This window comes from Saccharobesus litoralis, assembly GCF_003063625.1.
Taxonomy (GTDB): Bacteria; Pseudomonadota; Gammaproteobacteria; order Enterobacterales; family Alteromonadaceae; genus Saccharobesus; species Saccharobesus litoralis.
On the sequence record NZ_CP026604.1, the window covers coordinates 4,267,692 to 4,325,362 of the forward strand.

Annotated in this window: 46 protein-coding genes (1 of these 46 only partly in view); 6 read left to right on the top strand and 40 right to left on the bottom strand. The window is 39.8% G+C overall.

The window, feature by feature from the left end:
* The 21 genes from C2869_RS15725 to C2869_RS15825 all read right to left on the bottom strand — a co-directional run.
* A protein-coding gene (locus tag C2869_RS15725) for an HAD family hydrolase (RefSeq protein ID WP_108603852.1) crosses the window boundary here: on the bottom strand, positions 1-1,835 show its 5' portion. Its footprint begins 430 nt before the window's first position; 1,835 of the gene's 2,265 nt are visible here — the first part of the coding sequence; its start codon is at positions 1,833-1,835; the stop codon falls past the left edge of the window.
* Positions 1,828-3,003 (bottom strand): UDP-galactopyranose mutase, encoded by a 1,176-nt coding sequence (gene glf, locus C2869_RS15730; protein ID WP_108603853.1) that lies wholly within the window; start codon positions 3,001-3,003, stop codon positions 1,828-1,830. Before glf ends, C2869_RS15725 begins: the two co-directional genes overlap by 8 nt.
* Positions 3,004-3,058: 55 nt before the next feature.
* Positions 3,059-4,027 (bottom strand): glycosyltransferase family 2 protein, encoded by a 969-nt coding sequence (locus tag C2869_RS15735; protein ID WP_108603854.1) that lies wholly within the window; start codon positions 4,025-4,027, stop codon positions 3,059-3,061.
* Positions 4,024-4,608, bottom strand: coding sequence for a UDP-4-amino-4,6-dideoxy-N-acetyl-beta-L-altrosamine N-acetyltransferase (gene pseH / locus C2869_RS15740; RefSeq protein ID WP_108603855.1), 585 nt, complete (start codon positions 4,606-4,608; stop codon positions 4,024-4,026). Before pseH ends, C2869_RS15735 begins: the two co-directional genes overlap by 4 nt.
* 33 nt (positions 4,609-4,641) lie before the next feature.
* Positions 4,642-6,012: an ANL family adenylate-forming protein gene (locus tag C2869_RS15745; RefSeq protein ID WP_108603856.1), complete on the bottom strand. Its 1,371-nt coding sequence runs from the start codon at positions 6,010-6,012 to the stop codon at positions 4,642-4,644.
* Positions 6,012-6,722: an SDR family NAD(P)-dependent oxidoreductase gene (locus C2869_RS15750; RefSeq protein WP_108603857.1), complete on the bottom strand. Its 711-nt coding sequence runs from the start codon at positions 6,720-6,722 to the stop codon at positions 6,012-6,014. Before C2869_RS15750 ends, C2869_RS15745 begins: the two co-directional genes overlap by 1 nt.
* A gap of 2 nt (positions 6,723-6,724) precedes the next feature.
* Positions 6,725-7,021 carry an acyl carrier protein gene (locus C2869_RS15755; RefSeq protein WP_108603858.1) on the bottom strand — a complete coding sequence of 99 codons (297 nt, stop codon included), beginning with the start codon at positions 7,019-7,021 and terminating at the stop codon, positions 6,725-6,727.
* A gap of 16 nt (positions 7,022-7,037) precedes the next feature.
* A complete protein-coding gene (pseG, locus tag C2869_RS15760) occupies positions 7,038-8,102 on the bottom strand; it encodes a UDP-2,4-diacetamido-2,4,6-trideoxy-beta-L-altropyranose hydrolase (protein ID WP_159084197.1) in 1,065 nt (354 codons plus the stop codon).
* Positions 8,092-9,150, bottom strand: a complete 1,059-nt coding sequence (gene pseI, locus C2869_RS15765; RefSeq protein WP_108603860.1) for a pseudaminic acid synthase — start codon at positions 9,148-9,150, stop codon at positions 8,092-8,094. Before pseI ends, pseG begins: the two co-directional genes overlap by 11 nt.
* A 31-nt stretch (positions 9,151-9,181) precedes the next feature.
* On the bottom strand, positions 9,182-10,177 hold the full coding sequence (locus C2869_RS15770) for a glycosyltransferase family 9 protein (protein ID WP_108603861.1): 996 nt from the start codon (positions 10,175-10,177) through the stop codon (positions 9,182-9,184).
* 179 nt (positions 10,178-10,356) lie between these two features.
* The gene (gene pseF / locus C2869_RS15775; protein WP_108603862.1) at positions 10,357-11,064 is read right to left on the bottom strand and encodes a pseudaminic acid cytidylyltransferase; all 708 of its coding nucleotides are present in this window, start codon (positions 11,062-11,064) and stop codon (positions 10,357-10,359) included.
* Entirely contained in the window at positions 11,057-12,247 is a 1,191-nt protein-coding gene (gene pseC, locus C2869_RS15780; protein WP_108603863.1) for a UDP-4-amino-4,6-dideoxy-N-acetyl-beta-L-altrosamine transaminase, read from the bottom strand. The genes pseF and pseC overlap by 8 nt, the downstream gene beginning before the upstream one ends.
* Before the next feature lie 4 nt (positions 12,248-12,251).
* Positions 12,252-13,259, bottom strand: a complete 1,008-nt coding sequence (pseB, locus tag C2869_RS15785) for a UDP-N-acetylglucosamine 4,6-dehydratase (inverting) (RefSeq protein WP_108603864.1) — start codon at positions 13,257-13,259, stop codon at positions 12,252-12,254.
* A gap of 149 nt (positions 13,260-13,408) precedes the next feature.
* Positions 13,409-13,720: a hypothetical protein gene (locus C2869_RS15790; RefSeq protein WP_108603865.1), complete on the bottom strand. Its 312-nt coding sequence runs from the start codon at positions 13,718-13,720 to the stop codon at positions 13,409-13,411.
* Entirely contained in the window at positions 13,717-14,148 is a 432-nt protein-coding gene (gene fliS / locus C2869_RS15795; protein WP_108603866.1) for a flagellar export chaperone FliS, read from the bottom strand. The genes C2869_RS15790 and fliS overlap by 4 nt, the downstream gene beginning before the upstream one ends.
* 16 nt (positions 14,149-14,164) lie before the next feature.
* A complete protein-coding gene (gene fliD, locus C2869_RS15800) occupies positions 14,165-15,619 on the bottom strand; it encodes a flagellar filament capping protein FliD (RefSeq protein WP_108603867.1) in 1,455 nt (484 codons plus the stop codon).
* Between the two features lie 16 nt (positions 15,620-15,635).
* On the bottom strand, positions 15,636-16,091 hold the full coding sequence (locus C2869_RS15805) for a flagellar protein FlaG (RefSeq protein WP_108603868.1): 456 nt from the start codon (positions 16,089-16,091) through the stop codon (positions 15,636-15,638).
* A gap of 152 nt (positions 16,092-16,243) precedes the next feature.
* Positions 16,244-17,074, bottom strand: a complete 831-nt coding sequence (locus C2869_RS15810) for a flagellin N-terminal helical domain-containing protein (RefSeq protein WP_108603869.1) — start codon at positions 17,072-17,074, stop codon at positions 16,244-16,246.
* 1,146 nt (positions 17,075-18,220) lie between these two features.
* Positions 18,221-19,054 (bottom strand): flagellin N-terminal helical domain-containing protein, encoded by an 834-nt coding sequence (locus C2869_RS15815; protein ID WP_108603870.1) that lies wholly within the window; start codon positions 19,052-19,054, stop codon positions 18,221-18,223.
* Positions 19,055-19,488: 434 nt separating this feature from the next.
* Positions 19,489-20,319, bottom strand: a complete 831-nt coding sequence (locus tag C2869_RS15820) for a flagellin N-terminal helical domain-containing protein (RefSeq protein WP_108603871.1) — start codon at positions 20,317-20,319, stop codon at positions 19,489-19,491.
* Positions 20,320-21,744: 1,425 nt separating this feature from the next.
* Positions 21,745-22,575 (bottom strand): flagellin N-terminal helical domain-containing protein, encoded by an 831-nt coding sequence (locus C2869_RS15825; RefSeq protein WP_108603872.1) that lies wholly within the window; start codon positions 22,573-22,575, stop codon positions 21,745-21,747.
* 1,310 nt (positions 22,576-23,885) lie between these two features.
* On the opposite strand from C2869_RS15825, the gene ltrA reads away from it, so the two are divergent.
* Positions 23,886-25,121: a group II intron reverse transcriptase/maturase gene (gene ltrA / locus C2869_RS15830; protein WP_108601131.1), complete on the top strand. Its 1,236-nt coding sequence runs from the start codon at positions 23,886-23,888 to the stop codon at positions 25,119-25,121.
* Between the two features lie 394 nt (positions 25,122-25,515).
* On the opposite strand, the gene C2869_RS15835 is transcribed toward ltrA, so the two are convergent.
* The 3 genes from C2869_RS15835 to C2869_RS15845 are packed head-to-tail and all read right to left on the bottom strand — an operon-like array spanning position 25,516 to position 31,367.
* Complete coding sequence (locus tag C2869_RS15835; protein ID WP_108603873.1) at positions 25,516-28,641, bottom strand: efflux RND transporter permease subunit; 3,126 nt, start codon at positions 28,639-28,641, stop codon at positions 25,516-25,518.
* 2 nt (positions 28,642-28,643) lie between these two features.
* Positions 28,644-29,909, bottom strand: coding sequence for an efflux RND transporter periplasmic adaptor subunit (locus C2869_RS15840; protein ID WP_108603874.1), 1,266 nt, complete (start codon positions 29,907-29,909; stop codon positions 28,644-28,646).
* Positions 29,910-29,918: 9 nt separating this feature from the next.
* A complete protein-coding gene (locus tag C2869_RS15845; protein ID WP_108603875.1) occupies positions 29,919-31,367 on the bottom strand; it encodes a TolC family protein in 1,449 nt (482 codons plus the stop codon).
* Between the two features lie 463 nt (positions 31,368-31,830).
* Between C2869_RS15845 and C2869_RS15850 the strand changes: the two genes are divergently transcribed.
* A complete protein-coding gene (locus tag C2869_RS15850; protein WP_108603876.1) occupies positions 31,831-33,018 on the top strand; it encodes a class I SAM-dependent rRNA methyltransferase in 1,188 nt (395 codons plus the stop codon).
* Positions 33,019-33,037: 19 nt separating this feature from the next.
* On the opposite strand, the gene C2869_RS15855 is transcribed toward C2869_RS15850, so the two are convergent.
* The 5 genes from C2869_RS15855 to C2869_RS15875 all read right to left on the bottom strand — a co-directional run bounded on the left by C2869_RS15855 (position 33,038) and on the right by C2869_RS15875 (position 37,116).
* A complete protein-coding gene (locus C2869_RS15855; protein ID WP_108603877.1) occupies positions 33,038-33,580 on the bottom strand; it encodes a YaeQ family protein in 543 nt (180 codons plus the stop codon).
* Between the two features lie 564 nt (positions 33,581-34,144).
* Positions 34,145-35,203: a 23S rRNA (cytidine(2498)-2'-O)-methyltransferase RlmM gene (gene rlmM / locus C2869_RS15860; protein WP_108603878.1), complete on the bottom strand. Its 1,059-nt coding sequence runs from the start codon at positions 35,201-35,203 to the stop codon at positions 34,145-34,147.
* On the bottom strand, positions 35,204-35,575 hold the full coding sequence (locus C2869_RS15865) for a DUF423 domain-containing protein (RefSeq protein WP_108603879.1): 372 nt from the start codon (positions 35,573-35,575) through the stop codon (positions 35,204-35,206).
* Positions 35,568-36,218, bottom strand: coding sequence for an alpha/beta fold hydrolase (locus tag C2869_RS15870; RefSeq protein WP_199915582.1), 651 nt, complete (start codon positions 36,216-36,218; stop codon positions 35,568-35,570). Before C2869_RS15870 ends, C2869_RS15865 begins: the two co-directional genes overlap by 8 nt.
* Positions 36,187-37,116: a transcriptional regulator GcvA gene (locus C2869_RS15875; RefSeq protein ID WP_108603880.1), complete on the bottom strand. Its 930-nt coding sequence runs from the start codon at positions 37,114-37,116 to the stop codon at positions 36,187-36,189. The genes C2869_RS15870 and C2869_RS15875 overlap by 32 nt, the downstream gene beginning before the upstream one ends.
* 175 nt (positions 37,117-37,291) lie before the next feature.
* Here C2869_RS15875 and C2869_RS15880 point away from each other — a divergent pair, with 175 nt between their 5' ends.
* On the top strand, positions 37,292-37,549 hold the full coding sequence (locus C2869_RS15880) for a hypothetical protein (protein ID WP_108603881.1): 258 nt from the start codon (positions 37,292-37,294) through the stop codon (positions 37,547-37,549).
* A 23-nt stretch (positions 37,550-37,572) separates the two neighbouring features.
* On the opposite strand, the gene kdsA is transcribed toward C2869_RS15880, so the two are convergent.
* From kdsA to zwf, 6 genes are all read right to left on the bottom strand, one after another.
* Positions 37,573-38,424 (bottom strand): 3-deoxy-8-phosphooctulonate synthase, encoded by an 852-nt coding sequence (kdsA, locus tag C2869_RS15885; protein WP_108603882.1) that lies wholly within the window; start codon positions 38,422-38,424, stop codon positions 37,573-37,575.
* 88 nt (positions 38,425-38,512) lie between these two features.
* Positions 38,513-39,166, bottom strand: coding sequence for a bifunctional 4-hydroxy-2-oxoglutarate aldolase/2-dehydro-3-deoxy-phosphogluconate aldolase (locus C2869_RS15890; protein WP_108603883.1), 654 nt, complete (start codon positions 39,164-39,166; stop codon positions 38,513-38,515).
* Between the two features lie 4 nt (positions 39,167-39,170).
* Positions 39,171-40,130, bottom strand: a complete 960-nt coding sequence (locus tag C2869_RS15895) for a glucokinase (RefSeq protein ID WP_108603884.1) — start codon at positions 40,128-40,130, stop codon at positions 39,171-39,173.
* A 12-nt stretch (positions 40,131-40,142) separates the two neighbouring features.
* Positions 40,143-41,963, bottom strand: coding sequence for a phosphogluconate dehydratase (gene edd, locus C2869_RS15900; protein WP_108603885.1), 1,821 nt, complete (start codon positions 41,961-41,963; stop codon positions 40,143-40,145).
* Positions 41,964-42,176: 213 nt separating this feature from the next.
* Positions 42,177-42,872: a 6-phosphogluconolactonase gene (pgl, locus tag C2869_RS15905; protein WP_108603886.1), complete on the bottom strand. Its 696-nt coding sequence runs from the start codon at positions 42,870-42,872 to the stop codon at positions 42,177-42,179.
* Between the two features lie 9 nt (positions 42,873-42,881).
* Positions 42,882-44,351, bottom strand: coding sequence for a glucose-6-phosphate dehydrogenase (gene zwf, locus C2869_RS15910; RefSeq protein ID WP_108603887.1), 1,470 nt, complete (start codon positions 44,349-44,351; stop codon positions 42,882-42,884).
* A 272-nt stretch (positions 44,352-44,623) separates the two neighbouring features.
* Between zwf and C2869_RS15915 the strand changes: the two genes are divergently transcribed.
* Both C2869_RS15915 and pyk (C2869_RS15920) read left to right on the top strand, forming a co-directional pair.
* The gene (locus C2869_RS15915; RefSeq protein ID WP_108603888.1) at positions 44,624-45,466 is read left to right on the top strand and encodes a MurR/RpiR family transcriptional regulator; all 843 of its coding nucleotides are present in this window, start codon (positions 44,624-44,626) and stop codon (positions 45,464-45,466) included.
* 162 nt (positions 45,467-45,628) lie between these two features.
* Positions 45,629-47,062, top strand: a complete 1,434-nt coding sequence (pyk, locus tag C2869_RS15920) for a pyruvate kinase (RefSeq protein ID WP_108603889.1) — start codon at positions 45,629-45,631, stop codon at positions 47,060-47,062.
* A 118-nt stretch (positions 47,063-47,180) separates the two neighbouring features.
* Here pyk (C2869_RS15920) and C2869_RS15925 read toward each other — a convergent pair whose 3' ends face one another.
* The 3 genes from C2869_RS15925 to glgX all read right to left on the bottom strand — a co-directional run bounded on the left by C2869_RS15925 (position 47,181) and on the right by glgX (position 51,506).
* Positions 47,181-47,978, bottom strand: a complete 798-nt coding sequence (locus tag C2869_RS15925) for an alpha/beta fold hydrolase (protein WP_108603890.1) — start codon at positions 47,976-47,978, stop codon at positions 47,181-47,183.
* A 9-nt stretch (positions 47,979-47,987) separates the two neighbouring features.
* Entirely contained in the window at positions 47,988-48,953 is a 966-nt protein-coding gene (locus C2869_RS15930; protein WP_228710684.1) for a M14 family zinc carboxypeptidase, read from the bottom strand.
* Between the two features lie 402 nt (positions 48,954-49,355).
* Positions 49,356-51,506 carry a glycogen debranching protein GlgX gene (gene glgX, locus C2869_RS15935; protein WP_108603892.1) on the bottom strand — a complete coding sequence of 717 codons (2,151 nt, stop codon included), beginning with the start codon at positions 51,504-51,506 and terminating at the stop codon, positions 49,356-49,358.
* A 455-nt stretch (positions 51,507-51,961) separates the two neighbouring features.
* Between glgX and C2869_RS15940 the strand changes: the two genes are divergently transcribed.
* Positions 51,962-53,833 carry a GGDEF domain-containing protein gene (locus tag C2869_RS15940; RefSeq protein ID WP_108603893.1) on the top strand — a complete coding sequence of 624 codons (1,872 nt, stop codon included), beginning with the start codon at positions 51,962-51,964 and terminating at the stop codon, positions 53,831-53,833.
* A gap of 311 nt (positions 53,834-54,144) precedes the next feature.
* Here the strand turns inward: C2869_RS15940 and pyk (C2869_RS15945) are convergent, their stop codons facing one another.
* Together pyk (C2869_RS15945) and C2869_RS15950 are read right to left on the bottom strand one after the other, a co-directional pair.
* Positions 54,145-55,566: a pyruvate kinase gene (gene pyk, locus C2869_RS15945; protein WP_108603894.1), complete on the bottom strand. Its 1,422-nt coding sequence runs from the start codon at positions 55,564-55,566 to the stop codon at positions 54,145-54,147.
* Between the two features lie 354 nt (positions 55,567-55,920).
* A complete protein-coding gene (locus C2869_RS15950; protein ID WP_108603895.1) occupies positions 55,921-57,543 on the bottom strand; it encodes an alpha-glucosidase in 1,623 nt (540 codons plus the stop codon).
* Positions 57,544-57,671 lie beyond the last annotated feature (128 nt).

Sequence of the window (57,671 nt, forward strand, 5' to 3'; positions counted from 1 at the left end):
CAATTCAAATTTTGCTTAAATTTTAAATAAGCAGCGTCTACACCCATTTTTTTGACTTTATCCACTTGGTCTTGACTAATAATTGGATAGACGCCATCGGCACCAAAATTATCTTCATGATATATTTTTGAGTAGAGATCAGCTTCACAATAAGTGGGGTAATTTATAAAGCGAGCCAATATAATTTGAATTTGTTCTAGTGGAATCGCTTGATTGCTATATTCATAGTGAACATCAAAAAAAGCAAGTAATCCCGATAAAAACTCAGCGACTATGGATTGGTTTTGAACAACACCCTTACCTAATATGGGCTCACCATCTTCAGTATAGCCTAAAGTTGTACCGACATTCCCAAGCAGTAATGCTTCGATACATTCTGGAGATCTAGCTAAAGTATAACTATTTGCCCATTGTTGATTATGAATGCCAACAAACGAGAGATATTGTGTTTCGGAAAAAAAACGGTTGATACGCTCAGTTGAATAGAACAATAGGTTCAACCCTGACTTTTCCTTTAGTGTTTTCTCTATTTGATGCTGAGCAGTGCCGCCGTAACCTAAATCAACAATAACACAGTCAGACAGAGGAGTTGTAATATGCTTTTTGTAATAGCATTTGAACCGCGTGTTTTCACCTTGAATAAACTTTGCAATTTGTTTTTGATTATCATTAATTTTTTTTATAACCAAATCAAACAAGCTAGATGACGCTAAATAAGTACTATCAGCTTCTTTAAAGTCTATATGACCAAATTGTTCATAAACGCTGTCCGATACTAAATTAAAGTCGTTATAAAAATTTCTAATTTTATAACCCTGTACTTTAATCAAACTAGCAACTAACTCTCGTTTCCAATCCGCTTGAGTTAAGTCAATTGACGCCCAGAATGTCGACTTTCTAGATGCATATAATTTTTCTAAATTAATCGATGTGATATTACGCTGAGACAGACGCCTTTTGAGTAATGGATAAAATGTCTCACCCTCTCGCATAAGACACAAGATACAACCCAAACCAGCTTGTATTGTTTTATCTATAACCCAATCAATAAAACCAAATAATATTGGCCCCCAAGTAAAACAGGCTAGTTCAAATGAAACAGAATTACGCGTTAAGTTTTTAGTAATTGATAACTTTCGGGTGTACTGCCATTCACCAACATATCCATAATCTCTGCTTTCCAAAGCATTAATTAAGCTAGTATCTAATTGGCTATTGTAATAACGAGTTTGAATACCAAATGATGCCGCAGATTGAATATCAGACGTATCATTGTCTCCCATATGCAACCACCGATTAAAGTCTACCGAATAGGCTTCTCTTACAATGGCAAATAATTTACGACTAAACTTGCTAGCTGAATGCTCGCAAGATACATAAATCGGGATAGCTGATAATTGCTTATCATTCTTAAAAATATAATTTCTGATTTGAGTTGCCGTTAAATACATATCAGAAATAAATACAACATTGGCCGCGGATTTTAATGCAGATATCAATAGAGCTCTGCTTTCTTCTGGAACAAAACAAACTTGAGATTCAACCTGTAACTCTGCAAGTAAAAGTTTTTCCCGAACATCAATTGTAAAAGGCAAGCAATCATAAATATTTTTTAGCATAGTTTCAGAGCTAAGCGATTGTTGTCTAGCTAAACTCTCCGCATGCTTTCTTAAAGCGACAAACTCTTCATCATCATATGGCAATTGAAGTTCATTTTTTACGAGTCGATAACTTTTAGCAAAAACATCTTCTGGCTTAGGTAATGTACGAAAAACTAGCGTGTCGAATATATCAAATGATATCAGCTCATATTGCCCCAAATCGCATTTAGTCATTTGAAGATCCTGAACTAAAAATATCCAACGCATTTTTAACCGCGTCATCCATATTGAAGTATTTATATTGAGCTAATCGACCTAATGCAATGATTTTTGGGTATTTTTCAATCTCATTCGCATATACATGATAAGCCGCTTGGCTTTGCTCGTTAAATACTGGGTAGTACGGGATATTACAATTGGGATCAGATTTGTCGTAATCTTGCGGAAATTCTTTCACGATAGTTGTAGATGGGAGTTGCTGGGACAATATATGTTTAAACTCCGTAATGCGGGTAAAGTTTTCTTCGTTTGGGTAATTTACCGTGGTTGCGGGTTGATAAAACTCAACATCGTGTTGTTCAAATTGAAACTGTAAAGAGCGATAAGGTAATTCACCTTTACCGTAACTAAAAAGCTCGTCAAGCATTCCTGTGTATACAATTAAACCATTGAATACATCGCCTTCAACAAGAACGGATTTCGAGTCTGGTTCTAACGCAATATAATCTTTAGCATCAACGTTCGTCGCGATGGTAATGTTTGGGTGCGACAAAATATTGTTGATTAATGCTGTGTAGCCATTTTTAGGGATCGCCTGATATTTATCGTGAAAATAGCGGTCATCTCTGTTTAATACGACAGGCACGCGTGCGGTCACCGAAGGCGATATTTCCTCTGGCGTGCAGCCCCATTGTTTACATGTGTAGTTAACAAATAATTTATTGTAAATAAAGTCTGCTAACTGCTGAAGTCGAGGTTCATCCGTTTGCTTTAAATCTAAAATGGGGATTTTGCTGTTTTCGCCATACTTGGATATTAATAAACGCTCTAATTGTTCCGCTTTATTTTTAGGGTAAAAAGCATGTAAAGAGTTTAAGTTAAATGGAACAGGAGCTAATTGACCATCTATTTTAGCCAATACTTTATGCTCGTATGGATGCCAATCGGTAAATTGACTTAAATACTGCCAAACATCTTCATGCCGAGTGTGAAATAAATGAGGGCCGTATTGATGTACAACGACACCATTAGTGTCAACTTTGTCGTAACAATTGCCAGCGACATGTTCACGTTTATCAAGAACAAGGACTTTTTTATTTTGCTGGCTAGCAAATCTTTCTGCCATTACTGCGCCTGAAAATCCAGCACCAACAACAATGACATCATATTCTTTAAATTTCATTACTACCGACATTTTATATTTGTTATTTATTCTATCGGCTTAGAAAAGCATTGCTTTAAACAAAGCCTAATTCTAAAGCTACACTTTCAGGTTCATTAACATGATCTATCGCGTATCGATGACGAATATCAAAACAAAAGCCGTCAATATCAGATAACTTAATGTATTTCGCAAACAACTCATTTTGTTTTAGTTTTAAAAAGAATAGTGCTGTCGCAAAATAGTAATGGGCTCGCCCTTCGTTTATTGTTTTTTCCGATATACCAAATTGAGCCGCATTGCTAATCGCTTGTAATTGATCCGCCAAAACTTGCTCTCTGCGACTATGGTCTTTTAATGTCATCGCGCCAAAACTATTCGCATGAATTCGATAACGACCAAGTACACCATCCACAGCTTCGATCGTGCCATTTAAAAAACCTGCATTAAGCACTTGAAACGGGTGATCCAAAATAATTTTACATTGTTCATCAACAACTTTGTCTAAGTGACTGTGCCGACGGAACATCAGTGTACTCGCTTGAAAAAATGAGCCGTATTTCACCACATGCTCAATCGTCGCCTTGTCTGGAATACACTTTTTATTGTAATAATCTTTGCAGTAATAACCTGTCGTTTCATTTGAATCAGACTCAAAGACTTCAACTTCATGGTACACCATTGCACATTCAGGGTTTTTATCTAAATGATCGACCTGAGCTTGCAGCTTTCCCGGTAAAGCAACGTCGTCACCATCCATATAAGCAATGTATTGACCTTTTGCATGAGCCAGTAATAAGCGCATATTTTTAGCAAGGCGTTGATTAGACTCATTATCAATAATCTTGATTAAATTAGGTGCCTGCGCTTGGTACTGTTGAATAATCTCAAGTGAATTATCAGTAGAACAATCATTAGCAACTATAATTTCGTAATCGAAATTAACATCCTGATAAATTAGCCCTTCCAAGCAATCAGCGATGTAATTCTCCAAATTATAGACAGGAACAATTACACTCAATTTTAGCTGGCTTGCAGTCTTCATGTACTTTTCTCTATTTCAGTGTTGAGCACAACATTCAATTTAACGTCGCGTTCAAAGCTTGCTTCAAATTTGGCAAAGCGCTTTTTTGTTAACCATGCTGTTTTAGTTAATTTAAACACATCAACATCAAAATAATGCTCAACCTTGCAAACATGTTGCGATAAGGTCTCAATAAACTGGTAACCGTGCAGTTTATGCAGCTTTTTAACTTGTTGATTATGCTCCATGACTTCTGCGGTTATTGTTTCAATTATGGTTTGCGAAAATACAAAATTATAAAAGTAAGGTGGTATTAATCCACCTAAGTTCCTTACATTTTCATCACCAATGTAAAAACCCCAACTGCAAGATTGATGATTAACATCAATATCGTTGATACTTAAAACACCGATTGCTTTTTCTTGATAATAAATCAACCAATAACAACAACTTGTATCTTGTTTAGTACGTTTAAACCACTGCTGTTGCGCATGCAGATCGGCTTCAATATCCGTGAACATAAATTGAGTGACAACTTTACTAGTTCGCCATTTCAATACTTGCGGTAAATCATCCGCAGTCATTAATTTAAATTCAAACATGAAAGTTTTGCTTAATCATTGGGTATATTGCCGCTACAAGGTGCGCATCTTTTTAAATCGTGGACTGAATTGCTCACTTTCATCAAACTTAAACTTTGCAGGGACTTGATAGCTTTCTAAACTTTGCAAACAGTGCTGTTTTATTTGACGTTTAAGTGCTTTTTTATCCATACCTGAATGCGTTTGATTCAACCTTAGTTTGGCGCAAACCACATTACCGACTAAGGCATTTTTTTCACCATACACTTCAGATTCAGCAATACAATCAAGCTGTTGTAACACGCTTTCCACTTCTGCTGGGTAAACCTTCTGGCCACCCACATTAATAATTTCTGACTTGCGACCTAAAATACGTAAGTATTCTCCATCAACTTCAACCTGATCACCAGTGTGAAACCAACCATCATCTGTGTATGGACTAGGCGCATTTAAATAACCTAACATACCTGAATATGCTTTGATTTCTAAGATATTATCGTCAGTGACACGCGTTTCGAAACCTTCTCCGCCGACTTTTACCCATAAAGAAGTATTATCTTTCGATTTCGAGCGTAAAATACCTAACTCGGATAAACCATAAGTCTGTAATAATTTAATATGAGGAAATAAAGCATTAAAACGTATTAATGTAGACTCCGGCATTGGTTCAGTACCATAAGTCACTGTTTTCAAACTTGACAGCTGATAACGCTTGTAGGCTTCACTAATTAAAATAAGATTGATAAAGGTCGGAGATGTTGGTAGTAAATCTGCCTGATATTCATCAACTGCCGCTAAAACTGTATCCGGCTTTCTATCTTCCACGGATATAACACAACCCGCATTGGATAAGGTATAAAGTAAAGTATTAACCCCGCCAATGTGATCATAAAGTAAAAAGGTAATGGCTCTTAACGCGTGCCTAGGAACTTTAAATTTTTCAAGTAACTTTGCGAGATCATGAACCGCAGCTTTACTTTTGCCAGTAGAACCAGATGAAAATAAAATAAGACCGGGCACTTTACCTATTCTTAGCGTATCAAAGCATTCATGTTGTGCCGTTTGAGATAAACGAATGATATTGCAACTATCATCACTGGCGATTTGAATTAAAAACTCTGCTTGCGACGTTTCAATAAACTCATCTTTTTTATGAGCAACAGAATCCGTGATCGGCACAATTATCGCTTGATATTCAATTAAGGCAATCAGCAACGCAATGGAACTAGGTGAATAATCAGCTTCAACCATAACAACATTGCCCAATTCAATGTCATTGCTATTTAATGCTTCATACCAAGTTTCTATTTTATCTTTTAACCAAGCATAAGAATAAATTTGACCGTGCCAAACAATGGCATCCTTATCTTCATTATCAGCAAAGCGCTGCAATAAAAAACCGATGAACTTGGTATTATCTAGCATTAAGCACCTCCAAGGTATACTACCTGGCCTGTAATAAAGTCACTACTTGGCTGAATATAAAAGTCAGCTATATTTATAACATCGGCAAAGGAACCTAATCGTTTAATGCTTTGTTGTGCCAATAACTGTTCAATCTTTTCATCTGGTACATTACGGATCAAGTCTGTTTGAATGGGTGTGGGTCCTATTGCGTTAACTGTGACATTAAACTCGGCAAACTCTTTAGCCAATACTCGAGTTAACGTCTCGACAGCAGATTTAGAAGCGGCATAAACAGCCTCGCCCGCCAAATTAAATGCCACCGCAACGGTTGAGAAATTAACAATGCGGCCATAATCCCTTTTGCGCATTAACTTAGCGGCTTCACGACAAAATAAAAAACTCGCAAATACATTAACGTTAAAAATTTTCTCTACCGTTTCCATCGGTGTCAACAGTGCATGATTCATCACCGCTATGCCCGCATTGTTAATTAAAACATCTAGTCCCTTGTGTGTTTTACGAATAGACGAAAATAAACTTTTGACTTGCTTTTCATCTGTAACGTCAAGAGCAAAGTGCTGATAATGAGAGTGGCTAATAGTCGATTCAGAACGACTACAACCATAAACAATATGGCCAAGTTTAAGATAATGTTCAGCTAATGCTTGCCCTATCCCCTTACTAGTGCCAGTAATCAAAATAACTAACGGGGTAAATTGACTATCCACTATTAACCGCCCAGCTCTTCCGCAAGGTATTGACTTAATGTTGATACTGTCTTGAACGGGCTATTTTTTAATGACATTGCTTTTTCATTGGCGATAGTAAATTCTATATCAAATTCATCTTCTAACAGTTCTTCAACAGACAATAACAAGTTAACTAAATCGACCGAGTCTAATGAGCTATTTTGACCATAAAGCGCAGTTTGTTCAGACTTTTCAATTAAGGTGCCATCTCGTACTGCATTGAGTTCGTCAATAGACCGATAAATCAATTGTTGTAGTTGTTTAATCTCAATAGCCATTATCTTTCCACTTTATTTAATCTAAAAACTGCTTTTTAATAACAAGCGCACAATTTAAAGCACCATCATCACCATATTTCGGCATATTTTGATAACTTTTAACTAATGTGTTAGCTGACAACATTTGTGTTAATGCAATATCAAAATCGGAAATACTGAAGTCATTTCTTACATCAAGTACTTTTGCCCACCCCTGCTGCTGAGCAATTTGACTATTCGCAAATTGATTGTTCGCCACAATAAGTAATATAGCAGGGACTGCCAACGCGTATAATTCAAATTGAGTGCCACCAGATGCACTAATAACCAATTGTTTTTGTGCTAATTTTTCACCTATATTAACTGGGTTTTGTACCCAGGTTAAATAAGTATAGTTTTGTTTAAGTCGCTTTAATTCTTCAAGCACACCTTTGGGATTAACAACCGCAGCCCCAATAAACACTTCAACATCTGGCTGGATCCCCAATTTATTTAATTCAGCTGTTAAGGCTTTGACAACGGGAATAGTTAACGATTTTGGATCACTACCGCCTAATATCACCCCAATACCGCTTCGCTTTGACCATTCAATTGGCATAATATCTGTGATCTCAGATCGTAATAAACGATATTCTTCGCCTGCGATAACCTTTACAGGCTGATTAGTCATCGTTTTCTGGTCTGAGTAATCTGGCTGATTATCCTTATAAACCGTAGGATTAATAATAAGATCAGCAAATAAATTGCCACCATCGTTATTGTCATCAATAGCGATTAGCTGATAGTTTTCTTTTTGTAAGGCAAGCCGATAATCGGAAGAAAATTGATAGCCATCAATAACCACAAGCTTACTATTGTACTGTTCAGCAAGATAATTAATTTCATCAACGCCATCAGAGTCTATCGTTACATACTGAAATGGAAAATCATGTAATGCATTAATAAAATCAACACTTTCTGCTATACACACAAAAACAACGTTAACACCTAGTGAAGTTAAGCCTTGGGCAAGTGCGATACAGCGCACAAAGTGGCCAGCACCTATAGTGGCCGTTGCATCAACCCGAATCAAAACTGTTTTACAGGGTTTATCACTCACCATTAAAATCTTTAACTGTTGCAGAAAATATAGCATCACCAGCAACGAGATCTGTTGTCGCCACTGAACCCAATACTTGCTTGAAATGTTTAGGTGCCAATCCAATTGCCGGCCGTACAACTTTAATATTGTCACGAGAAAACTTTTCGCCGGCTTTAATCGTTTGGGTAACAAATATAGAACGACGATAATATTTTGATTTTTCTTCGGCTTGACTGCCACCATAAGTGACTTCACCCATGGCTGCATGGGCATCTCGGCTAGCCGTAACTAATGCCTTAAATTCATCAGGCTCGAGTGAAAATGCAGCGTCGACTCCACCTGCATTTCGGTCCAACACAAAATGTTTCTCTATTACACAAGCACCTAAAGCGACAGAGGCGACAGACACGCCAATACCTCGAGTATGGTCAGATAACCCCACCAAGCAGTTAAACTTTTTTTGTAAATCAGGGATGGTAACTAAATTGGTATTATCGGCATTGGCTGGGTAAGTACTGGTGCACTTGAGTAACACGATCTCTTGTGCACCGGCATTGCGGGCGGCGGTAAGCGCATCGGTAATTTCTTGCTCGCTAGCCATACCTGTGGACATGATCATGGGTTTACCCGTGGCGGCAACTTTAGTAATTAATGGAATATCCGTCAGTTCAAAAGACGCAATTTTATAAGCAGGTACATTCAAGCTTTCTAAAAAATCAACTGCGTCTTCATCAAATGGCGAACTAAAGGCAATCAAGCCAAGCTCTTGTGCATAATCAAATAAAGGCTTGTGCCATTCGTATGGCGTGCATGCTTTACCATAAAGATCATGTAAATGTTGGCCATACCACAATGAATCAGGTTCCATAATGCGAAAGTTATCTGAGTCAATCGCTAAGGTCATTGAATCTGCAGTGTAAGTTTGTAGCTTAATCGCATCAACGCCGGCATCTGCTGCTGCTTTAATCATGTTTTTGGCAAGAGCAAAGTCTTGACTGTGATTACCGGATAGCTCAGCAATGACAAAAGGAGGATGTTTAGGGCCGATTGCTCGATTTGCGATCTTCATTAACACGTATTCTCTTATTTTCTTGTTATTTTTATTCTTGTGATCGTTGGTTTAGCGAATCTAATATCTCTTCTACATCGTTAACCATTTCTTCAACTGGTGGCCATTTACTTGCTGTTTCTTCGGTGGCAAATTCAGGCATGATTGTTCGCGGATCAACATCACCACATATCACAAAGCTGGGGCAATCAACCGCTTTAGCTAACCACTGTGGAGCTGAAGGTACGGTAACTAATAAGTCGGTACTTTTTAACTGAGCAAGTGTTTGTTCCATACTCACGCGACCATCGAACCCTTGCCATACATGATACCCTTTTGCTTCTAATGCAGTTTTCAATTCAGTTTCAAACGGGTAATTACGCTCTGCGGTACGGGCAGATGCGGCTAACGCGATCACTTTTTTACTGGCACTTATCGCGGTTAAGTTGGGATCAGGCTTTACTGATATTGAAAAATCCAAATCAATGCCTTGATAACCACAACAGGTTTTCAAATAAAACTCAGGGTAACCATGTTGCGGCAGCTCTTCCAGTTGCGTCCACCAAGGAACGTGCCAATTACCCATGGCGGCATAACTACTGTCCATATACTGATGTGGATTGTTAACATAGTCAGGTGACAAAGTTTGCGCCTGAAATTGCGCTAACAGATCAGGCACCGAAATACTCATGTAATTACCGGATACGTTCTGACCTGAGTCCTTCAAAAACCTGGCTAAAAAGCACGGCATAAACCAAGTGTCTAAGTTAATAATTTCATCATATTCAGCTTGGGTTATTTCATTTGCTACTGCGATAAATGATTCCATAGCTAATACAATATGTTCAGGCCATTGCTCTTTGGCTAATACCTGTACTTTAACTTGTGGTTCAGCCAATGGAATAACATCGCCACCCACTGAAAATGTTAAAAAAGTAATTTCAGCATCTGGGTTTTGTTGTTTGATATACCGTAAAGCAGGAATACCTATACAGGTTACATCCCCAAGCCCTAACATGCGGATCACTAATATTTTTTTATTACCCATGGAGTTCACTTTTTAAAATTCAATACTATTAGGTTTACAAAACCTAATGCTTTTTCAATAAAGAAATGATCAGTTGAATCTTTTGTAGAAGCTGCTGCTTCGTCAAAGCCTTAAAATACGACGCGAGCGTCGAACCTACAAAAATAGCTAGCCTTGTTTCATTCTTTCTGGAAACAGTACTAACCATTATTTTCATTTTTTATATAAGCTTGATACATTAATTCCGCTCTTTGCCAATCTTCCATTGTGTCTATATCTTGCACCAAATGCCTAGGCAACACGATGGGGATACTATGGTGAGTAAACATACCTTTGCCTCCCTTTATATAATCCTGTGTGCGTCCCCAGTAAAACTGTCCTGCATCATGAAAAGCTTCCGGTAAGTCTTGCGAACGCTTACCTATATCATTAGGAAACATCACCTCAGCGCCCTGCTCGGTTATTAAAAAGGAGCGCTGAATAGGAAAGGCAAAGCTAGTTGCTGAAAATGCAAACGCTTTGCTTTTATTCTGCTGTAAAGCAGTCATGCCCTGCTGTAAATAGTTAGGCTGTAAAAACGGCGCAGTAGCATAAATGCAGCAGCAAAACTCGTAACTTTGTCCTAGTGCTTGCATGGCAACAATGGCATGCCTTGTAACCGCCATAGTGCCGACAAAATCACCCGATAAATCATCTGGTCGAGTAAAAGGTACATCCGCCCCATAATCTCGAGCGACTTGGGCAATTTGCGGACAATCTGTGCTAACAATCACTTTATCAAAGCAATTAGATGCCGTTGCTGCTTCAATTGAATAAGCAATGAGTGGTTTGCCAGCAAAGGATCGTATATTTTTTTTAGGGATACGTTTACTGCCACCACGAGCAGGAATTATGGCCAAGCTACGCATTGAGTTGATGACTCACTGATGTTAAAAAATCACGCATACAAGAAATAACTTTTTCTTGTTCCGGCAAGGTTAAATTGGGGTGAATTGGCAGTGTAATTGCACCTGCATAAAAAGATTCAGCGTGTGGAAAGTCACCTTGCTTAAAACCAAGCTTTTGATAATACGGTTGTAAATGCACGGGTATATAATGCACGTTCACACCTATTTTATGCGTCCGAAAATAGTCAAAAGCTAGCTTGCGTAGCTGAAAAGGCAACTCAACCACATACAAATGCCAACCACTATCCACGCTTAATTGCGGTAAAGTTAATTGCGGCAAAGTAGTTGATTGCGCCTCAAATGCATGCTGATAACGTTCTGCAACATGTAAGCGCCGTTGAATGTAAGTATCTATGCGCTGTAATTGGGACAAGCCAAGAGCCGCATGTATGTCGCTCAATCGATAATTATAGCCAAGTTCAATTTGTTGATAATACCAATCACCATCTGCTACGGAACGATATTGTGGCTCTAATAAACTATCGTCTCGGGTTACACCATGCTTAGCATGCAAAGTCGCTTTTTGATACAAGGCAGAATTGTTAGTGACTAAAGCTCCCCCCTCAGCCGTTGTTATTGGTTTAACGGGATGAAAACTAAACACAGTACAATCGGAATATTGACAATTCCCTACCAATTTATTTTGATATTTTGCCCCGAGAGCATGGCTAGCATCTTCGATTATTTTAAAACCATACCGCTGACCCAGTTGATTAATTGCCTGCATATCGCAACTCTGTCCCGCGTAATGCACACACACCAATGCTTTTGGTAACCTATTTGCTTTTTCAGCAATTTCTAATTTTTCAGCTAATTGGGTTATTGATAGGTTTCGCGTAACAGGATCAATATCTACAAAATCTATATCGGCACCACAATAGCGAGCGCAGTTTGCTGAAGCGACAAAAGTGATAGGTGTTGTCCATACCAAGTCGCCTTCGCCTATATCTAGTGCCAAACACGCAACATGTAACGCAGACGTACCACTATTTACCGCAATACAATACTCGACATTACAATATTCGCTAATCGCTTTTTCAAATGCGGGAACTTGGGTTCCTTGGGTCAAAAATTGATTCTGTAAAACATCCACAACAGCATCAATATCCGCTTGAATAATATCCTGTTTACCATAAGGGATCATACGATTAGTCCATGTACTCTGCAGTTTTATCCAATTCCCGAAGTTGCTCAACTGTTAAAAAGTCAGGGTTAGTACCCGAATGATATTCAAATCCTTCTGTCACTTTTTTACCGGTTTCGCCTAACCTATTGGTAAAATAATCTAGCTCTTTTTCAAAAAATGAAATCGCTGGTGTGATCACATAGTGGTCACTGAATTCTATCGTTTGGTGTGAAACTTCTTCAGGTACCATAATCTCATGCATCTTCTCGCCGGGTCTTATCCCAATAACGTCGTAGTCTCGACTGCCGGTTAACGCTTCAACTAAATCAACAATTGCCACTGATGGTATTTTAGGGACAAAAATTTCGCCACCTTGCATGCGCGAAAAGTTCTTAACCACAAACTCAACACCTTGAATTAAAGGTAACCAAAATCGAGTCATATCTGGATGAGTAACGGGTAACTTTTCTAGGCCTTCAGCCAATTGCTGCTTGAAAAACGGGACAACCGAACCACGAGAACCAACCACATTACCATACCTGACTACCGAGAAACGTGGTCCTTTTGCTCCTGCAATATTGTTAGCGGCAACAAACAGCTTATCTGATGCTAATTTTGTTGCGCCATACAAGTTGACTGGATTGGCTGCTTTGTCTGTTGAAAGTGCAATAACTCGTTTAACGCCTGCTTCTATTGCCGCATCAATAACATTTTGCGCCCCCATAATATTGGTTTTGATGCATTCCATGGGGTTATATTCAGCGGCGGGAACTTGCTTTAATGCAGCGGCGTGTACCACAAAATCAACATCTCGCATTGCGGTGAGAATCCGCTCTTTATCACGTACATTGCCAATAAAATAGCGAATAGCCGAATGTTTAAACTGCTGCTGCATTTCAAATTGTTTTAATTCATCTCGCGAAAAAACAATTACCTTTTTAGGTTCAAAATTATCCAATATATATTTAATAAATCGATTACCAAATGAACCTGTACCACCCGTTATCAAAATCGACTTATTATCAAACATATCGCATTAAACCTTTTACTATTGTTAAGTTTATTATCGGCTAAGATTAAGAATTGTTTACTTTGAGGAGTATCATAGTAAGAAAGTCGAAAAGCAAGTTTAAGCTGTTACAAACGACTGTTTTGAAAAGATTTTTGCTTTAAAAGTCATTAACGGTATTGTTTAATCGCTTTTCTACCTCTAACAACCACTCGTAATTGACTAGCGGTTTGTTTTTGTAGTTCGACTATTTTATTTGTAATAAGGGTATTGTTATCAGCTTCTGCTCGCAAAAACGCTTTATCCCATTCAGATTGCGGTGTTTCTGACAAATAGTGCTGGATAAGCTGTTCTCGTTCTTCCACTAGAGCTAACAATTCCGATTCATCAAGCTCTTCCTCTGTTAAAAGAGCTTGAATAGCTTTAGCATTATCAATAAGAAAAGAATGTGTGTATTTTAAATTTAAGTTAATTTGACTCACACTGCTGCTTGCTGTTTCTCGCGTTGCGCCTGATAAGCCTCTTGTTTGGCCGATTCAGGAATTTGCGCCCACGCGTTTTTAATAGGAAGCATGAGGTTAATCACTTCCTCTAAAATCTGCAAATTATTTTGAATATGGGCATCGGTTAAACGACCTATCATGTAGTCGTAAAGCGCAAATAAATTATCTCCAACTTCGCCACCCGCATCTAAATCTATGGTATCGCGCAAATTAACAAGTATGGCATTCGCTTTTGACAAGTGTTCAGCTTTACCTTCAAACTCTTTGCGTTCCATACAACCTTTGGCATAAGCAATTTTATCTAATGCGCCTTGCATTAACATCAAAGTTAGTTTGTGAGGATCTGCCAATGCGACTTCTTGTTTTAAGTTGCCTTTTTTATAGGCATTTATACCTTTTCTATACATTTTTAAACGTCTCCTCTTATCCTAACAAGCCTAATGAGGCATTTAATGCGTTACCTGTTCTTTGTAATTTAGATACAGTTAAATCAAGGCTAATATATTTATCACGTAAAATTTGTTCGTAGTTGGAAATTTGTTGATCCACTCTTAAACGTTGATCAAACAATAGCTCTTTTTGATCTTTCATCGCCGATTCGCGTGCTCGCAATAACCCACCGTATTGAGTGTATTGATCAACATAATCATACATTTGCGATGCAATACCTTGGTCGGGATCGGTAAATAGCGTGGCTATTTCATCAAAATAATCATCCAACGCTTCATCTAATTTATCTTGACCGCTACCAAAACCATACTCATCGGTGTCAGAAATTTGCAGTTTACCATCGTCGTCAAATGACACACCAATCTGAAATAAGGTGCCTAAAGATGAATTATCAACCGTACCCGATACTAACGAAGCTAACCCAGATTGAATACCGCGCACCATAAAGTCACCAGCTAACGCGCCGTCTTCTTCTAATTCTGACTGACCATATTTGGTTAACGTGGTGATGGAATCCATTAAAGAGTTGTAGTTGTCGACAAAATCGGTAATTTTATTTTCGAGTGCATCTTTATCTGGGCCAACATCCAATGTCGAAGTTTTGTATACTGGATTACCGCCCGTATCCAGATAATCGACATCTGATAATTTAGATACTTCAAAAGATACGTACTCAATAACGTTTTCAAATTCGTTAGTGGCACTTTCCACCGCTAAGCCATCAATAACGGCTTTGGCATTAGATGCCGCTTGATTTTCAGTATTGCTATTAGCATCGGCTAACCAAGCCATTAATCCATTGGTGGAGGTTAATGCTAAATCATTGCCTTCGCCGGTTACGTCCGAATTAAGTACTAATTTAGCACCCGCTGATGTACCTGTATCAATAATACTGGCGGTAACACCAAAATTGTCCGTTGCATCATTAATTGCCGTTTTTAATTCAGCCAGCGTGGTAGTTGAAGTAACCGCGATATTGAAGGTGTCGCTGCCGACAGTAAAGGTTAGAGTGTCATCACCGCTAGCAACAGTATCAGACGTACTGGTAAAACCGGTTGCGGTATCAGCATCAGCTGAAACAATACGACTGCCTTCGGCTAGTTGTTCAACTGATATTTGATACTTGCCTTCCAGTGCACTGTTACCGGCTTCTGCTGTAAACGGACCATCATCTTCTTCACTTACATCGGGATGAGATGCACGCGCAGAACGGCTTTGTAGATTATAGTCATTTTTCAGTTCATCTATGGCATCTTTGAAGCTGTCCATTTTCTCCATCAAGGTGCCAACGCCGGAAATTTGCGCTTCAAGCTCTTCTTCTTGCTTATCTAAACGCTCGTATTTAGGCGTACTCTCAGCTTCTAACAGCTGCGAAACCAAACCATTTAGATCCAAACCTGAACCAACACCTATCGACTGAATGCCCATAGTGAACCTCTACAACCTACACTTCGTTATTTAATAACACTCCCAATCCAACGGTTTCACCAATTTCTGATTGGAGTGACTTGATACGCTCTGATAATTTTAGCACTTCCTCGGAAGGAATTTGCCTAATAACTTCACCAGAACCCGCATCTGTGACTTTAATAATTGACCGATTGGTTTCATCATCAAAACTAAAACTCAAATCTTGATTTTTAGTTTGTACAAATGCTGAAACGTCAGCTAAAGCCGATTCAATGCTCTCAATATCTAAATTATCGGCATTGCTCTGGTTTACTTTAGCCTGTTCATAATCAGAAAACTCAATAATTTTGCCATTATCGCTAGAATTTTTCGCTTCGTCTAACTCTACTGCTTTTTGATTGACGGTATCTAAAGCGGCATTGCCTTGCTCTTGGCCGCGCTCTTGTTTATAAGCAAAATTAATTCCAGATTGTTGCGATCCAATTTCCATTTCAACCTCCGAATATAAATAAGAATAAAATGCCTTTCTCACTAAAGTATTCGTCGGTGTGTCCGATAAAACTATTGAACAACGAAACACACCGACAGTTAGCTGAGTTAACTAAGGCATTAATCCTTTATAAATATAAACTCAACTAACTATTAACCTAATAAAGATAAAGCCGTTTGAGGACGTTGATTGGCCTGACTTAATACTGAAATACTCGCTTGTTGTACAATTTGGTTACGCGTTAATTCAGCTGTTTCTGTAGCAAAGTCAGTATCACGAATTTGTGAACGAGCGCCTGATACATTTTCAATAACATTCGATAAGTTACGAATTGTTGATTGAAAACGGTTTTGTAAAGCACCTAATTCGGCACGTTGTGTACCAATTGACGAAATTGCTGTATCAATTGCCGTTAACGCTGAAGATGCGCCACTTGCCGTTGAAATGTCAACTGTGCTCACACCTAAACCTGATGCACCATAACTAGCACCATTAGATGATGAAAGGTTAACTGAAATAGTTTGACCTGAGTTAGCACCCACTAAAAATGCCGCTGAATAACCGCCACTCAAAAGTGCAGTACCACCAAATTCAGTATCTGTACCGATTCGACTCATTTCTGAAATTAATGCAGTCACTTCTTGTTGCAATGCAGCTCTATCCGCTGAGGTATTAATACCGTTTTGTGATTGGATCGCAAGCTGACGAATGCGTTGTAATGATGTTGTGGTTTCTTGCAATGCACCTTCTGCAACTTGCACAACTGACACACCGTCATTGGCATTACGTACAGCTTGGTTTAAACCTTGCAATTGCGATGTCATACGATCAGTAATTTGCAAACCGGCTGCATCATCAGCAGCACGGTTAATACGAAAACCTGACGATAAACGCTCGAAAGAAGTGTTTAATTTGTTACCTGCATCAAATAATTGACGCTGTGCATTTAACGAAGAAACGTTAGTGTTTACAAACATACTCATAATAATATCTCCTGAAAACTAATCTTGCTTGTTCCCCTCAGAACGTTGATGCAAGTTAGCTTGCCTTAATTAACTCGTAAGAGTCACCTCTAAACCAATTGAAATCCGGCCCCTCAACCATCATTCAAAATATCGGTATCCCCCTCGTTAATAGTTATCGGTCAGGTCTGAAGAACCTTTAGGATTTTTTTTGATTTTTTTATAAAAAAACCCAAATTATTTTTAAACAATTGAATTTAAATGATTTTTTAATTTTATTTTTTGATAAAAAGATGATGATTAGGTAAATAACTAACCACTTTTTATACTGTGGTCAGTCACAAGGGTTTAGTTTTGTGGGCTCTGCAAACAGAAATGTTTGCCCACAAAGATGGCTTTTGCAGGCTCGCAAACATAAATGTTCGCCCACAAGAGTTAGTTTTGCAGGCTCGCAAACATAAATGTTCGCCCACAAGAGTTAGTTTTGCAGGCTCGCAAACATAAATGTTCGCCCACAAGAGTTGGTTTTGCAGGCTCGCAAACATGAATATTCGCCCACAAGAGCTGGTTTTGCAGGCTCGTAAACATAAATGTTCGCCCACAAAGGTGGCTTTTGCAGGCTCGCAAACATAAATGTTCGTATCTACGATAAATTGGAAAGTAAAGCCGACCCGCAAAACTGACGCCAGGAGGTAGTGAGGATTGAGGTATTTGACCATCATTTTTGCTAGTCGGCTAGTGGGCATTAAATTTAAAGTTTATAACTCATGCCCAATATCAAAAATCAACAGATAAAACAGAGGGAAGCTTTAACTGCTTTTATTGATACAGTTGAATATCCTTGTGAATATTTCAATTTAATACTAGGACTAATACTAAGCAGGAAATGTGCCAGAGAAAACGGCTTGAGGTTTCCCATTACTGGATAACCTCAAGCTAGGACTCAAACTTGGAGAGAGTGAGTATTTTCAAAGAGGGTCGTTAAACAAACTTAAAAACCAATAGTTTCAACAAGCTCGTTTAACCAATAAAAACTTAACGTAGCAATGAACAACTAACTTTAAAGACTCAGATTCTGTTCAAGGCCTTCAACCAAATGCTAGTGCTACACTCGCTATTTAGTTGATTTAAAAAATGTGCATTTCAATTCAAGTATTAGGTGGTTAATTAACCACCTAATAATGATAAAGCCGCTTGAGGACGTTGATTTGCTTGAGACAATACCGTTTGGCTGGCTTGCTGTAATATTTGGCTACGCGTTAAATTAGCCGTTTCTTCTGCAAAATCAGTGTCTTTAATACGAGAGCGCGCGCCTGATACATTCTCAACAACATTAGTTAAGTTTCTGATGGTAGATTGAAAACGGTTTTGTAGTGCACCTAATTCAGCTCGGGCCGCACCTATGGTAGAGATAGCCGCATCAAGGGCAGTTAACGCTGAAGAAGCTCCACCAGTAGTTGTAACATCGACTGTACCTACGCCTAAGCCTGAAGCCCCAAAACTAGCACCTGTCGTTGTTGATAAATTAACTGAGATAGTTTGACCTGCATTGGCACCCACTAAAAAAGCAGATGAGAATGTGCCGCTTAAAATATTCACGCCACCAAACTGAGTATCGGTTGCGATCCGGCTTAATTCGCTGATTAATGCTGTCACTTCTTGTTGTAAAGCAGTTCTATCTGATGAGGTGTTAATACCATTTTGCGATTGAATAGCTAACTGTCTAATACGTTGTAAAGACGTTGTGGTTTCTTGCATTGCACCTTCAGCCGTTTGGGTTAGTGAAATCGCATCGTTAGCGTTTCTAACCGCTTGATTAAGGCCTTGAATTTGAGAAGTCATACGGTCAGTGATTTGTAAACCTGCCGCATCATCTGACGCGCGGTTAATACGAAAACCTGAAGATAAACGCTCAAAAGAAGTACTTAACGCATTACCTGAGCCCACTAATTGGCGTTGTGCATTTAATGAAGATACATTGGTATTTACAAACATAGTCATGATAACTCTCTCCTAATTTTATTAAAATAATTGTGCTTACCTATTGAAAGTCACAATGTCAGAGCCTTTGTTATTGTTTTTGCCTCCGGACAATTAAGTTATCGGAGCCACACAAAAACTCTTTAGAAAAAATTAGGAGGAAAGTTTTGCCGTTTTATAGGCAATTCTATTCCTTATGTATCCTTGTTTTGCCATTCCTTCAAAAATGAAAATTTCTCGTTATCGCTACCTCATTGTTATAACTAAAAAATTACCTGTATCTCATCCGTTTTTACTCTCGCGAAAAAGGTTGGGAGACGCTCCCCCAACCGATCGCTCCTTTTTAATAAAGGTGAGAGCGAGCGATTCCTCACCGTTTGGTTATGTAACCGATCGCACTACCTCCTGGCGTCATGTCCCAAACGGATGGAAACAGAGCCTAGGTTAATTAATAATTAACCTAATAGAGATAAAGCAGCCTGTGGTCGTTGGTTTGCCTGTGACAATACCGTTTGGCTTGCTTGCTGAACAATTTGGTTACGCGTTAATTCAGCCGTTTCAGTTGCGAAGTCAGTATCTTTAATACGTGAACGCGCACCTGATACGTTTTCAACAACGTTAGATAAGTTACGAATAGTTGATTGGAAACGGTTTTGTAACGCACCAAGTTCCGCACGTTGTGCACCAATTGATGAAATAGCTGTATCAATTGATGTTAATGCAGCAGATGCCCCAGAAGCCGTTGATACATCAACCGAGCCTACACCTAAACCTGACGCACCGAAGCTCGCGCCATTAGATGAAGATAAGTTAACTGAAATAGTTTGACCTGAGTTTGCACCCACTAAAAATGCCGCAGAAAAAGTACCACTTAAGATTTCAACGCCACCAAATTCAGTATCTGTTGCAATACGACTCATTTCAGCAACTAACGCAGTCACTTCTTGTTGCAGCGCTGCACGGTCTGCAGAGGTATTAATACCATTTTGCGACTGAATAGCTAATTGACGAATACGTTGTAATGAAGTTGTAGTTTCTTGTAACGCACCTTCAGCGGTTTGCGTTAAAGAAATTGCGTCGTTCGCGTTACGTACAGCTTGATTTAAGCCTTGGATCTGCGAAGTCATACGATCGGTGATCTGTAAACCAGCAGCATCATCTGATGCTCGGTTAATACGGAAACCAGAAGATAAGCGCTCAAAAGAAACACTTAAATTATTGCCTGAGTTCGATAACTGTCTTTGCGCATTTAACGAAGACACGTTGGTGTTTACGAACATAGCCATAGTTCTCACTCCTATAGATATATTAATAACACAAACAAATCAAAAATAGAGATGTTTATGAGCTAAATGAAACAAACTATCGTTTAATAAACGTTTTATATCTGTCTCTATCTATTTATCGGACATCAATGAAATTACTTTAGAAATTAAATTAAATATTTTTAACTTAAAAATACAAATTAAATAAAATGTATAAACACTAAACACCAATATATATTTTAAATCAATAAATAGAAATGATAACAGAAAAAAACTGTTATTTAACAACGAGGTAAAAAGACCGAAAGAAAATTCTTTCGGCCAAACGCCCTACTTAGGAGAGATTGAGCGAAACGGGTATAAACAGCACTATTTAAAGTGTTTAAAGCCAGCTTTTTGGTAAAGCATCTCCTGTTTCAATCAGCAATAATCTCAGTCAGCATGCTTCATCCTGACCTCGCCCCTGTTAGTCGTCATTGATTGTTTTAGGTCTTGTGTTTTCAAGTCTGGCCGAAACAATTGCATCTTCGAAACTAGCTCCTATTTATAAGATTCGATTCCATTCGCTATCGAAGTTCTCAAACTATTTGTTACGGTCACGTCACAGTCCTAAGTTTTCAATCACAAACCAACAACGCTGTATCTCTACTTAATGTCTTTATTCCGATCAATTTATCTATTTTTTACGCTGAATAAGGCAAGCCACAACCACCAAACGTCAATCATCACCCGGTGTTAATTAACACCCTCACACAGGTAAATTAAACATAAGACAGGTTTTAAAGCCTTGTTTTTATACCAAGTGCTCAGCGAGTGATCATGTGAAAACAGTTAACTTACAGCTCATAGCCTTGGTCCTACAGCAAAATAAAAAGCCGTATGCTAAAATCTGTTATGTTTTCTGTTTCCAATCAAAATCACGCAACCACCCTATTCGTATAAACAAGCTTTACCCACTCAGCACAATTAAACAGCGTCTATCAAGCTCGTTAATGATTGTTAGCTATACTCTGACACTAGCTGGAGCACTAAAAAACTACCAACGAGTCAGCATTTCAGATATTTACTTGCGCTTGCCCTAATAGCTATATTTAGCCGTAAAGAAATGCGCTCTGTTCCACATAACAACTAAGATCCATTCAGCTAGTACCTTTTCAGTAAAAATGATCCATTGAACCTCTTGTAGGTCACCTTCAGGCCAATATTTAAACCATTGTGACTCGCGTACCCATCGGCATATAAACCGACCTACACTGAAAAACGTCAACCAATCAAAATCGAATTAAAAAAATCCTAACTTGTGCATATAACTTGCTGTTAAAAAAATAAATTGATCATTGAACTCATCATTAAGTGATAACCATAAAGAAAATATTGCTGATCATCTGACTTAAAAAATCTGGCTTAAAAAGCAGCGGTGTTTTAATCACCGCTTAAACTTTTTTATTAACCAAGTAATGATAAAGCCGCTTGTGGTCGCTGGTTAGCCTGCGACAATACAGTTTGGCTTGCTTGTTGTAATATTTGGTTACGAGTTAACTCGGCTGTCTCTGTCGCAAAATCGGTATCTTTAATTCGCGAGCGAGCGCCTGAAACATTTTCAACAACATTGGATAAGTTTCGAATAGTTGACTGAAAGCGGTTTTGTACAGCACCTAGCTCAGCTCGAGTTGCCCCTATGGTGGAAATTGCCGTATCAATCGCGGCTAAGGCAGCTGATGCTCCGGTTGTCGTTGTTACGTCAACAGTACCAACACCTAAACCTGAAGCCCCAAAGCTAGCACCGGTCGCAGATGATAAATTAACAGAGATAGTTTGACCTGCATTAGCCCCCACTAAAAAAGCAGAGGAAAAAGTACCACTAAGAATGTTTACGCCACCAAACTGAGTGTCTGTTGCAATTCGGCTTAATTCGCTAACTAACGCGGTGACTTCTTGTTGTAAGGCAGCTCGGTCAGCAGAAGTATTGATACCATTTTGCGACTGAATGGCTAACTGACGAATACGCTGCAATGAGGTTGTTGTTTCTTGCATCGCACCTTCAGCAGTTTGCGCTAAAGAAATCGCATCATTGGCGTTTCTTACCGCTTGGTTTAAACCTTGTATCTGCGAGGTCATACGGTCGGTAATTTGCAAACCAGCAGCATCATCTGATGCTCGGTTGATACGAAAACCTGACGATAAACGTTCAAAAGATGTACTTAATGAATTGCCTGAGCCCATTAATTGACGTTGGGCATTAAGCGAAGATACATTTGTGTTTACAAACATAGCCATAATTTTACTCTCCTAATTAAAGCGCACTTCTACTTACATTAACTATATAAATAGCGTGCTTATTTTAGTTTTTTAATAAACCTTGTATTTTTGTATGCAATTCCTCTTTGCACTTAAATTATCGGAGTTTAAAAAAAATCCTTTAGCTAATTAGTTGAGTTTTTTTAGTCTTTTTATTAATTTTAATGCTAAAGATTAAGGCTATACTGACGAGTGTAAAGCGAATCAAATAAAACCAAACAAAAGCCTAAAGTTTGTTTAATTTTGTCGAGTCAGACTAAGAAATTAAAACTTTAGACTTAATTGTTTATCGGCAGCTGATTGTTTTGCGTGAATAAAATTTGTTTATTATTCAGGTAACTACTCAGCGTGTTTATAAATAGAATTGAATTTCTTCCGCTGGTATAAAAAATTACCGTCATACCTGAGTATTCAGGTATCCAGCGCCTTTATTAAAGTAAACGGAGCTCACGTTTACTAAACAAAGTCACTAGATTACCGCATTCGCAGGTTTCTTGTTCCAGACGAAACCTAAGTACCTACGTCCTGTAGGCACGGCAAAGACGAAGTAATTACCAATACAAAGGCGCGTAAAACACATTACGCTGAGTAGATACTTATTCAGTAGTTCTTGTCATGATCAGATAGGCAATGATTAATCGGCTCTGCAAACATAAATGTTAGCTCACAAGGTTTGACTTGCAGGCTTTGCAAACATAAATGTTCGCCCACAAGGGTTTGCTTTGCAGGCTGTGAAACATAAATGTTCGCCCAGTGTGTTACGAGTTACCAACAGTACAAGGAAGGCTGGAAGGTAACGCAACTATATAAAACATGATGGTTTGGCCCATCCCATCGGCATTCAGGTGCAGGTGGAAACCACCTTATGCGGCATTGGTTAAGAGTCACTGTCGTGAGCGATAAGGGAAAGGCAAACACAATGATTTGTCAGGTGTGAGTTAAAGAGACGAACAGCGTAGGTGTCGAAATATTTAACCGTTGCATCCCGAAACCAAGCTACTGGGTGGAGTTTGGGAAGAGCTTAGAGGCAACCTGATTACCAACTAAGCGGGAGCCGGCAAAGAGCTGACGTGAATTTAACTCGGGGTTTTATATGGAACGTAAGAACCAGTCGTTTTGATGTTAACAGATATCCTCGAATGGAAACCCCATGAGAGCCAAGTCTGAATGCAAAGCACTGGGGCGGAGCAATTCGTAGTAGTGATGATGATAGCTGTAATGGTTATCTAGCGAAGGGATTGCCTCGTTTTAAATGAAACTTTCATCAACTGCTGCAGCAGGAGGAATGATTGAATTCAGCAAAACCATTTAGTATTTCGAAATGGACAGTTTATGAAGCCTGGTTACGTGTAAGAGCCAACGGTGGAGCGGCAGGAATTGATGAGCAATCGATGAGTGATTTTGAACAGGACTTGAAGAAGAACCTGTACAAGATATGGAATCGAATGTCATCGGGCAGCTATTTTCCACCGACGGTGAAGCGTGTCGAAATCCCTAAGGATAAGGGCGTTCGAGTACTAGGCATACCCACGGTATCAGACCGAGTTGCACAGATGGTCGTCAAGATGGAGTTGGAGCCTGAATTAGAATCGGTATTCGATAATGATTCTTATGGTTACAGACCTAATCGCAGTGCACATGATGCATTAGCGATAACGCGCCAGCGGTGTTGGCGATACGACTGGGTGATTGATTTAGATATCAAAGGCTTCTTTGATAACTTGGACTGGGTGTTATTGGGCAAAGCGTTACGCAAACATACCAATAACCCATGGGTATTACTCTATATCGAACGTTGGCTTAAAGCGCCAATGGAAACCTCGGATGGTCAGATAATAGAGCGAACGAAAGGAACACCACAAGGAGGCGTGATAAGCCCATTGCTAGCCAATTTGTTTTTACACTACGCATTCGACAAATGGTTGCGAAGAGAACATCCACATGTTCAATTTGCACGCTATGCGGATGATGCAGTGGTTCACTGTCGTAGTGAGCAAGAAGCAAAGGCGTTAAAGCAAGCTATTGAGCAACGCATGTTAGATTGTTGTCTAGAATGTCATCCAGAGAAAACTAAACTGGTTTACTGCTTTGATGAAGGTAGACAAGAAGCACATGAAGTCATTAGCTTTGATTTTCTTAGTTACTGTTTCAGGCCAAGGTTAGTAAGGAATCGGTGGGGTCGCATGTTTGTTGGCTTTACACCTGCTATTAGCCCTAAAGCGAAACAGAAAATTAGAGAGAAAGTTAAAGCGCTCAAGCTACATAAGCAAACGGGGTTAACGATACAAGAGTTGGCGTATAAGCTTAATCCGATGATAAGCGGGTGGATAAATTACTTCAGTCGGTTTTGGAAAACAGCATTAAGGCCACTTATGTCTTGGATAAACCTTAAATTGTTGAAATGGGCGAAGAAGAAATACAAACGGCTGAAATTCAGTTACCAAAGAGCAAGAAAATGGATGCAAAGGGTGTGTAATACACAACCGTATCTATTTTCTCATTGGCAATTTGGTTGCAGGCCGTAAATGGTGAAACGAGAGGAGCCGTATGAATTGAGAGGTTCACGTACGGATCTGTGAGAGGCTGAGGGGGAAGCTCCCTCGGCCTACTCGACCAAAGTTTGACTTGCAGGCTGTGCAAACATAAATGTTCGCCCACAAAGTTTGGTTTGCAGGCTGTGCAAACATAAATGTTCGCTCACAAAGTTTGACTTGCAGGCTGTGCAAACATAAATGTTAGCTCACAAAGTTTGACTTGCAGGCTTTGCAAACATAAATGTTCGCCCACAAGGGTTTGCTTTGCAGGCTGTGTAAACATAAATGTTCGCCCACGAGGTTTGGTTTGCAGGCTATGCAAACATGAATGTTCACCGACAAGGTTTGACTTGCAGGCTAAGCAAACATAAATGTTCGCCTACAACTAGGCCTGAGAGGTATCTTGGTTAGCTTGGTTTTCTTGATTATTCACTTTCGCTTTATAGTTTTGCCATTTTTGATTTAATTCGCCACAACTCCAATACAAGCAAGGCACAAAAATTAAAGTCACAATAGTCGCGGCCAGAACACCATAAGCTAAAGACACCACCATAGGAATTAAAAATTGAGCCTGTACACTTTGTGCTGACAGCATTGGCATTAAACCAATAAAGGTCGTTAACGAGGTTAAGACTATTGGCCTAAACCTAAGCCTACAGGCTTTCATCACCGCCTCTTTGGCATCAAGCCCTTGTTGTCGAAAACGGTTAATGGCGTCCACTAAAACTAGGTTATCGTTTATCACAACGCCTGACGCGGCCAAGATCCCTAACATAGAAAACATACCGTATGCTGTGTCATGAATATAGTGACCAATTAGCGCACCTAAAAAACCAAATGGAATGGCTGACATAATTAAGAAAGGTTGCACGTACGAGCGAAACGCAATGGCCATCAGCATATAAGCCACCATTAATGCTAAGCCTTCTAGCAAAATAACAGTTTGTTTGAAATTACTCTCATCTTTACTGCGTTCGCCGCGCCCATAATCAACGTTAGGATGACGTAACTTCCACTCTGGTACAAAATTCTTCTGTATATCTTGCATTAGCGCAGCTTGGTCTTCACCAACATATTCACCATAGATATAGCCCAATTTTTGACCATCGCGACGGTATATACGTTGGATCCCTGGGCGGATCTCAAAATTGACTACAGACATTAATGGTATTTCACGGCCGTCACGAGTACGAATTTTTAAATTGGCTAAGGTGTCAATTGATTCTCGCTCTGAGCGAGGGTACATAATCTTAACTCGCACATCACCGCCAACCCTTGGTAAACGTTGCACTTCTTGACCAAAGTAGGCTTGCTTTATTTGCTTACTCACCTCTTTTAAATTTAAGCCTAAGGTTTCAGCACCTGGCTTCAGGCTAAACACCATCTCTTGGCTGCCTTTATCAAGATTATCGCGCAACATATGCACACCTTCATAGGTGGCTAAGTGGGCTTTAAAATCACTAACAGCATCTTTTAGCGCTTCAATATCATTCGAGTTAACGGTAAATCCTATACGCGGCTCTTTAGTATTAAGGGTGGCTTTTAGCTGAATTTCCTCGGCGTCTGGGATCTCACCAATAAAGGCTTGTAACTTATCAGCCGCGGTTTGAATATCAATCGCTCTGTCTTCAAAATGCACTAGCTTCATGGAACTAACCACTCGGCTATCCCACATTTGCGTATAATCATGTTCAACTAATAAGCCACTGCCAATCTCAGCCGCGTACTCCATTAATTGCTCTTGGCCGTATTGCAATTGCTGTAGCACTTGCAGCATACGCTCATGTGTTACAGTTGGAGGCAAAGTCACTTCAACTCGAATTTTATCGTCCGCTATCTGCGGCATGAACGATTGCTTTATATAATTGTTTTGTAAAAGGCTGATACCGATAAGTAAAGCGCCAATAAATCCAAACACCACGCTGTATTTATGTGCATATATAAATTTAACTAACGGAAAATATAATCGGCTATTCAGTACATCAAGGCTATGAGCGAATTTATCTTGAATAACCTGTAAACGGCTAGGCTTTTCAGCCGTGTGTTGATCTTTTAAATGACGTAAGTGAGAAGGTAAAATCAGTAACGCTTCAAATAACGAAAAAGACAAAGCCAATACCACAACAATCGAGATAGCTCGGGTAAACTCTGCAGTACTGCCTGGCAAAAACGCCATAGGCGCAAATACCACCATAGTGGTCAGTACGCCAAAGATAACCGGTTTGGCCACCTGACTCACACCAAAAATCGCCGCATCATCGCCATGATGGCCAGCCTCATGCGCCAAATGCACACTTTCGCCAATCACTATTGCGTCATCAACCACTATGCCAATCACCATCATAAAGGCAAATAGCGAAAGCATATTAAGTGAAACGTCCATTGTGGGTAACAAGGCAAAGCTGGCGGCAAATGATGTGGCAATACCCGCTGTTACCCAAAATGCGACTTTAGGTTGTAAAAATAAAAGTAACAGGACAAAAACTAATATCAATCCACTCATGGCACTGTTAAATATCGTGCTTAAGCGACTTTGGTAGGCGTCATTCCAATCTGACCAAATGGTGAGTGAAATATTATCGGGCAATTGCTTTTGTTTTTTCTCAACATAGTCGCGAACATATTTCGACATTTTAGGAATATCCATGTAGTCAGTATTCATAATGTCGATCAAGATCGCGGTTTCACCATCAAAGTTTGAAATGTAGTTAGTATCTGCTAATCCATCTTTTACTTTGGCCACGTCTTTCAAATACAGACTTGCGCCATCTTGGTTTTGCCGGACAATAATATCTTCAAACTCTTGCTGAAAGTCAGCTCGATTGCGCACACTGAGCATGAGCACGCCGGCTTCATCCCGCACTGTGCCAGTTGAAGTATTAATTGAAGAGTTACGGATCGCCGTGGCAATTTCATCAATACTAATGTCGTAATGACTCATGGCTTGCTCGGTGATCTCAATTGCGATTTCTTGGCGACCTTCCCCTCTAAGCCAGACAGTGGAAATTAAAGGTAAGTTTGACACTTGACGACGAATATCTTGTGCTAGCGCGGCTAATTTCTCGCGAGAAACATTGCCGTGTAACGCAATACGGATCATTTCATCACGATTCGTGCGCTCTGTGACAACCGGACGATCAGCATCACTCGGTAAACCATTAACTGAATTTATTTTTTCGCGGATTTCATCGGCAAATTTACGTCTATCAACTCGCTCTTTACCTGTAATGGTAATGCGCGCTCGCCCTTCACTTGCGCGAGAAACGATACTTTTAATGCCTTCTACATTTTTAACTGATTCTTCAAAGCGAATAATAATTTGATCTTCAATATCTCTAGGGCCTGCGCCTTGCCAGCGCATCGAAATATCCATAATGGCGAGTTTAACTGTCGGGAAAGGCTCTTTTTCAACACCAAAAAAGTAACTGACAATACCCGCTACAATTAAGGTGATCATCGACAAGTTAGCGGCGATGGGGTTTTTAACCCACCATGCAAGAAAACCATTCATAGTTAAACCCCGCCCTGTTGCGAAATATTAAGGCTCTTTTTATCCTTTAACTGCGTTTGCTTTGTTTTATTTTTATTCTTTTTATTTTTACGCTTAGGTTTGTTCGCTGCGGTTATTTGTGAACCATCATCTAATGCTTTGACTAAAATACCCGGCGTTGCCACCGCTAAAGCTGAAGTGATAACCCGCGTATTATCATCTAGTCCTGTGATCACGACTTTTTCGTTATCTCGAAAAATTAAATCAACCGTTTTCACTTGCAGTTTATCTTGGTTATCAACTAACCAAATTTCATTATTTTTACGCAATGCCGTTCGGGCTAGTACGGTAGATTGCGCAACGTGTTTGCCTGATATTTTGGCACTAACAAATAACCCCGGCACTATATCTGTTGTTTTACCTTCTACTTTGACTTCCGCAATGGCATTTAATGTCCGCGTTCGGCTATCAAAGGCGGCTTCCGTACGGACAATTTTACCTTGCCAAGTTAAGGTTTTAGCACCGATTTCTGTCGACAATTCAACATCGACGCCAGATGCATAATCACCCACATAATAATTTAAAGGTAAATCAATTAAATCGAGTTGTTTACCACTTAATGCCAAACTCACTTCCATCACGTCATTAGCATACAAAGTCGCGGTATTACTATTGCGCGTGACATATAAACCAATACTGACATTTTCATTGCGCACTATCCCGTCAAATGGCGCGACAACATTAGTACGCTCTAAGTCCAATTGCGCCTGACTTAATGACGCTTGTGCCGATTTAACTTCAGAGCGCGCATGCTCTAGCTGAGGTAACCACTTTGCTAAATCATTGGCATTATCTCGCCCTAATTGAGCCAATTCGTTTTGCGCTATCTTGGATTGCGCTTCAACTTTAGCTAGATTTTGTTTGGCCTGTGCAACCTTAGCTTCACGTTGGATGACAACCAGTTCGTAATCACGCGGATCAATTTGAAATAAAACTTGGCCTTTGTTAAACCGACCACCGGCAACAAATTCTGGGGCAATATACACCACCTGCCCTTCAACCTTATTTCGCAAATCAATTTGCTGTTTGGGAACCACTTCACCTTGGCTATAAGCAAACAATTGAGTCGACTCAACATTGGACGTTTGTACAAACACCTTGACCTTTTTAGGACGATACTGGCGTTTTTCCGCTTCAGGCTTAAATACGTCAAGCATGTATAAACTGGTTGCGGTGAGCAAAACAATAATCAACAAAGGCAATGCGTTAACTAATCTTTTTTTAAACATATCTAATTCCTAAGCAGCCTCGGCTTGAACGACAGCTGGCGCATTTAAACGAGGCAATCCTAACGCGAGTGAAAGTTGAACCCGATTTTTAATTCGTGAAGAAACCAATCTAACAAGTTCTGTTTCGACTGAGATCCGTGTGCGCTGGGCGCTAAGTAATTCAAAGCTAGTGGCTAAGCCTTGCACATAATGATTTTCTGTCTGTAATTCGGCTGCTTTAGCTTGCTTTAATGCCTTAGCCAAATAGGTATAGCGCGTGGTCAGAATATGTTCCGACTCCAATCTGTTCTCAATATCTCGCCAAGCATTCAATAGACTGGTTTGATAATTTTGCAACTGCAGTTCGTGCTGCAATTTAGCCTTATCCGCTTTCGCATTTAATACATCACGATAAAAAATAGGCTGGGTTAATGAGGCTGTCACCTGATTTAGCCAATAGTCCAAATCAAACAGTCGAGCGCCACTGTCTTGCGTAACACCAATTCGATAATTTAATTTTAACGAGGGTAATTTTTGTTTTTCAGTCGCGTTCCAAGTAAACCCAGACGCTAACAAACTTGCCTCGGCCGCTTGAATATCAGGACGATTAACTAAAATAGAATTGACTTTATTATCAATTTTCAACGGCGATAAAGTAGGAAAATGCAACTGCTCTAACGACAGTTGTTGAGCCGAAGGGTATAAACCGACAAAGGTCGACAACTTACGCAAGGCGTCATTTCTTCTGGCGATAATATCTTGCGCACTGGCCTCTAAGCGCAGTAATTGCGTTTGAGCATTACGTAAATCAACGCTGTCGGCTAAACCATTGTCCAAGCGTAAAAACGACATATCGATACGGCGTTTTTGATTATCGACGTTATTACGATTAAGTTCATATAACTTTTGCTGCTCTACCGCATCAAACCAAGCGGTAATAACCTGCGCTTGAATACTTTGCTGCGCGGCCTGTAAATCAAGCTGACGCGCCTGAGCGGTTAAGCGACTGGCTTTTTCGTCATCTGCTAAGCGCTGCCATAAATCCACTTGCCAATCTAAAGTTAACCCTAGGCTAGTTTTACCAGAAGCAGACTTTTCAGCTTGGTTGTTTATTGACTCGTCATGGCGGCGGGATAAGCTAATGTCGGCTTTAGGCAATTGTTCACCTTGATCAATCTTGGTATCCAACAAAGCCTGCTGCATTTTGATTGCAGCCACTTTGATTTGCCGATTCTCCGTTAACGCTTTGTCTAATAATTCTTGCAAAGGTTTGTCTATAGTAAAACCCCACATTAAACGCGGTTCTACTATTGATGAAGCTTCAGATGATGAATTTAAAAATTGGCTGGGCGCCTGTAAATTTACCGATGGTTCATGATGAAAATCAGACACAGAACCACAACCAACCACCAGTAAAGATAATATGGTACATGTAATTACTGAAAACTTAATACGCGCATTTGACGCAATAGACAACATAGGCTTTTTAGCAAATTTATACAAAACAACAAATCAACGAAAGCGATGTTATCACCGCTATAAAAGCTTAATATCTATTTTTACCAAAATTTACATAAACTTAGTTCGCCACGGGTTTACGTAAAAAAGCGCTAAATTACTTACATTCACGTTACATTTTGTCATGTAATTTTAAGCGACAAGCTTTATTTCTATCATTTATATACAAAAACTACCTTTTAATTTAAAACTCCGCCATTTTGTAAAATATAAATGTTCTCTGATAAGGATTGAGTACAGGCTCTGCAAGCATGAACGCCAATAAGTTAACATGGCCACCAACATAGCTGTCACGAATACACTGGTTTGAGTTAACGGCATTGACTATAGTCTTGCTCTTAGTGTGTTACCGCCGTAAAATCGCGCGCTTAATAAGTTAGCAACTCATTTGCTAATCAACCAAGTAGCCAATATAAGTTTCCCTATGTCAGCCAGAATCATATTACAGCCCAGTCGTGAAAAATCGCTTTTACGTAAACACCCGTGGATTTTTTCACGTGCTATTAAAAAAGTCATAGGTAAACCCAATAGTGGTGAGACCGTTGAGGTGTATAGCGATAAAGGGGATTTTCTTTGTATTGCATCCTATTCTCCTGAATCTCAGATCAGAGCGCGAGCTTGGTCGTTTAACGCCAATACTGAAATTAATTTAGCGTTTTTCATTGAGCAAATAAACAAAGCTAAAATATTACGCGAAAAAGAAATTTTGCCTGTTAGCAACGGCTATCGATTAATCGCCGCTGAATCAGATGGTTTGCCAGGCGTCACTGTGGATTTTTATAACGGTGTTTTAGTCGGACAATTTTTATCAGCCGGAGCTGAATACCAAAAACCTGTCATTGTTGAAGCGTTGAAACAAATATTTCCTAACACTGGCATTTATGAACGTTCCGATGTCGATGTTCGCAAAAAAGAAGGCTTATCGCCCAGCAAAGGTTGGTTATTTCAAACCGATAACGCAGCGACAACAGTAGTGATCCAAGAGCATGGTGTAAAAATAGAGCTAGACATAGAGCAAGGGCACAAGACTGGTTTTTATTTAGACCAACGAGATAGTCGCTTTATTGCTGGGCAATATAGCAAAAATAAAACCGTATTAAATTGCTTTAGCTATACCGGAGCTTTTAGTTTACATGCCCTACAATCAGGTGCTAGCCATGTGACCAATGCCGATATTTCAGCCACCGCAATAGCACAAGCCAAACGTAATCATGAGATCAATCACTTAACAAATAATGTCACCTTTGAAAAAGCAGACGTGTTTAAACTGCTTCGTAAATACAAGGAGCAAGGTAAACGGTTTGATACCATAGTCATGGATCCACCCAAATTTGTTGAAAATAAAAATCAACTCAAAGGAGCCTGTCGCGGCTATAAAGACATCAACATGCTAGCCTTTCAACTATTAAACCCAGGTGGCACTTTATTAACTTTTTCCTGTTCTGGCTTAATGGAAGAATCACTGTTTCAAAAAATCATTGCCGATGCGGCATTAGACGCCGGTAGAGAAGGTAAAATAATAGAAAAGCTCAGCCAAGCAAAAGACCACCCAATCGGCCTCGCTTATCCAGAAGGCTTTTATTTGAAAGGTTTAGTGGTTAGTGTCGTCTAAATTATCGTAACTGTAGCGACTAGTGGATCAGATCAACCACAGGGATCGTTAACGGATGGTGAACTTGAAAGCGGCTTTGAAAATAGGCAGCTTCAGTCGCTACCGTTAATTCATCTTGATCAACTAAAATGGTCCACGCCATATTTTTATTAATATTACGCGCTAACCCTTCAATTAAATCAGATTCAAACTCGACCATTTGTAATTTGGGGTGTTTATTAATTTTGCTAAGCAACTTTTGGTTTTCATCTCTCTCGCAATAAAAAAGCCAAACATGATCACTCTTAGCTTCAGCTTTCTCTAAGCTACTTAACTCCAATTTACCTACGTTAAACCAGTGCTCATAATGATGCTGATTACGTTTTACAAATAATTCCGGGCTATCGCCATAAACCAGATTAGGACTAACCTGAATATTGTTGTGATGCAGCATAGCCATCGCCAACAGTTTTTCAATAAAATAGCTAGGCGAAAACGCATCGTCATAGGACAACGCATGACTAAAGTGCTCATAATAATCCGCATCAATCCTTGATATATCAAATTTAGCTTTAACTAACATATCAACCAATCAGTTTGGAAAAACCCATCACCTATTGTTGTTAAACTGTAAGCTGTATCAACATTGAATTTTATTCAGTTTGCAGCGTTTCAGCACTCACAACAACCACTCAAATAACTGTTAAATATAACTTATATTTATCATTAGCTTAGTTGGTAAAATGCAACTAAGCCAATGAATAATGCAAAAACGTAAGCAAAAGTTGACACCTAATATTAGATTAGAGCTTTAACTCAAAAATTTTGAATGGTTGAATTTATCACCATCTGCCTATTCGTAGTGTTGATTTTAAACCTTGCACTCTTTACTTTTTAGATTGCTAATAGAAACGAGCAAAACATTAAAACCTATTGCCAGATACTAGGTACTAGTACTTTTCCAGAAAGAAATGATCAGTTGAATTCTTTGTAGATCGAAGCTGCTGCTTCGTCAAAGCCTTAAAATACGACGCGCAGGATTTTGTTCCAGACAAATCCTAAGTACCTGCTATCCATGCAGGCAAGCGTCGAACCTACAAAAATAGCTAGCCTTGTTTCAACGAGTCAAAATAAAATTGAAAAAGTACTAATATCTAGCAATAGTACGTAAGTGAACCGTAATTTCTTCCCTGTCATGGTAAAGGTGCTTGCCCTGTAGGGTATAGCGGATATCGTAGTCAGCTAGAATATCTCGTATAACTGCGAAACTATCCTGCACTGATTGATACCTTTGTTTCATGGGTAGCTTTAAATTGAATATCGCTTCTTGACAATCACCTCGTGCTAGCCAATTAGCCATTAGACGCGCCACTTTAGTCGGTTTTTCTACCATGTCGCAAACTAACCAATAAACATTTTGTTTTTTAGGACGATAAACAAAACCATCTTCCATAAAGTGTTTAACTTGGCCCGTTTCCATTAAATCTTCATTCATGGTGCCATTGTCAATTGCTGCGACAAACATACCTAGCTTAACGAGTTGATAAGTCCAACCACCCGGACAGGCCCCTAAATCAACTGCATTCATGCCAGGCATTAAGCGCGTTTCTCGCTCGTCCGCCGGCACGAAATGTAAAAATGCTTCTTCCAATTTTAATGTCGAACGACTCGGCGCATCTTTAGGAAAACGCAAGCGATGGATCCCTAAATGATGTGGGCTGGCGTTGCTTTTTACGCTCACCCCCAACGTGATTGTGTCTGAGCTTTGGATAAACAAATGTAAAGTGCGTTTTGCATTGCGTTGCAAAATGCGTTTTTTCTCTAAGGCTTTAGACAAAGGTAAATGAAACTTTTTAGCAAACTTAGTGACTTCTTTACCTTCATTGGTATCCGGATAATCAATGGTTAAATCACTAAAGGTTTCGCCTTGTAGCGCTTCGACGATTGGCGTAATTCGATCACCTTCTGCTAGGTCGTTTAAAACCTCCAATACACGAAACCATTGCCGACAAAAAATCAGTGAATCCAGTTTAATTTGTTTAAACAATAAGCCTGGTTCATGCTCTGTCGCGTTAAATTCGACAAAACCTTGATTGGCGTTAAGTTTACAGTAACCAAAAATTTGTTTTTCAGCGGCGACGGCTTGTATTTCGCCAGCCAAATCTTTCTCAAAACCCGCTCGACAATAAAGTATGTAATTAGCCATTTATAATTTTTTCACTCCAAACCAAGCTAAGGAAAACCAAGCAATAATAAAACAAAGACCGCCTAGCGGTGTAACTGGACCAAACCAGGTGTAAGGAGTGAGCGCTAACGCATACAAACTCCCCGCAAACAATACAATGCCTATGACCAATAACGAGGCAATAAATGTTAAGCAACGACTTTTGTATGATTTCATAATAAAAGCCACTAGCGCTAACAACAAACTATGAAAAAATTGATATTGCACACCCGTGGCAATAATGCCTAATGCGTATTCATCCAGTACTTGTTTTAATCCGTGGGCGGCGAATGCCCCAATAACAACCGCTAACCCGCCGAGCACGCAAGCCAGCGCAAAAAAATACTTAAACATGTAATTGAATAAATTCAACAAGAGTATTGGCGGCGCATTGTAAGTTTTCCTGATAGGTAACGCCACTGGCTTTTCGTGGTTTAAAACTATGATCACCATCAACTAACCATTTAATGTCGAATCGCTCAGCATAAGGAAAAGTGGCTACTTCCTGCTGGTTACCAAAAGTATCTCGCTCACCTTGTATAATTTTTAATGGAATTTGGATTGCTGGAAAATGATCTAACCTTAACTTTTCAGGTTTACCCGGTGGATGAAACGGATAGCCCAAGGCTACACAGCCTTTGACACAGGTCGCTATTCTGTCCAGGCAAGCAATATGCGTCGCTACTCTGCCACCCATCGACTTACCGGCAATAAATAAAGGGAGAGCAGAATCAAGCTCCGTCACTTGCTGACAAAAACTATTGATTAATTTATCCAGTTTATCGGGTGGACGGCGCTTACCGGTTTGTTGCATCGTTTGCATATAGGGAAAATCAAATAAAATAACATTCACCCCTTGGCTAGCGACTAACTGAGCCATAGATTGCATAAATTCATGGTCACTGCCAGCTCCCGCACCATGGGCCAATAACAAATTAGCCATGGCGGTTTTGTCGTTAGGCGCATTAAACGTCAATTTCAATGATGTCTTGTTCATTTAATAATTCTTCTTGTTCTTGTTTGACTAAGGTCAACATCCAATTGCGAAACACGGCAATTTTACCCATATCGCGTTGACTAGAGCGGCATACCAAATAATAAGAGTTTTTGGTGATGAGTACTTCTTGAAAAGGTTGAATAAGGCGCCCTGCTTCTAGCTCAGGTCTTGCCAATACACTGTGGCCTAACGCCACACCTTGACCAAATACCGCAGCTTGAATAACCATGGTGGAATGGCTAAATATGGGGCCGTGATTAACATTGATATTTTTTAAATCAAATTTACGACACCATAACTTCCAATATTTACGGTTACTGTCGTGTAGTAAATTATGATGCTCTAAATCTTGCGGCCGATTTAGTGGTTTATCTAAGGTTAATAAATTAGGAGAACACACTGGGGTCAAATATTCAGTATGCAGTTTAGTCGACTCTAATCCTGGCCAATTACCACGACCAAAGTAAATAGCAACGTCAACATCATCGGTTAGTAAGCCTTCGTCCATATCGACAGCTTTAATCCGTACATCAATATCAGGGTGTTGAGTCGAAAACAAATTTAAGCGCGGTACTAGCCACTGGATAGCGAAACTGGCAGGCAAACTCACCGTTATCGCACCTTTGTCGCCTTTAGCTAATAAACGCTCTGTCGATTCATACAAGGACTCAAATACCGCTTTTATATCAACATGGTAAGACTGCCCTTCTTCGGTCAGTAACAACGCCCTGTTTTTGCGCATGAAAAGTTTGATACCTAAAAACTCTTCAAGCGCTTTTATTTGATGCGAAACCGCAGCCTGAGTCACAAACAATTCCTCGGCAGCCTTGGTAAAGCTTAAGTGTCTAGCTGCGGCTTCAAAGGCACGCAACGAATTTAACGGTGGTAGTCTTTTCATTTATTCATTAGTTTTTCTAATGCGAAGATAAAATTCTTTTCATTTTTAATTGATGCTTAGCTCAATTATATTGTACCCATCAAAGGAAAGATGTAATAAAGCAACAACCTTTGACCAGATAATTAACAAAAAAGAAAAAATTTTACATTAATTTTACTAATACAGGAAACAGATTATGAAAACTTTTAAATCTATCACACTTTTAGCCAGTTTGTTTGCATTAAACGCTTTTGCAGCGACTGAAAACACTGAATTAACAAAAGAATTAAAATTAAATGCCGGTTTAGAGCTTAACGAAATTGCAATCGAATTAGAAAACGCGGTTAAAGTTGACGTGAGTGAAGTTAAATTAGCATTAGTTAAAGAAGCGAAAAAAGCTGATTTTAATAAAGTAGATGTTAAAAACGTTAAAGAAGAACAAGTAGCTGAATAATACTACTTGTTCTTTCTTCTTTTTTACTCTATTTCAAGTACATCAAAGCTTTTGACTAATTCATCTATTGCCTTAATTTGCTTTAAGAAACCTTCCAATTTGTCTAACGGGAATGCTGAAGGCCCATCACACTTTGCTTGGCTAGGATTTGGATGCGATTCCATAAATAAGCCGGCTAATTTAGTCGACATGCCTGCTCTTGCAAGTTCAACGGTCAAATGACGACGACCACCAGAGGCTTCGCCTAAAGGATCACGACACTGTAAGGCGTGTGTCACATCAAAAATAATTGGGCTACCATTAGATGCTTGTTTCATTACTGGGAAACCTAGCATGTCTACGACTAAGTTGTCGTAACCCATACACGATCCACGCTCACATAAAATGACTTTGTCGTTACCGCACTCTTCAAACTTTTCAACAATATTTTTAACTTGGCCTGGGCTCATAAATTGTGGCTTTTTAACATTGATAACCGCATTGGTTGCCGCCATAGCTTTAACCAAATCAGTTTGGCGTGCCAAAAACGCCGGTAATTGAATAACATCAGCGACTTCAGCTACAGGTGCAGCTTGCTCACATTCATGTACGTCAGTAATAACAGGTACATTAAATGTTTTTTTGATCTCTTCAAAAATCTTTAAGCCTTCTTCCATACCTGGACCACGGTACGAATTAATTGACGAGCGGTTTGCTTTATCAAATGACGCCTTAAATACATAAGGAATATTGAGCTTTTGCGTCACTTCAACATACGCCTCAGCAATTGTCATGGCTAAATCGCGAGATTCCAATACATTCATGCCACCGAACAATACAAATGGCTTATCATTATTAACTTCAATTTGGTTAACAAAGATCGATTTTTGTTCCATTTTTCACTCTTTTAATCAATTTAAATATATAAAAAAAGCCAGAGTCGATAACCCTGGCTTTTAAAAATTGGTTAGCAATCAACTAAACCTATAAGTTTTGTGCGCCTTCAACTGCTGCTTTAGCAATTTCAGTGATCTTCTTCCAATCACCGGCTTCAACAGCATCTTGAGGTACTAACCATGAACCACCAACACAAGCAACATTAGGCAGCTTTAAGTAGTTTTGATAGTTAGCTGGGTTAATACCACCGGTTGGGCAGAACGTAATTTGTGGACAAGGACCCGCAATTGACTTAAGCATAGGTACGCCACCTGCAGCTTCTGCTGGGAAAAACTTAAAGCAGTCTAAACCATGCTCAATACCTGTCATCATTTCAGAGATAGTTGCGATACCTGGGATCAAAGGCATTGAACCTTGGTTAGCAGTTTGTAATAACGCGGGTGTTAAACCAGGGCTAATACCAAATTGACCACCTGCAGCTTCTACAGCTTTGTATTGTTCGCCAGAAATAATAGTACCAGCGCCAGTCACAGCTTCCGGTAATTTCTCTGAAAGTAGTTTAATCGCGTCTAATGCACACTCAGTACGTAAAGTCACTTCAAGTACTTTTACGCCACCTTCCAGTAATGCTTCAGATACAGGTAAAGCGTGCTCTAATTTTTTAAATACTAAAACCGGTACAACTGTACCTTGTTTTAGAATATCCAACGCGCTGGTTTGCCAATTGTTAGTCGTTGTCATCTTGTTATGCCTCGATATTTTGAGCTAAGTAAGCTGCAGCACCTACTAAGCCCGGTTGCTGTTCTGTTACAACAAATACGGGGATCTTCTTATTTAATTTGGCAAAACGACCTTTATCTTCAAATCGTGCTCTAAAGTCGCTTTGTTTGAAGTACTCTATAAAGCGAGGAATAATACCACCCGCAATATAAACTCCGCCGTATGTTAATAAATTCAGTGCTAAATTACCGCCAAAACTGCCCATTACACGGCAGAATACGTCTAAGGTTAATTTAGCTATTTCATCGTTATTATCTAATGCACTTGTCGTCACTTGGGCCGGCGAGGTTAATACCGGTTGTTGACCTTTGGTCTGACAAATGGCTTGATAGATCTCTAAAAGACCGGGACCAGATACTAAACGTTCTACCGACACATGACCATACTTTGCTTGTAAAACATTTAGAACTTGTTGCTCTATCTCGTCGTTAGGTGCGAAATCAACATGACCACCTTCACCAGGTAACGGAATATATTTGTCACCGGCTCTAATCAAATGAGCCACACCCAGACCTGTACCTGGTCCATAAACTGCCATTGGCGCGTCAAGATCAGCGGCAACCGTGCCCCCAACTTGAATCTTATTCTCGTCACTCAAAAACGGTAAACACATAGCTTGTGCTGTAAAGTCATTAATCACTAAAAAGCTGTCTAAACCCAGTTTGCTTTTAACGCCTTCAATCGAAAAAGACCAAGAGTGATTAGTCATAGTGACTTGGTCGCCATTAATTGGACAGGCGATCGCGATACAAACATGTTTAACATCGTTAACTGCGAAGTCTTGACAGTATTGACTGAGTACCGCATCAACATTGTCATACTCTGTCACAGGGTATGTTTTGTCATCAGAGAACTGTGCATTTAAACCATTGGTTTGGGCAACACGCATATTGGTGCCGCCGATATCTGCAATTAAACAAGTCATGTTAGAATTTCCTTACCCTTCAACAAATACACAAGCAGCGCCTTGCTCGGCACCCGTCATGTTTGAGCGTAACGCACCAAAGAACTCTCGTCCCATTCCCACGCGCTCACCTTCAACACGAGACGGAAGCACCGCTTGACGTTGGGCTAATTCAGCATCATCAACTAGCAATTGCAATTGACCATTCGCTGGATCTAAGCGCACTAAATCGCCATTTTGTACTTTGGCAAGTATACCGCCGTCAATGGCTTCTGGCGTAAGGTGGATAGCCGCAGGAATTTTACCAGATGCACCTGACATTCGGCCATCTGTCACTAACGCTACTTTATATCCTTTATCTTGTAATACACCTAAAGGCGGCGTTAATTTATGTAGTTCTGGCATTCCAACCGCTTTTGGACCTTGGAAACGCACCACAACTACACAGTCTTTTTCTAATTCACCTGATTTAAAAGCACCTTCTAAATCATGTTGGCTTTCAAATACAACGGCTGGTGCCTCAATTACGGCGTCAGGCGCTGGCATTGCTGACGTTTTAATTACGCCACGGCCTAAGTTACCTTCTAATACCGACAAACCACCGTTAGAGCTAAACGGCTGGGCCGCTGATGCAATAACCGTAGGATCTGACGATTGTGTAGGACCTTCTTTCCAAACGACTTTGCCATCTTCTAAGAAAGGTTCTTGAGTATATTTTTCAAGACCTTCACCGCAAACCGTTTTAACATCGTTATGTAATACGCCCGCGCCTAACAACTCGCGGAACAATAACGCCATGCCACCCGCAGCAACAAAATGGTTAATATCTGCTTGGCCATTCGGATAAATACGCGTTAACAGAGGTGTAACGCTTGATAACTCAGAAAAGTCATCCCAATTAACAATAATACCGGCTGCACGAGCCATAGCGACTAAGTGCATAGTGTGGTTGGTAGAACCACCCGTTGCCAATAAGGCAACTATACCGTTAACCACAGATTTTTCATCAACGATATGGCCGATTGGCGTATAGTTAGTGCCTAAATCAGTTAGGCGTGTCACCTGAACAGCCGCCGCTTTAGTTAAAGCGTCACGTAATGGTGTACCAGGGTTAACAAAAGAAGAACCCGGTAAATGCAAGCCCATTACCTCAACGACGAGTTGATTAGAATTCGCTGTACCGTAGAAAGTACAAGTACCGGCAGAATGATAAGAAGCTGATTCTGATTCAAGCAATTCTTCACGACCGACTTTGCCTTCAGCAAATAATTGACGGGTACGCGCTTTTTCTTTGTTCGAAATACCCGATGGCATAGGGCCTGCTGGTACAAACACCATAGGCAAATGGCCAAATGATAATGCCGACATAACTAAACCGGGGACGATCTTATCGCAGATCCCAAGCATTAAAGCGCCATCGAACATATTGTGTGATAAGCCGATACAAGAAGACATAGCAATAACATCTCGGCTCATCAAGCTTAAATCCATACCATCTTGACCTTGGGTTACACCATCACACATGGCTGGTACACCACCTGCGACTTGCGCAACACTACCGACTTCTGCTACCGCTTGTTTAATAACATCAGGATAAGTCTCATACGGTTGATGGGCTGATAGCATGTCATTATAAGAAGTAATGATACCTATATTCGCCTTGGTAAATCCCTTTAAAGACGCTTTGTCATCTGCGCTACAAGCAGCAAAGCCATGGGCTAAGTTACCACAAGCTAAAGCGCCACGATGCGGCCCTTTGACTCGCGCTTGTTCAATTTTATCTAAATAAGCTCGGCGTGTATCTTTACTTCTTTCGATAATACGCTGAGTGACTGTCTCAACTACTGGGTTCATAGTAATAATCTCGGCTCAAACTGTGTGTAAAGTGTAAGTTGGGTGCGTAGTAAGTTATTTGGTTTAACCTTGCTAACAAAACATAAGCCAACAAAATAGAAAGCGAGAAAAACTCTCGCTTTGCGTACCAAATCACCTTGCGGATTTGGCTCTAGATCTCTTAGTGGATCTTTGGGTAAGGAGTGCCCTCCTTACCTTTATAATTTTAGACGATTAAAGCTTGGTTTCTGTGTAAATCACATCAACAGGCACATCGTTTTGTTGAAGAATTGCCCGAATAGGCATTTCAAACTTATCGTCAGCCGCTAACGCTTTATCCAGAACGTCTTTTTTACTCTTGCCTACAATATGTAAGAAAATTTGCTGAGCGTTCAATAAAGATTTTAAAGTTAACGACATACGCTCATGCGGCGCTGTTGTCGGCTGCACAGCAATTACTAAATCATCGCTAGCAAAACCTTCAGCGATTTGTTCTGAGCATGGGAATAAAGAAGCTGTGTGACCATCTTCACCCATACCTAAAATCAAAACGTCTAACGGTTGCGGTAAACCTGACAAACTTGCTGTCACACTGGCTTCGGCACCAAAAGCAGATGCTTCACTAGTTTTGATTTCAGCAAATGTCGCAACGGCGGCATTATTCTGTAATAAATTGTTTTTAACTAATGACGTATTACTGTCTTTGTGGTCCGCATCAACCCAACGCTCATCGGCTAATGTGATCGTGACTTTATCCCAAGCAAGTTCAATTTGTGAAAGCGCTTTGAAGAAAGGTAAAGGCGTACTACCACCAGACACAACTAAAGAGGCACAACCTTTTGCCTTGATTGCATCTTTCAATAAGCCAGCAACGCGCTCTGCAAATGCTGGGTTTAATTCATTAGTGTCTTTGTATTCAACTAAATTCATTGTTTGTCCTTACTTGTCCCACTGACGGCCATCTTTACTTAATAAATCGAATGACGCATCCGGTCCCCAAGAACCTGCAGCATATGGCTGTGGCTTATCACCAACTTTATCCCATGCTGCAAAAATACCATCAACATATTTCCACGCAGCTTCTACTTCGTCACGACGAACGAATAGAGACTGATTACCTAATAAAGCTTCTAGCAATAAGCGCTCATACGCGTCAGCAATACGGGCATGAGAAAATGTCTCTGAAAAACTTAAGTCTAGCTTAGTTTTTTGTAACTTCATGCTCTCGTCTAGCCCTGGTACTTTGTTCATTACATGAACTTCAACACCTTCGTGCGGCTGTAAACGAATAATTAATTTGTTGTCTGGCACGCGCTCATATTCTTCATTAAAAATGTTATGAGGTAATGACTTAAAGTGCACAACAATTTCAGTTAACTTACTTGGCATACGCTTACCAGTACGCAAGTAGAATGGCACACCCGCCCAACGCCAGTTGTCTATATCACAACGTAAAGCAACAAAAGACTCTGTGCTACTTTCAGTATTGGCGCCATCTTCTTCAAGGTAACCTGGTACGTCTTGGCCATTCATTTGACCCGCTACGTATTGGCCACGAACCGTTTTTTCTTCAACGTTTTCAGCCGTAATTGGGCGTAAACATTTAATCACTCGCACTTTTTCGTGACGAACATCATCAGCATGTAAGCTAACTGGCGGGTTCATAGCAACTAAGCTAAGTACTTGTAACAAGTGGTTTTGTACCATATCACGCATTTGACCTGCGTCGTCAAAGTAACCCCAACGACCTTCAATGCCCACTTCTTCAGCAACTGTGATCTGAACATGGTCAATACTCTTGTTGTCCCAGTTTGACGTGAAGATAGCGTTAGCAAATCGTAAAGCTAGCAGGTTAAGAACGGTTTCCTTACCAAGATAGTGATCGATACGGTAGGTCTGTTCTTCTTTGAAGTATTTAGCAACTTGATCATTAATGACTGCAGAAGATGCTAAATCGTGACCGATAGGTTTCTCTAGTACGACACGAGTTTCATCGTTAATCAGTCCTGCTGTGAATAAACCTTCACAAATATCGCCAAAAATAGAAGGTGGGGTTGACATGTAGTTAACCATCACTCGATTTTCCAGATCAACGTGCGCTGCTAACTTTTTATAGTCTTCTGCTTCACGCATGTTAACCATGCAATAATCTAAACGAGCTTTAAAGCGATTCCAGACTTTTTGATCTATTCCTTCTTTAACGAAAGTATCAAGCGCGTCTTCAACCAATTCAACGTAGTCATTTAAGGTGTACTCATAACGAGCAACACCGACGATACGCGTATCAGGGTGAATAAGGTCTGCTTTTTCTAATTGATAAAGTGCAGGAAGTAATTTACGACGGGCTAAGTCACCTTTTGTACCGAAAAGGACAAAGTCACAAGGTCTAGCTTTCGATTCAGCTACCATGTCAGCTCCTAAATATGGAAACGGTTAATAAGTGTGTGTTTTTAGGCATTTATACCAATGGTTATAATTTAACTCTAAAAACTGTAATTTTACAACCAAAATTTTCTATTTTAAGTTAACAAAAAGTATATTTTTGATTAAACTTACATAAAAACCCAGTTATTTATGTTGCTAACTTTCATTTTCGGCCTTTTAGTGGCAAAATTTGCACAACTTGTGAAATTAATTTTCACAAAAACAGAAGTTAGCTTAATTATAGACGGATAAGCGCTATGAATATATTAGATAAAATCCAGCAAATCCAAAGCTCTTTTAGTAAATCAGAGCGCAAGGTCGCCCAAGTTATCTTAGCGTCACCTCAAACGACTATTCATAGCAGTATTGCCGCCCTCGCTAAAGAAGCCGATGTTAGCGAACCAACCGTCAACCGCTTTTGTCGACGATTAGAAACGAAAGGTTTTCCTGACTTTAAACTGCATTTAGCACAAAGTATCGCCAATGGTACGCCTTATGTCAGCCGTCATGTTGATGTTGATGACGGTCCAGATGCATACTGTTCTAAAATATTTGAGTCAACAATGGCCGCTTTAGATCATGCTAGACGCTCCTTAGATACGATCAAGGTCAATAAAGCGGTTGATATTTTAACTCAAGCTCGACACATTGCTTTTTTTGGTGCAGGCTCATCATCGTCAGTCGCTCATGATGCCCATTACAAGTTTTTCCGTTTTAATACGCCGGTGAGCTGTTACGACGACACCTTAATGCAAAGAATAACCTGTGTTAATGCGCACGAAGGTGACGTTATTGTGATCATTTCACACACTGGACGCACCAAAAGCATAGTTGAGATAGCTAACATTGCACGGGCAAATGATGCCACGGTTATTGGTATAACCAGTGAAGGAACTCCTTTAGCTAATGCCTGTAACCTTGTACTATCTCTTGATATAACGGAAGATACAGATATGTATATGCCGATGGCATCGCGCATTGCACAATTAACCTTAATTGATATATTAGCCACGGGGTTCACTTTACGTCGTGGTGGAAAGTTTATGGATAACTTAAAGCGAGTTAAAGAAGGATTAAAAGATTCGCGTTATGAAAAATAATATGCTCAGTTGTTTTGCAATTTGAGCGACACAATAACAATGTAAAGTCACTGGCTTAAACACACATAGTTGTCATTGACACATCAACTGGAATTACAAACCTTTTACAATAGCTCGCCCCCCATTCATCAGCGAGTCATTGTGAAAAAACGGGGAAAATACATGTACAGAAGAACGAAAATTGTCACTACGCTTGGTCCTGCTACTGATCGCGATAATAACCTAGAAAAAATCATTGCAGCTGGCGCAAACGTAGTCCGTATGAACTTCTCACACGGTGCGGCAGAAGATCACATTAAACGTGCTGAGCAGGTACGTGAAATCGCCAAACGTCTTGGTAAATACATTGGTATTCTAGGCGATTTACAAGGTCCAAAAATCCGCGTATCGACCTTTAAAGATGGCCCAGTCATGTTAGAAGAAGGCGCTGCATTTACCTTAGATGCCGATTTAGGTAAAGGTGAAGGTACGGTCGAAAGCGTTGGTTTAGATTACAAAGCGTTAGTTAAAGACGTTGTACCAGGTGACACTCTATTATTAGATGATGGCCGTGTGCAACTTATCGTCAAAAACGTTGAAGGTAACAAAATTAATACAACTGTCAGTATTGGTGGTAAGTTATCGAACAACAAAGGGATTAATAAATTAGGCGGTGGCTTATCAGCCCCTGCTCTTACTGCTAAAGATAAAGAAGATATTAAATTAGCAGCCAAAATCGGCGTTGATTTTTTAGCGGTATCTTTCCCACAATCGGGCGCAGATTTACGCTATGCTCGTCAATTAGCTGAAGAAGCCGGTCTTAATGCCCATATCGTCGCTAAAGTAGAACGTGCAGAAACAGTTGCCACTGATGAAGCCATTGACGATATCGTTTCAAACTGTGATGTTGTTATGGTAGCTCGTGGTGATCTTGGAGTTGAAATTGGTGACCCTGCTCTTGTCGTTAAACAAAAGAAATTGATTTCTCGCTCACGTCAATTAAACCGCGCTGTTATTACTGCAACGCAAATGATGGAGTCGATGATTGAGAATCCAATGCCAACCCGCGCAGAGGTAATGGACGTTGCCAACGCGGTATTAGACGGTACAGACGCTGTTATGCTTTCAGGCGAAACTGCAGCAGGTAAATACCCAGTAGAAACTGTTAAATCCATGGCCAGTGTGGCTGTTGGTGCAGAGAGCCACCCAACAACCAGTAACTCTAAGCACCGTTTATCTAGCCACTTTGATTCAATGGCAGAAACCACAGCATTATCAGCTATGTATGCGGCTAACCACCTTAATGGTGTTAAAGCCTTAGTTTGTTTAACTGAATCGGGTAATACGGCTAAGTTAATGTCGCGTATTAGTTCTGGTATTCGAATTTTCGCCTTATCTCGTCACGAGCAAGCTTTAAACGCCTGTGCTATGTATCGCGGTGTTCAGCCTTTCTATTTTGATTCAACTAAGAGCAATTCAGGTACGTTAACTAAGGACATTTTAGCGGCGTTGAAGGATGCAGGTCATATTGAAGATGGCGACTTAATCGTTCTTACCTCTGGTGATGCAATGGAAACGATTGGCGCAACTAACGCAATGAAGATAGTTAAAGCGTAATAACCCCAATCTATTATCCAAATTTTAAAAGCCGAACTTTTGTTCGGCTTTTTTTATTTTAATTAAAAAGTAAAGCCTCGTCCTTTAGGCGTGGATATTTACTTCATAATCAAAATTATCAGGTCGACTTATCGATAAATTGGCTGATATGCCGACATAACCAAATCGGGTCGTCTAACGGCAAGTCATGCCCTGCCCATGGATGTTCAATCATTTCAAGTTGCCAATTTTTAGCTAACTGCTCGCTGCATTGGGAGTTAACTAAGTAATCCCATTTCGATTTAACCACCAATATTTTTGCGCTTGGCCGATGACTCACAGCAAAGGTCGCGGCTGCAAGCAATTGCCGAAAAGCATTACGCAAGCTAACCGGTTTATCTAAACTAAAATGACTCCATATAGTGACGCATTCATTGATAAAAGGCGCTCTAGCATGGGGGGGTAAATGTAGTGTTTTATTGGAAGTTAAGCGTAGTATCTGGCGCTCTTTGTATTGCGTATTAAACACCCCAATCAATAGTATTTTGATAATGGCCGGATAGGTTTGCCAATTTAATCTATGATAAAAAGGCGAGAATTGCTTAAGGCTAGAATTAATCAAAACAACAGATTTAATACGCTGAGGTTCGGCGTTAGCCCAATCCAAGGCTATCATTCCGCCCATGGAGATACTGATCAATTCAATAGCTTGCTCAGGCCCTAACAAGTCATTTAATTGCTCTGAAATGGCAATTCGCATGCCTTGAATGGTAACAGGCGACTTTTCATGATTTCGCTTGCCATTGCCAGGAATATCTAAACAAATAATTTCTCTGTCGTCGAAAAATTGTTTCAAATCAGCGATAAACGCTCCCCAATGACGCTGCTCACGTAATAAGCCTCTCAATAAAACAATAGGCGGTTTAGCAAAATGCATGTTAATCACCTACTTGTCGTACCATAACGCTGTAGCTTTTTGCGCCATGTTGAGGCTTTGACAATCAACAAGCCAATTTTCATAAGAGGCAGTCGCTCGCGTTAAGAACTCCATCATAATTAAATGGCCACGCAATACGCGTTTAACTCGGTGCGGTTTCATTGGGTGATATAAGCCTAGCGACTTTAATAATTGCAATGGGTTTTTCTTAACCCAGCGCCAGCTGCCCATTTCAAGGGTTAATGGCAAAAATGTCGTTGGGTGTTTTTGCGACTCATCATATAAATAATCCCACAGATCACCATGACACAAATAATGTTTTGCCTGAGGTTCAAAAATATAATTTTGATTGGGGTAACTTTGGTTAAATAATTCACGTAGATGGTACATCTCGCCGATATGAGAAATTGGCTGTAATTGGCTTTTCGCGTAAGGAAACCAAAGCCTATCGGTTATGCCAAAACCAGAATGACAATCCAGAACAATAGAAAAAGGCGACTTAAATACATCCCGTTGAATATAATCACACAGAGCTTGCGATTCAATTTCCATGGTGTTTTCGGTGCCGCGATACCAAGGAATACGCTTGCTGATCCGTTGTCCACCAACAAGGAATGCGGTTTTTTCTTTGCTATCTATCGGCGCATTACGCATTAAATCGACATGATTACCATTAGAGCGCCAATGATTTGCCATACCCACAGGGTTAACTAAGGGAATAAAATTAACTCGAGTCTTAGTTAATAAATTAATTAAGCTGCTATCCCAAGACATTCGACCTAACAAGGTTTCTAAAAATGCGAGAACAACTTGCGTACCAATTCGCTCTAAGCCATGCACACCACCGACAAACGTCATGACAGGCGCATAGTCATCTTGACAACCAATGGAAATAGCATGGATAGGTAATAGCTGATTATCTAACGGCACATGGGCAATAATTTCGCTACGTAATTTGGAAGCGCAAGATTCCAAAATAAATTCTAGCTGCTTCAATTCCGGTAAAAGATTGTCGTAATAGTGATGAATGCTCAATTAAACTAACACTGAAATTTAAGAGGATTATAGTTTTAAAGCTAGCCTATAATTTGAATTACTAGATGAAAAATTAAAGAATTTTTGTTTAAACGTTTATTAACGATACTCTTAAGTTACAAATTGATTTAGGTTTCTGTGAGCTGTTCCAGACGCCCACGGTATACAAAACCATGGATTTAATTCTTCGGTAATGGCTATAGATAGTAGGCAATATCGCACCTAGAAACCGAGCCTATAGCAGCTTTGCTGCTATTGTCGAAATAAATTTCGACCTACATTAATTTAATTTTTCTTACAAACTAGGTGCTTTCAATTGATCATTTCTTTCTGGAAAAAGTACTAGCGCTTCGTTTTTATCAACACCGCCAAGCTAATCGGCGCTAACAAATAACTATCACCGCCATTAAAACGCAAATTTCGTTTTCGCTGACTGATAACTTCCGCCATAGGTTCTTCAATTGAAGTATCCAACTCTCTTTTCCATTTCCAACCCTTTGGCAAATGATTGGGTAAGGTAAACTCAATGCCTGTATCAGCCGCATTGAGTAATACAATAAAGTCGGTATCTGTTACCTGACGGCCTTTTTCATCAAGCTCTTGTAATGCTTCGCCATGCATATGCATACCAATACAACGGGTATGTGGCATCTGCCATTCTTCATCTGTCATTTCATTGCCACTGGCAGATAACCAAGTAATATCTTTCGCTAATGAACCTCGCAGTTGGTGACCTTGAAAAAAGTGGCGTTGCCTAAAAATGGGATGTTCTTGCCGAAGTTTAATAAGGCGCCGACAAAATGCTAAAAATTGCTGCTGCTCGTCATTTAAGCGCCAATTTATCCAACTTAGTTTATTGTCTTGGCAGTAGGCGTTATTGTTGCCCTGTTGTGTGCGGCTGAGTTCATCGCCAGCCAGTAACATAGGTACACCTTGCGACAACATTAATGTCGCCATAAAATTACGCTTTTGCCGCCAGCGTAGTTTATTTATTTTAAGGCTCTTAGTTTTGCCTTCAATGCCCATGTTCCAACTCATATTGTGATCATGGCCATCGCGATTATTTTCGTTATTGGCTAAATTGTGCTTTTCGTTGTAACTCACTAAATCTTCAAGGGTAAAGCCATCATGTGCGGTGATAAAATTAATACTGGCATAAGGTTTACGGCCACTGTGTTCATATAAGTCACTTGAGCCGGTTAATCGATAAGCTAGCTCCCCGACTTTACCACCATCACCTTTCCAATACGCTCGCATTAAATCTCGATATTTGCCATTCCATTCTGTCCAGCCAACAGGGAAATTACCTACCATGTATCCCCCCTCACCTATATCCCAAGGCTCTGCAATGAGCTTAACTTGGGAAATAACCGGGTCTTGATGAATAATATCGAAAAATGCACCTAGCTTATCTACTTCATGTAACTCGCGTGCTAACGCAGAAGCCAGATCAAAACGAAAACCATCAACGTGCATTTCTTCTACCCAGTACCGCAAACTATCCATAATCAATTGCAGGGCTTTGGGCGTCATCATGTTTAATGTATTGCCACAACCGGTGTAATCCATGTAGTAGCGTTCATTATCTTCAACCAAACGATAATACGCTTTGTTATCAATGCCTTTAAACGATAAAGTCGGCCCTAAATGATTGCCTTCTGCGGTATGGTTGTACACCACATCAAGTATGACCTCGATACCTGCAGCGTGATAAGCACTGACCATTTCCTTAAACTCGTTAATATCTTTTTTGCTTGAATAACGCATATCAGGCGCAAAAAAGCTCAAAGAATTGTAACCCCAATAATTAGTTAAGCCATTGGCTTGCAAATGCCAGTCATTAACGAAACCATGAATGGGCATCAACTCAATCGCGGTCACTCCTAACGACTTAATATATTTAATGACAGAGGGATAGGCCAATCCAGCATAGGTGCCTTTTAATTTGGTGGGAACATCTGGGTGTTGTTGAGTAAAGCCTTTTACATGCAACTCATAAATTATGGTTTTATGCCAAGGCGTGTTAGGTCTTTTATCGCCACGCCAATTGAATTGGCTATCAACCACTTTGCACTTCGGCATGTAATCCGCATTGTCTGTATCGCTAAAACTTAAATCTTCAGCTTTATCACCAATTCGATAACCAAATGCGTAGTCATTCCAAATAACCTCTCCTTCAATGGCTTTAGCGTAAGGATCAAGCAAAAGTTTATTACCATTGAATCTATGTCCACTTTCAGGATCATAGGGGCCATAAACACGATACGCATACAATTGATTTGGTTTAACTTGCGGCAAAAATACATGCCATACTTGGTCGGTTTGTTCTTGCAACTGTATGCTATGGGTTTGCTTTTCGCCTTTTTTATCAAATAAACACAATTCTACCCGCTCGGCATGTTCTGAAAATAAGGCAAAGTTAACCCCGTCGCCTGTCCATGTTGCACCGAGTGGATAAGGTTTTCCTGGCCATACTTTTAGTTTACTAAACATAACAACTCTCCTTTGCTTTACTGCATCATGCCAGTGCAAAATTGCTCAAAATAGGAACGCTATACATCATTATTCACAAACAAACAGGTAAGAAATCTGGAATATAGTCAAAGCGATCAGGTTTTAGGTGCAGGTTTCTGGTTCCAAGCGAAACCTAAGTACTTACAACCATCTAAGCAAAGTCGAGAGTAAGCGCTGACAATAAACCATAAGACCTGAGCGAGAAGACTATAACCATAGGCACAGTATGGCTGGCAATTGAAAAGCGTACATTGACCGGTTAATTAAATTTAAGTTAAACCTTGCCATGTTAAGCCTGCATATTCCTGTTTACAGTAGCTATGCAATTTTTGTTCAAAATTGGCGAGTCTAATAGGGAAATTGGCAAGCTATTGGCATAAACAATTAAAACAAACTATCTTTTTAACAGTACACACGGCTGCAATAACAACATAATGACTCGTAAAACACTTGGCTTATTTATAAGTGAATTAACCCGTAATAATAACTACCGATTATTTAGTGCGTTAAAACAGCAAGCCCAGCAGCATCGAATGCATTTAATTGCGTTTGAAGGTCGTTGCATGCAAAGTGAAAATTATGCTGACAAACAGCTCAATTTTATTTATCAATTTTGTAATGAAGAGTTAATAGACGATTTAATCGTGCCTTCTTCAGCTGTACCCTTGTCATTTACTCAAAGTAAATTTGAGCGTTTTTTTAAAAATACAGCTAAATCAAAAGTCATTACCTATTACACAAAGCGCGAGGGTTATCACTCTGTTCGAGTGGATAACGCATCCGGTTCGAGTCAATTAGTTGAGCATTTATTAGCACACCATCAATATCAACGTTTTATCGTGATCCGTGGCCCAGTCAATGACGATGATGCCAATCAGCGTTTCAAGGCGACAATCAAGGTATTAGAAAGCAAAAGTATTGAGCCATTAGTTTTACAAGGCAGTTGGGAATCAAAAGACAGTATTCGATTAATCAAAACCATCATAAAACAATATGATAATTATCAAGCGGTTATCTTTCCTAACGACGAAACAGCCATCGCCGCATTAGATTACATCAATAATTTTGCGCCGCAATATAAAGAGTTTTTTTCTATTGTTGGTTTTGATAATTCAGTTAACGCACGTAATATTTCACCACAGTTAACAACTGCTGATCATCCACACCCTGATATGGCAGCCAAAACATTTGAGCTAATTACTCAAGACAATAATAACCCTAGTGATACGATATTTGAGTCAAAGGCGATTATTCGAGCATCATGTGGCTGTCAACATCATAAAGAAGATACCCAGCCAACTCGTAAACTTTACACCGATAGTTTTTACTTGCACGAAAATTTACAAGCGCTTAACCATCAAGATTTTTTCGACAAATTAACCTTTGCCTTAACAGACAGGGAAATTAGTGGTTGCTATATAAACCTATACAAAACTAAAGCATTTGAGCTTAAAGCAACATCAGAGGTGCCGAAATTTTCTAAATTAGTCTATGCATTTTCAGATGGCAATTTACACAATGAATATATAGACGAAACCTTTGCCACCCAACAATTACTGCCCGAAGGTTTATGGCGTACCGAGACAGCTAAAACCTTACTGGCAAAACCCTTGTACTATAACAATGAACATTTTGGATTTATTGTATTTGATGTTAACCAAGGTCGAATGCAAGACATTCAAGAAATCACAACTCATGTTGCAACCACATTGCACATCATAAATTTATTCGAACGCATGCAAAGCACACTGCAAGAAAACGCGCGATTAATGGCTGACTTAGCCAAAATCAATCAAAGTTTGCTAAACGACAACTCTAGTTTAAAAGCAATATCGACGACAGATGAAATGACAGGTGTGTTAAACCGCCGTGGGTTCTATCAAGAGGTTGAAGCATTAATAAGCGAACAACAAGGCCATTCGATTACATTTTTATATGCCGACATGGACAGATTAAAATATGTGAACGATACCTTTGGCCATTCAGCTGGTGATGAAGCCATCAGTAAAATTGCCTCAACCCTAAGCCAAGTATTTAGAAATAATGATATTGTCGGGCGCATGGGTGGCGATGAATTTGTTATTTGTCTAGCACGAGACAAAGATTTTGATGTCAGTATATTAATTAATCGAATAGATGCTGAGCTCGACTACTATAATCAAACCAGTGGCAAACCCTTTGAAATAGCCATGAGTTTTGGATCTTACACCTTGGATATTAGCCACGAATTGGATATAGAAAAAGCCATAGAACAAGCCGATGCGGCATTGTACGAAAAGAAAAAAGCGCGTAAGGCAACAAGGTAACGCGCTTGTTTATCAGCTTAAACCCCTTATCCATTTAATTTCTCTAAATAGTATCTATTTATTGTGGGCGAGCATTTCTGCTTGCTGAGCCTGCAAACCTTTCTCCCCCAAAGAGCAAGACTACAGAATTTTGTTCCTGGCAAATTCTAAGTACTTGCATCCATGCAGGAACCAAAAACAGGGGGGAAGCCAAGGCTTACTGCTTGAAATGCTAAATAGTTACAAGAACCATTAAAAAAGCCGCGCTTCTTAACAAGAAACGCGGCTTTTTCGAATGCTTTTTATCAATGCTTAGTAAAGCAAATTAGATTTTAATCTCGGTTTAAGAAAGATTCGACCGTGTTAATTTCCATGCGGTTAGTTTCACCTTTTGGCGAACCCGGTGCGCTTTTAGCAATAACAACTAAGCTATCGTCTTGTAATGTGCCGTTATCCACTAAAGGAGAAATTGAATTTTTAATTACGTCTTTGCGGTCAAGTACATCAACCAAATAAGCATCAACACCATAACTTAACGACAATAAACGTAAAGATTCCGGCGTATAACAAGCTGCATATAAAGGTGCAGCAGGACGATGAGAGGCTATTTGACGAGCCGTTGAGCCTGTAGCGGTTGGGACAACAATAGCATCAACATCTAAATCACGAGCCGATTTAGCGACCTGCTTACAAATATACTCCTGTAAGTGATATTTATCGTTTTTGCTGTCTAAGTTAATACCGTGAGCCGTTTGGTCTTCAACATGAGAACAAATACGCGCCATTGTTTCAACCGCTTCAAATGGGTAGTCACCGTAAGCTGACTCACCTGAAAGCATGACTGCATCAGTACCATCTAATACCGCATTGGCAACGTCTGAAATTTCAGCACGTGTTGGACGTGGGTTTTGGATCATACTTTCTAGCATTTGGGTCGCAGTGATAACCGGACGCTGTGCCTTGATACATTTTTGGATCATGGCTTTTTGCACTAGCGGTACTTCTTCACCTGGAATTTCAATACCTAAATCACCACGAGCAACCATAACACCATAGGTCACTTCAAGAATTTCATCTAAATTATCAACACCTTCGCGGTTCTCGATTTTAGAGATAATTTTGATTGGTGAGTTTTTAGCATCAAGAATCTCTTGAACATCTAGCACGTCTTGTTTGTTACGAACAAAAGAATGAGCAATAAAATCAACACCGGCATCAATAGCCATTTCAATAAATGATTTATCACGCTCAGTCACCGACGGCAGTTTAATTTCTACGCCCGGTACGTTAACACTCTTTTTCTTTTTAATTTTACCGTTGTTTAGTGCCGTGGTGTATAAAGCTTCATCATCTTTACTATCAACAACTAGCTCTAATAAACCGTCATCAATCAAGATATGAGCACCAACCGGTACATCTTTAACAAAGCCAAGGTAGTTAACTTGCACAGCTTCACGTGTTGTGGCTACATCTAAACCGTCAGCACGGAAAGTGACTTTATCACCTGTTGAAATGTTTAAATCTTCTTCAATTTTTAAGTTAGTGCGCATTTCTGGGCCTTTGGTATCAACCAACACAGCCAATTTGTCACTTACTTTACGCACATTTTCAATAACAACACGAGTATCTTCAGGCGTTTGATGTGCAGTGTTTAAACGAATAACGTTTACACCGCGCTTGTATAATTCAGTAATAAATTCAACGTCACCCTTTAAATCAGATACCGTTGCTACAATTTTAGTTTGCTTAGTCATACTTCCGTTCACAAATTATAATAGTGATAATTTTGCGCGCTATTGTAGTGAATTGTGACCTTAAAGGCTGCTAAAAATTGGCAAGAATGGAGAAGATTAAATTCTTAGCTATGCAGTTTTAACTAAAAAGACAGCCAAACGTTACAAGCCTGTTAAAAATAAAGAGAAAGCCCAGTTTTATATAGTCAAAGCGATCAGGTTTTAGGGGAAGCCGTCAAGCTTCGAGACCCCATGAGCATATGCTCTACTATGTGATTGGGGCGAGTAAGCGCTGACAATGAACCATAAGACCTGAGCGAGAAGACTATAGTAAAAAAGTGGGCTATATAAAGTTACATTAGAGTAAGGCTTAACCTAATCCAAAACCGCAAAAAAGACCCCATAAGGTAAAAAACGCAAGCAATTCTGACTATCTAATTGGGTATTATTAAATTCATGCCCCACTAATTGATGGGCTTTGATCTTTTGTGGTAAATCAATTTGTGTCGATTCACCCGACAAATTAAAACCACACATAATAGCGCGTTCGCTTGTCTTGCGCGTAAACAGTAAAATAGGCTCTGGAGCTGCTAAGAACTGTATATCACCATGAATTAACGCCGGTTGTGTCGAGCGCCATTTGATAAAAGATTTAAACGCGTTAATCACAGATTCAGCATCTATTTGCTGATTTTGCACCGACATTGCAACATGCTCTTGTGGTATGGGTAGCCAAGGTGGCGATAAACTAAAACCGGCATTTAAAGTCCGGTTCCATGGCATAGGCGTTCGACAGCCATCTCGTCCTTTGAATGTCGGATAAAAGTTAATACCGTAGGGGTCCTGCATCGCTTCAAACGGAATATCGGCTTGTGGCAAACCAAGCTCCTCGCCTTGATAAACACAAATACTGCCTTTTAGTGAACCTAATAACGCGTTAAGCATTTTCGCCTTATCTTCATGACGCTGACTTTTATCCCAGCGCGTCACAACGCGTTCTACATCATGATTACCCAATGCCCAACATGGCCATCCGTCTTCGAGTTTTTGCTCTAGCCGCTCAACCGTTTCACGAATATGCGTAGCACTGTATTTGTCATTCAGTAGTTCAAAACTATATGCCATATGCAAGTATTCTGCGCCCTGCGTATATTCCGCCATCGTTGCTAATGAATCTTCTGATGAAATTTCGGCTAATGAGGTCGTATTAGGATACGTATCTAGCAGCGTGCGTAACTCGCGCATAAAAACTAAATTTTCAGGTTGAGTATGATTATATAAATGCTCTTGATAGGCATACGGGTTTTCGCCACGGATCCCCATCACAGTTAGGCGCTCTTTAGTACGAGCTGGGTTATCGCGTAATTGTGGATCATGACAACAAAAATTAGCCGCATCGACACGAATTCCATCGACACCTAATTGTAACCAAAACTCGATATTGGCTAATACCGCCTGACGCACGGCTGGGTTGTGGTAATTTAAATCGGGCTGAGCGGCAAGAAAGTTATGTAAGTAATACTGTTTACGACGAGGCTCCCATTGCCATGCCGGTCCACCAAATATAGATAACCAATTATTAGGCGGTGTACCATCATCTTTAGGATCAGCCCATACAAACCAATCCGCTTTATCATTGGTTTTATTTTCACGGCTTTCAACAAACCAAGCATGTTGATCTGACGTATGATTTAGCACTGCATCAATAAGCACCTTTAGACCAAGATCATGTGCTTTATCGACCACTAGCTTAAAATCATCTAAACCGCCAAAAAGTGGATCTACCGCACAATGATCGCTGACATCATAACCGAAGTCTTTCATAGGAGATTGATAAAAAGGAGAAATCCATACAGCGTCTACACCCAATTCAGCAACATAGCCCAACTTGTTAGCAATGCCAGCTAAATCACCAACACCATCATTATTGCTATCCATGAAGCTGCGTGGGTATATTTGGTATAAAACGGCGCCTCTCCACCATTCAGACTGGTTCATTCACTTTCCTCAACATGTCTTACACTGTTTAAACTGGCCTATTTTGTTAGCGTGTTTTTTATTTGTTCGCGGCTAGCCGCAGCAAGTTCTCGTTTATTCAAGCTAACTTGTGATGACGACTAACAAAC

Excerpts from the sequence above, each read along its gene's own strand:
- C2869_RS15865 (WP_108603879.1), bottom strand. The coding sequence starts at position 35,575 with ATGTTTAAGTATTTTTTTGCGCTGGCTTGCGTGCTCGGCGGGTTAGCG.
- pseI (WP_108603860.1), bottom strand. The coding sequence starts at position 9,150 with ATGAAGATCGCAAATCGAGCAATCGGCCCTAAACATCCTCCTTTTGTC.
- pgl (WP_108603886.1), bottom strand. The coding sequence starts at position 42,872 with ATGAATTTAGTTGAATACAAAGACACTAATGAATTAAACCCAGCATTT.
- C2869_RS15825 (WP_108603872.1), bottom strand. The coding sequence starts at position 22,575 with ATGGCTATGTTTGTAAACACAAATGTATCTTCGCTTAATGCCCAACGT.
- C2869_RS15850 (WP_108603876.1), top strand. The coding sequence starts at position 31,831 with ATGTCAGCCAGAATCATATTACAGCCCAGTCGTGAAAAATCGCTTTTA.
- C2869_RS15950 (WP_108603895.1), bottom strand. The coding sequence starts at position 57,543 with ATGAACCAGTCTGAATGGTGGAGAGGCGCCGTTTTATACCAAATATAC.
- fliS (WP_108603866.1), bottom strand. The coding sequence starts at position 14,148 with ATGTATAGAAAAGGTATAAATGCCTATAAAAAAGGCAACTTAAAACAA.
- C2869_RS15820 (WP_108603871.1), bottom strand. The coding sequence starts at position 20,319 with ATGGCTATGTTCGTAAACACCAACGTGTCTTCGTTAAATGCGCAAAGA.
- C2869_RS15895 (WP_108603884.1), bottom strand. The coding sequence starts at position 40,130 with ATGACTTGTTTAATTGCAGATATCGGCGGCACCAATATGCGTGTTGCC.
- C2869_RS15875 (WP_108603880.1), bottom strand. The coding sequence starts at position 37,116 with ATGAAAAGACTACCACCGTTAAATTCGTTGCGTGCCTTTGAAGCCGCA.
- C2869_RS15770 (WP_108603861.1), bottom strand. The coding sequence starts at position 10,177 with ATGGGTAATAAAAAAATATTAGTGATCCGCATGTTAGGGCTTGGGGAT.
- pseG (WP_159084197.1), bottom strand. The coding sequence starts at position 8,102 with ATGGTGAGTGATAAACCCTGTAAAACAGTTTTGATTCGGGTTGATGCA.
- pseB (WP_108603864.1), bottom strand. The coding sequence starts at position 13,259 with ATGTTTGATAATAAGTCGATTTTGATAACGGGTGGTACAGGTTCATTT.
- C2869_RS15855 (WP_108603877.1), bottom strand. The coding sequence starts at position 33,580 with ATGTTAGTTAAAGCTAAATTTGATATATCAAGGATTGATGCGGATTAT.
- C2869_RS15915 (WP_108603888.1), top strand. The coding sequence starts at position 44,624 with ATGAATATATTAGATAAAATCCAGCAAATCCAAAGCTCTTTTAGTAAA.
- C2869_RS15745 (WP_108603856.1), bottom strand. The coding sequence starts at position 6,012 with ATGCTAGATAATACCAAGTTCATCGGTTTTTTATTGCAGCGCTTTGCT.
- pseC (WP_108603863.1), bottom strand. The coding sequence starts at position 12,247 with ATGATCCCTTATGGTAAACAGGATATTATTCAAGCGGATATTGATGCT.
- edd (WP_108603885.1), bottom strand. The coding sequence starts at position 41,963 with ATGAACCCAGTAGTTGAGACAGTCACTCAGCGTATTATCGAAAGAAGT.
- pyk (WP_108603894.1), bottom strand. The coding sequence starts at position 55,566 with ATGACTAAGCAAACTAAAATTGTAGCAACGGTATCTGATTTAAAGGGT.
- C2869_RS15805 (WP_108603868.1), bottom strand. The coding sequence starts at position 16,091 with ATGGAAATTGGATCGCAACAATCTGGAATTAATTTTGCTTATAAACAA.
- C2869_RS15840 (WP_108603874.1), bottom strand. The coding sequence starts at position 29,909 with ATGTTTAAAAAAAGATTAGTTAACGCATTGCCTTTGTTGATTATTGTT.
- C2869_RS15845 (WP_108603875.1), bottom strand. The coding sequence starts at position 31,367 with ATGTTGTCTATTGCGTCAAATGCGCGTATTAAGTTTTCAGTAATTACA.
- C2869_RS15890 (WP_108603883.1), bottom strand. The coding sequence starts at position 39,166 with ATGACAACGACTAACAATTGGCAAACCAGCGCGTTGGATATTCTAAAA.
- kdsA (WP_108603882.1), bottom strand. The coding sequence starts at position 38,424 with ATGGAACAAAAATCGATCTTTGTTAACCAAATTGAAGTTAATAATGAT.
- rlmM (WP_108603878.1), bottom strand. The coding sequence starts at position 35,203 with ATGGCTAATTACATACTTTATTGTCGAGCGGGTTTTGAGAAAGATTTG.
- pseF (WP_108603862.1), bottom strand. The coding sequence starts at position 11,064 with ATGCGTAGCTTGGCCATAATTCCTGCTCGTGGTGGCAGTAAACGTATC.
- C2869_RS15755 (WP_108603858.1), bottom strand. The coding sequence starts at position 7,021 with ATGGCTATTGAGATTAAACAACTACAACAATTGATTTATCGGTCTATT.
- C2869_RS15880 (WP_108603881.1), top strand. The coding sequence starts at position 37,292 with ATGAAAACTTTTAAATCTATCACACTTTTAGCCAGTTTGTTTGCATTA.
- zwf (WP_108603887.1), bottom strand. The coding sequence starts at position 44,351 with ATGGTAGCTGAATCGAAAGCTAGACCTTGTGACTTTGTCCTTTTCGGT.
- C2869_RS15735 (WP_108603854.1), bottom strand. The coding sequence starts at position 4,027 with ATGAAGACTGCAAGCCAGCTAAAATTGAGTGTAATTGTTCCTGTCTAT.
- pyk (WP_108603889.1), top strand. The coding sequence starts at position 45,629 with ATGTACAGAAGAACGAAAATTGTCACTACGCTTGGTCCTGCTACTGAT.
- C2869_RS15940 (WP_108603893.1), top strand. The coding sequence starts at position 51,962 with ATGACTCGTAAAACACTTGGCTTATTTATAAGTGAATTAACCCGTAAT.
- C2869_RS15870 (WP_199915582.1), bottom strand. The coding sequence starts at position 36,218 with ATGAACAAGACATCATTGAAATTGACGTTTAATGCGCCTAACGACAAA.
- pseH (WP_108603855.1), bottom strand. The coding sequence starts at position 4,608 with ATGTTTGAATTTAAATTAATGACTGCGGATGATTTACCGCAAGTATTG.
- C2869_RS15925 (WP_108603890.1), bottom strand. The coding sequence starts at position 47,978 with ATGCATTTTGCTAAACCGCCTATTGTTTTATTGAGAGGCTTATTACGT.
- fliD (WP_108603867.1), bottom strand. The coding sequence starts at position 15,619 with ATGGGCATTCAGTCGATAGGTGTTGGTTCAGGTTTGGATCTAAATGGT.
- C2869_RS15810 (WP_108603869.1), bottom strand. The coding sequence starts at position 17,074 with ATGAGTATGTTTGTAAACACTAACGTTTCTTCGTTAAATGCACAGCGT.
- C2869_RS15835 (WP_108603873.1), bottom strand. The coding sequence starts at position 28,641 with ATGAATGGTTTTCTTGCATGGTGGGTTAAAAACCCCATCGCCGCTAAC.
- glgX (WP_108603892.1), bottom strand. The coding sequence starts at position 51,506 with ATGTTTAGTAAACTAAAAGTATGGCCAGGAAAACCTTATCCACTCGGT.
- C2869_RS15815 (WP_108603870.1), bottom strand. The coding sequence starts at position 19,054 with ATGACTATGTTTGTAAATACCAATGTATCTTCATTAAATGCACAACGC.
- glf (WP_108603853.1), bottom strand. The coding sequence starts at position 3,003 with ATGAAATTTAAAGAATATGATGTCATTGTTGTTGGTGCTGGATTTTCA.